The sequence below is a fragment of the Pseudomonas mosselii genome, assembly GCF_003205295.1.
GTDB lineage: Bacteria > Pseudomonadota > Gammaproteobacteria > Pseudomonadales > Pseudomonadaceae > Aquipseudomonas > Aquipseudomonas mosselii_B.
In genome coordinates, this window is record NZ_QJRP01000034.1 from 1 (window position 1) to 51,852 (window position 51,852).

Here is a 51,852-nt window from a genome sequence, read left to right on the forward strand (position 1 = left end):
GAAACGATGCATCGCCGATGGTAGTGTGGGGTTTCCCCATGTGAGAGTAGGTCATCGTCAAGATTCATTTCGCAAAACCCCTATCTGCGCGAGCAGGTAGGGGTTTTGTCTTTTCCGCGTTTCAAAATCAACGCCACACCGCCGCCCCTGTGGGAGCGGCCTCGTGTCGCGAAAGGGCCGCAACGCGGCCCCGGCAATCTCTGCATCAACACTGAAATCCTGGGTCTGCTTCGCAGCCCTTTCGCGGCACAAGGCCGCTCCTACAGGGATCGCGTCAACCGCCTCCGTGATAAGGTTCCTGTTCGGCACCAACCGCACTTCCGAGACCACCCAATGCCCCAGACCACCTCACTTCATTCAGGCTTCATGATCGTCCAGGGCAATCGCCTGGACGACCTGCGCAATCTGGTGGTGAGCGTGATGCGCCGTTACCCCTTGGCACCGCTGGAAAACGAAATCGCCCTGGTGCAGAGCAATGGTATCGCCCAGTGGTTGAAACTGGCCCTGGCCGAGGACCCGCAGGACGACGACCAGGGCGGTTGTGGGATCGCCGCCGCCGTCGATGTGCAACTGCCGGGCAGCTTCATGTGGCAGTTGTACCGCCGCGTGCTCGGGCGCGACGAAATCCCCGAGGTCTCGCTGCTCGACAAGGCGCCCCTGACCTGGCGCCTGATGCGCCTGCTCCCGGAAGTAATCGAGCGCCCGCACTTCGAGCCCCTGCGCCGTTTCCTCACTGATGACAGCGACCTGCGCAAGCGCTACCAGCTGGCCGAGCGCCTTGCCGACCTGTTCGACCAGTACCAGGTCTACCGCGCCGACTGGTTGAAGGACTGGGCAAGCGGTGCCCATGTGCTCAACACCGCACGTGGCGAACGAACGCCGCTGGCCGCCGGCAATCGCTGGCAGGCCGAGCTGTGGCGGATCCTGCTCGAAGACGTTGGGGAGGCGGGTATGGCCCAGAGCCGGGCCGGCGTGCATCAACGTTTCATCGAGCGGATCAACAGCCTGGAGCAGGCCCCCGCCGGACTGCCGGCGCGGCTGATCGTGTTCGGCATCTCGTCGCTGCCTGCCCAGATCCTCGAGGCCCTCGCAGGCCTGGCCCGCTTCAGCCAGGTGCTGCTGTGCGTGCACAACCCCTGCCGCCACCACTGGGGCGATATCGTCGCCGACAAGGACCTGCTGCGACACCAGTACAAGCGCCAGCAACGCAAGCAGGGCATGCCCCTGCAACTGGACGACGAGTTGCTGCACCAGCATGCGCACCCGCTGTTGGCGGCCTGGGGCAAGCAGGGGCGCGACTATATCAACCTGCTCGACAGCTACGACGATCCCGGCAGTTACCAGGGCGTCTTCAGCGACGGACGCATCGACCTGTTCAGTGAAGGTGAGCCAAAGACCCTGCTCAACCAGTTGCAGGACGACATCCTCGAGCTGCGCCCCCTGGCCGAGACTCGCGAGCAATGGCCGGCGGTTGATCCGGCCAAGGACCGTTCCGTGCGTTTCCACCTGGCCCACAGCCCACAACGCGAAGTGGAGATCCTGCACGATCAGTTGCTGGCCCGCTTCAGTGCCGACCCCACGCTGCGGCCTCGCGACGTCATCGTCATGCTGCCGGCCATCGACACCTACGCACCGCATATCCGCGCTGTGTTCGGCCAGCTCGACCGCAACGATCCGCGCTACATCCCGTTCACCCTGACCGACCAGGGCCAGCGTGGTCGCGACCCGCTGCTGATCGCCCTGGAGCACCTGCTCAAATTGCCCGACAGCCGCTTCGCCGTCAGCGAAGTGCTCGACCTGCTGGACGTGCCGGCAGTGCGCGCCCGCTTTGCCATCCAGGAAAGCGACCTGCCAACCCTGCACCGCTGGATCGAGGGCGCGGGCATCCGTTGGGGATTGAGTGCCGAGCAACGTGCCAGTCTTGGCTTGCCCGAGGGACTTGAGCAGAACAGTTGGCGCTTCGGCTTGCGACGCATGTTGCTGGGGTATGCGGTCGGCGTGGGGGAAGGCTGTGACGGTATCGAGCCATACGATGAGATCGGCGGCCTCGACGCCGCGTTGATCGGCCCGTTGGTGGCGTTGCTCGACGCCCTGGACATTGCCTGCCAGGCTCTCGCGCAGCCGGCCTCGGCGACGGAGTGGGGGGCGCGGCTGCATGCCCTGCTGCAGATCTTCTTCCTGGCCGAGAACGAGCACGACGAGCTGCTCCTGGTGCAGTTGCAGGACCTGCGCGACACCTGGCTGGAAACCTGTGATGCGGTCGGCCTGCACGACCGGCTGCCACTGACCGTCGTGCGCGAAGCCTGGCTGTCCGGGCTGGACCAGGGCAAGTTGTCCCAGCGCTTCCTGGCCGGTTCGGTGAACTTCTGCACCCTGATGCCCATGCGCGCCATCCCGTTCAGGGTGGTCTGCCTGCTGGGCATGAACGACGGCGACTACCCGCGTGCCCAGCCGCCCCTCGACTTCGACCTGATGGCCAGCGACTACCGGCCCGGGGACCGTTCCCGTCGGGAGGATGACCGTTACCTGTTGCTCGAGGCCTTGCTCTCGGCGCGTGACCAGCTTTATGTCAGCTGGGTCGGGCGCAGCATCCGCGACAACAGCGAGCGCCCGTCCTCGGTATTGATCGGGCAACTGCGCGATCACCTGGCCGCCGGCTGGCAGCTCGCCAACGCCAAGACCGGCCAACGCGACGACCCTGGGCAGCAGTTGCTGCATGCCCTGACCCAGGAACATCCGTTGCAGCCGTTCAGCCAGCGCTACTTCCAGAAAGGCAGCCCGTTGTTCAGCTTCGCCCATGAATGGTTGGCGTTGCACCAGGACGGGGATGAAGCGCAAGCGCCTGTCGCCCTGTCGCCCTACGCCAGCGATGAGCCGCTCAATCTGGTGCAGCTTCAGGACTTCCTGCGCCATCCGGTACGGCATTTCTTCAGCCAGCGCCTGAAAGTGTTCTTCGAAGCGCTGGAGGCACCGACCCCGGACGAGGAGCCGTTCGTGCTGGACGCTCTGCAACGCTATGGCCTGAGCGAAAGCCTGCTCGGCGCCGCGCTGGCCGATCCGGACAACGCCGAGCGGGCGCTGCAGGCCCAGGCCCGACGCCTCCAGGCCTGCGGGATGCTGCCACTGGCAGGCTTCGGCGAAGCCTTGCAGGCGGAACTGATTCAGCCGCTGCCGGACCTGCTGCAACGCCACCGGCAACTGCTGCAGCGCTGGCCGACCCTGGTCGAGGGTGCCCTGCCGATCCATTTCGAGCAGGGGCCGCTGCGCCTGGAGGGCTGGCTCGGCCGGGTGTACCAGTCCGAGGACCAGAGCCTGCTGAGTATTGCCACCGTACCCAATACCCTCAGTGCCGGGCGCAACAGCCTGAAGTGGCACCGCCTCGTGCCGGCATGGGTCATGCACCTTGCCGCCTGTGCCTCGGGCTACCCGCTGCACAGCGCGCTGGTGGCCAGCGACCTGACCCTGTTGTTGGCCCCGTTGCCCCAGGCTGAGGCGGCAGATCGTCTGGGTGAACTGCTGGTGGCACGCCAGGCGGGAATGAATGCCCCCTTGCCGGTGGCGGCCAAGACCGCCTTCGCCTGGCTGGCCCAGGAGGATCCGGACAAGGCCGTGGCCGCCGCGATCCGCGCCTATGAGGGTGACGGCCAGAACAGCTTCGGCGAGCGCAGCGAAAGCCTGGCCCTGGCCCGCCAGTACCGTGACTTCGCCGCGCTGGTCCTCGACGAAACCTTCGAAGGCTGGTGTGAAGCCTTGTATCGCCCCTTGTTCGCAGCGCCCTGGCAGACCCTGGGTAACCCGGAGAACGCCCAATGACCCAAGCCCGCCCCCTGGCGCTGAGTTTCCCCCTGCACGGCAGCCAGCTGATCGAAGCCAGCGCCGGCACCGGCAAGACGTTCACCATATCGGCCTTGTACCTGCGCCTGATCCTCGGCCATGGCGGCGAGCAGGGGTTCAGCCGCGAGCTGCTGCCACCGCAGATCCTCGTGGTGACCTTTACTGACGCGGCCACCAAGGAGCTGCGCGAGCGTATTCGCGCGCGCCTGGCCGAGGCGGCGCGCTTCTTCCGTGGCGAGCTGGACGGTGCCGACCCGTTGCTGCACCTGCTGCGCGACGATTATCCACAGGAGCAATGGCCACGCTGCGCCAGCCGCCTGGAGATCGCCGTGCAGTGGATGGACGAAGCCGCCGTTTCGACCATCCACGGCTGGTGCCAGCGGATGTTGCGCGAGCATGCCTTCGACAGCGGCAGCCTGTTCACCCAGAGCCTGGAGACCGATCACAGCGAACTGCTGGGCCAGGTCATGCGCGACTACTGGCGGCGCTTCTGCTACGGCATGCGCGGCGAGTCGCTGGCCTGGGTACGTGGCAACTGGGGCAGCCCCGATGCCTTGCTGTCAAGGATCAGGCCGCTGTTCGGCCGTGTGCGGGGCCAGGTGGACGATCAAGACCCACAAGCCTTGATCGAGGCGACCTTGCGCCAGCGCACCGAACAATTGGCTCAACTCAAGGCACCCTGGGGCGCCTGGGCCGACGAGCTGCAACAGATCTGCCGCGATGCCGTGACCGCCAAGCAGGCCGACGGGCGCAAGTTGCAGGCACGCTATTTCGAGCCTTGGTTCGACAAGTTGCGGGCCTGGGCCGGTGATGAGCAAGCCATGGAACTGGACCTGGGCACCGGCTTCACCCGCCTGACGCCCGCCGGCCTGGCCGAGGCCTGGAAGTCCGGCGAGCCGCCGCAACACCCGGCACTGCGGGCCATGGAATCCTTGCGCGAACAGTTGCAGGGGCTGGCCAGCCCCGATGCGCGGTTGCTGGAACATGCCGCCGCCTGGGTATCGGCGCGCTTCGAGGTGGAGAAACGTCGCCGCGCCGAAATGGGCTTCGACGACATGCTGCTGCGTCTGGAACATGCCCTGGGCAGCGACTCCGGCGAGCGCCTGGCCGCGTTGATCCGCGAGCAGTTCCCGGTCGCGTTGATTGATGAGTTCCAGGACACCGACCCCGTCCAGTACGGCATCTTCGAGCGCATCTACCGCATCACCGAGAACAACCCGGACACCGGCCTGTTCATGATCGGCGACCCCAAACAGGCGATCTACGCCTTCCGTGGCGCCGACATCTTCACCTACCTGGCCGCGCGCCGCGCCACCGCCGGGCGCCTGCACAGCCTGGACACCAACTACCGCTCCAGCCAGGCCATGGTCGCGGCAGTGAACCGCGTGTTCCTGCAGGCCGAGGAACGTATCGAGGGCCGTGGCGCCTTCCTGTTCCGGAGCCAGGGCGACAATCCATTGCCATTCGTCGAAGTGCGCGCCAAGGGTCGTGGCGAGCAACTGTTGATCGCCGGACAACCCAGCGCGGCCCTGCATTGCTGGCAGCTGGAGAGCGACGAGCCGGTATCCAGCACAGCGTATCGCCAGCAGCTGGCCGCCAGTTGCGCCAGCCATATCGTCGAGCTGCTCGAGGGTGGGCAGCAGGGCGTCAGCGGTTTCGCCGATGCCGCCGGCAAGCTGCGGGCCTGCCTGCCTTCCGATATCGCCATCCTGGTGCGCGACGGTCGCGAGGCCCAGCTGGTCCGCGCCGAACTGGCCGCCCGCGATGTGCGTAGCGTGTACCTGTCGGACAAGGACTCGGTGTTCGCCGCCCAGGAGGCCCATGATCTGCTGGCCTGGCTCAAGGCCTGCGCCGAACCGGATTCGGAGCGCATGCTCAAGGCCGCCCTGGCCAGCCTGACCCTCGACCTGCCGCTTATCGAACTGGAGCGCCTGAACCAGGACGAGCGGGTCTGGGAAAGCTGGGTGATGCGCTTTCGCCGTTACCGCGACACCTGGCAGCGCCAGGGCGTGCTGCCGATGCTGCGCCGCCTGCTGCACGATTTCCAACTGCCGCGGGCGCTGATGGGCCGCAGCGACGGCGAACGGGTGCTGACCAACCTGCTGCACCTGGCCGAACTGCTGCAGCAGGCCGCGGGCGAGCTAGATGGCGAGCAGGCGCTGATCCGCCATCTCACCGAGCACCTGGCCAATGCCGGGCAGGCCGGAGAAGAGCAGATCCTGCGCCTGGAAAGCGACGAGCAACTGGTCAAGGTGGTGACCATCCACAAATCCAAGGGCCTGGAATACCCGCTGGTGTACCTGCCGTTCATCTGCACCAGCAAACCGGTGGATGGCCAGCGCCTGCCCCTGGGCTGGCACGACGACCAGGGCGTGGCGCACCTGACCCTGACCCCGGACGCCGCACAGATCGAGCGCGCCGACGATGAGCGCCTGGCCGAGGACCTGCGCCTGCTCTACGTCGCCCTGACCCGCGCCCAGCACGCTTGCTGGCTGGGCGTGGCCGACCTCAAGCGCGGCACCCAGCGCAATTCGCAGCTGCATCGTTCGGCCTTGGGTTACCTGCTGGGCGGAGGCTTGCCGTTGGCGGCTTCCAGCCAGTTGGGCGAATGGCTCGCCACCCTGGCGGGCGGCAATCCGGCCATCACCCATGGTCCGCTGCCCGAGGTCCAGGCCCTGTGCTACCGCATGCCGGGCAGCCAGCGCGAACTGCTGCCGCCGCGCAAGCCACGGCGGGCCGCTGCGGAGCATTGGTGGATCGCCTCGTACAGCGCCTTGCGGGTCGGTGACCAGACCCTGGTCGCCGACAGCTCGCAGGCCCAGCAACTGCTGGACGACGAGGTGCTGGACAGCCAGTCGCTGCGTGAGGTGCCGGCCGAGGCGGGTGATATCCATCGCTTCCCCCGCGGGCCGAACCCGGGCACCTTCCTCCACGGCCTGCTCGAATGGGCGGGGCGCGAAGGGTTCGCCGAGGTCGCCGCCCAAGGGCAGGTGATCGAGCGCACCGTGGGCCAGCGCTGCAACCGACGCGACTGGACCGGCTGGATTCCCACGCTGACCCAGTGGCTGCAGCAACTGCTGGTCCAGCCCATGCCGTTACAAGGGGCCACCTTGACCCTCTCAGGCCTTGACCGCTACCAGGTCGAAATGGAGTTCTGGTTCGCCAGCCACCAGGTCGACGCGGTGCGCCTCGACCACCTGGTGGCGCGCCACACCCACGTTGGAATGACGCGGGCGGCCGCCCAGCCGACCGTGCTCAACGGCATGTTCAAGGGCTTCATCGACCTGGCCTTCGAGCTCGACGGGCGCTACTACGTGGCCGACTACAAGTCCAACTGGCTCGGCCCCGACGCCGAGGCCTATGGCGCCCTGGCCATGGAGCAGGCAATCCTCGAGCACCGCTACGACCTGCAGTACGTGCTCTACCTGCTGGCCCTGCATCGCCAGCTGCGCGCGCGCCTGCCCGACTACGACTACGACCGGCATGTCGGCGGCGCCGTGTTCATCTTCCTGCGTGGCGTCACCTCGGCCGGGCATGGGCTGTATCATGCGCGGCCCCCCCGGGCGCTGATCGAACAGCTCGACGCGATGTTCCGGGGTGAGCAAGAACCTGCCCAACAGGACCTGTTTGCCGGAGCCACGCCATGAGCCGCAACCTCGACGACCTGCTGCCCACGCCCTTGCAGGCCGAGCACCTGAGCGCCCTGGCGCCGCTGCGCCACAGCCAGGACTTGCTGGCATTGCTCGATCGCTGGGTCGAGCGCGGCTGGCTGCGCGCCCTGGACCGGGCCTTCGTGAGTTTCCTTGAGGAGCGGGCGCCGGGCAGCGATCCGCTGGTGCTGCTGGCTGCCGCCCTGGCCAGCCACCAGCTGGGTCATGGCCATGTCTGCCTCGACCTGCAACAGACCCTCGCCGAGCCGGACTTCGCCCTGTCCCTGCCACCGGAAGGCGATGCACTGGCCGGGCCGTTGCTGCTGCCTTCGCAGCTGCTGGCCAGCCTCGAGCTGGGCACTTGGTTGCAGCGGATCGCCGAGAGCCCCCTGGTTGCCGCAGGCGATACCGTGGAGCAGCGTGCCCGGCCACTGGTGGTCAGCGGCGAGCGCCTGTACCTGCGCCGCTACTGGACATACGAGCGGCGCATCGACAATGCCCTGCATGAGCGCCTGGCGCGCCTTCAGCCTCAGCCGGCCGACCTGGCACTACGTCTGTCGCAACTGTTCGAAGGTGGCTCGACCGCAGGCGAGGTGGACTGGCAGAAACTGGCCTGCGCCCTGGCCACTCGTGCCGGCTTCAGCGTGATCACCGGCGGCCCCGGGACCGGCAAGACCACCACCGTGGTACGCCTGCTGGCGTTGTTGCAGGGGCCTGCGGTCGAGCAAGGCCGACCACTGCGCATCCGCCTGGCGGCGCCGACCGGCAAGGCCGCGGCGCGCCTTACCGAGTCCATCGGCCAGCAGGTGGAGCGCTTGCAGGTGGATGGCGCGGTGCGGGCGCAGATCCCCACCGAGGTCAGCACCGTGCACCGCCTGCTGGGCAGCCGCCCGGGTTCGCGGCACTTCCGCCATCATGCCGGCAACCCGTTGCCCCTGGATGTGCTGGTGGTCGACGAAGCCTCGATGATCGACCTGGAGATGATGGCCAACCTGCTCGATGCCCTGCCGCCCAACGCGCGGCTGGTGCTGCTGGGCGACAAGGACCAGCTCGCTTCGGTGGAGGCAGGGGCCGTGCTGGGCGATCTGTGCCGCGATGCCGAGGACGGCTGCTACTGGCCGCAGACCCTGGCCTGGCTGGAGCAGGTGGGCGGACAGTCGCTGGCCGACATTGGCCTGAAGCCAGGTGACGGCCAGCACAATCCACTCGCCCAGCAGATCGTGATGCTGCGTCATTCGCGGCGTTTCGGCGAAGGCAGCGGCATCGGCCAGTTGGCGCGGCTGGTCAATCGCCAGCAAGCCCTCGAGGCGCGTGCGCTGCTGGCGACCCGGCCGGCGGATGTCCATTGCCTGACCCTGGGTGGCGAGCACGACAAACGCTTCGACCGCCTGCTGCTCGATGGTCTCAACCAAGGTGCCGAAGGGCCACAGGGTTATCGCGGCTACTTGCGCACCATCGGTCGCCTACGCCCGCCGCCAGGCACGCCAGGCGACGATCCGCGCTGGGAGCGCTGGGCGGCCGAGGTGCTGCAGAGCTTCGAGGCGTTTCAGTTGCTCTGCGCCGTGCGCAAGGGCGCCTGGGGCGTCGAAGGCCTCAACGAGCGGGTTGCCCGGGTGCTGCACAACGCCGGACTGATCGACAGCCAGCAACCCTGGTATGAGGGCCGTCCGGTGCTGGTGACCCGTAACGACTATGGCCTCGGCCTGATGAACGGCGATATCGGCATCGCCCTGCGCCTGCCGGACGAGCAGGGCGAGGCGCTGCTGCGCGTGGCCTTCCCGCGCAACGATGGCAGCGGCGGGGTACGTTTCGTCCTGCCCAGCCGTCTCAGCGAGGTCGAAACGGTCTTCGCCATGACCGTGCACAAGTCCCAGGGCTCGGAGTTCAGCCATACCGCGCTGGTGCTGCCCGACGCGCTGAACCCGGTGCTGACCAAGGAACTGGTGTACACCGGCATCACCCGCGCCAAGCATTGCTTCAGCCTGATCGAGCCGCGCGCCGGGGTGTTCGAGGAGGCAGTGGGGCGCAAGGTCCGTCGGGTCTCGGGGCTGATGCTGGAGCAAGTCTGACTCTGGAGTTTGCCGCCGATATGCTATCGTTGCGGCATTATCCGCAAACATTTTGTGAGATTTCCCCCCATGACAGTGGCTGTCTCGGCCCTGGGACGCGTGAAGGGCTGTGCGCTCTCGTTGCTGATGGCCATGCTGTTGTCGAACGGCGCGCCCGCCTGGGCGGACAATGCCGTATCGCAGGCGCAGGTGCAGCTAAGGGCCAAGGCCGTGACCCAGGTCGTGCTGGGCATCCTCAGCTACGCCCGCTGGCCTGCCGACCCCAATCCCCTGCGCCTGTGCCTGGTCGGCCCGACCGAATACGCCGACGACCTGATCAAGGGCAATCTGCAGCAGTCCGGGCAACCCCTGCAGGTGCGCCGCCTGCTCGCCGACGATCCGAGCGTGACCGGCGCCTGCGATGCCATCTACCTCGGCAAGCTCGACAAGCTGCAACGTGAGCGATTGTTCCAGCGGATCAATGGCCACCCGGTGCTGAGCATCAGCGAGGCCGACGATCCGTGCACGGTGGGGAGCCTGTTCTGCCTGCGGGTCGGCGACCAGCAGGTGGCGTTCGACGTCAACCTCGACTCGGTGGCACGCAGCGGCGTGCGCATCCATCCCAGCGTGTTGCAGCTGTCGCGACGGCGGGCGGGGCAGCCATGAAACGTTCAGCCAGGCGCTTCAGCCGGCCGACCCTTCGCGCCGTGCTCGGGCGGGGTCACCTGGGCGTGGCCTTGCTCGCTGCGGGGCTGGCCGGGGTGCTGGTGACCCTGCTCGGGGTGGCGGCGTTGCGCGTGTATGCCAACCACAACCTGCACCTGATCGCCCGCTCCATCAACTACACCGTAGAGGCTGCCGTGGTGTTCGACGACAGTGCCGCGGCCAACGAGGCCCTGGCGCTGATCGCCTCCACCGAGGAGGTGGCCGACGCCAAGGTATACGACAACGATGGCGACCTGCTTGCCCACTGGCAGCGCGACGAGCAGGGGGTAATGGCGCAGTTGCAGTCGCAAGTGGCGCGCAGCCTGCTGGAGGAGCCGATCAGCATGCCGGTGCAGCACATGGGCCAGCGGGTCGGCCATATCGAGCTGACCGGGCAGGGCGGCAGCCTGGTGCGCTTCCTGCTCAGCGGCCTGGTGGGCATCCTGGTGTGCACGGTGCTCAGCGCGGTGCTGGCGCTGTACCTGTCGCGACGCCTGTTCGGCGATATCATCCGCCCCCTGCGTAACCTGGCCAGCGTTGCCCATGCCGCGCGGCGCGAGCGCAGTTTCGACCGGCGGGTGCCGCAGACCCAGATCGCCGAGCTCAACGAACTGGGCAACGACTTCAATGCCCTGCTCGACGAGCTGGAGGTCTGGCAGAGCCACCTGCAGAGCGAGAACGAAAGCCTCGCCCACCAGGCCAGCCATGACAGCCTCACCGGCCTGCCCAACCGCGCCTTCTTCGAAGGTCGGCTGAGCCGTAGCCTGCGCAATGCCGCCCGTACCGAAGACCATCTGGCGCTGTTGTTCCTCGACAGCGACCACTTCAAGCAGATCAACGACAGCCTCGGCCATGCGGTGGGGGATGAAGTGCTGATCAGCGTGGCCAGCCGCGTACGTGCGCAATTGCGCGAGCATGACCTGGTGGCGCGCCTGGGCGGCGACGAGTTCGCCGTGCTGCTGACGCCACTGCACTCGCGCGAGGATGCCCAGCGCATCGCCGAGAAGATCATCGCCAGCATGAGGCTGCCGGTGCAGCTGGAGGACGGCACCAGCCTGACTACCTCGCTGAGCGTTGGTATCGCCTATTACCCGGACGACGGTCGCGACCCGGCCAGTCTGCTCAATGCCGCCGATGCGGCGATGTACCAGGCCAAGCGCAATCGCCGTGGCCATTGGCAAGTGGCGCAGACGGAACGCTGCGCCCCTGATGCAAAGAACAGGAGCTGAACCGTGATAAAGCGTTATTCCGTGCTGCGTTTCCCGTTATTCACCCTGCTGCTGGCGCTGCTGGCCCTCGCCGGCTGCCAGAGCGTGCCGCCCAAGGGGCTGACCCCTGAGCAGGTCGCCGTGCTCAAGCGCGAGGGCTTCGCCCCGACCGACGAGGGCTGGGCGTTCGACCTGTCCGGCAAGGTGCTGTTCGGCAGTGACCTGGACAGCCTCAACAGCGCCAGCGAGTCGATCGTCGAGCGCATCGGCAAGGCGCTGTTGTCGGTGGACATCCAGCGCGTGCGCATCGACGGCCATGCCGACGCCTCGGGCAAGGCTGCCTACAACCAGCAGCTCTCCGAACGCCGTGCCCAGAGCGTGGCCAAGGCCTTGATCGGCATCGGCATGCAGCCGCAGAACATCCAGACCCGCGGCATGGGCAGCAGCCAGCCGGTGGCGGATAACCGCACGGCGGCAGGGCGCATGGAGAATCGGCGGGTGTCGATCGTGGTGGCGTCGGATTGATGCACCCATCGCGGGGCAAGCTGGTCCAAGCGTGTGAGCGGGCTTGCCCCGCGATGATGCGTACCCTCAATCCCGAGCGAACTTCATCTCCCGTGTCTCCCCCATCAACAACGGCGCATTGGCCTCGGTCACCTCGCGGATGTAATCCCACAACAGGGTGATCCGCTTGAGCTTGCGCAGATCCTCCCGGCAGTACATCCAGAACTGCCGCGTCACCTCGATCTCCTCAGGCAGCACCGTCACCAGCCGTGGGTCCTGCGCCGCCAGGAAGCACGGCAGGATCGCCAGTCCGCGCCCCTGCAAGGCCGCCGTGTACTGGGCGATCACGCTGGTGCTGCGCAGGTGCGCGTTGGCGTTGGGGATCAGGTTGGCCAGGTACAGCAGCTCCGAGCTGAACGCCAGGTCGTCCACGTAGCTGATGAACGGATGGCGCCCCAGGTCGGCGATCTTGCGGATCGGCTCGTGGCTGTCCAGGTAGTCCTGGGTGGCATACAGGCGCAGGCGGTAGTCGCACAGCTTGCAGCACACGTAAGGCCCATGCTCGGGCCGCTCCAGGGCGATGACGATATCGGCCTCGCGCTTGGACAGGCTGATGAAGTGCGGCAGCGGCAGGATATCCACCGAGATCGCCGGCCAGGCATCGACGAAATGGCTCAGCTGCGGGGTGACGAAGAAGCTACCGAAGCCTTCGGTGCAGCCCATGCGCACATGCCCCGACAACGCCACGCCCGACCCCGAGACCTGCTCGCAGGCCATGTGCAGGGTGCTTTCGATCGATTCGGCATAACCCAGCAGGCGCTGGCCTTCGGCGGTGAGAACAAAGCCGTTGGTCCGTGATTTTTCGAACAGCAAAGTGCCCAGCGCCCCTTCCAGTGAACCGATGCGCCGCGACACCGTGGTGTAGTCCACGGCCAGGCGCTTGGCCGCACTGCTGGCCTTGCGGGTGCGCGCCACCTCAAGAAAGAACTTGAGGTCGTCCCAGTTCAGCGCGCTCAGGGAGGTGAGGTCTTTTTGCATGATGATCCGGTTTTTTTGTGCATTCTTGTTGGATGTTTGCACATCTATACTCGAACTCAGCCCCTGAGCGCCACCCCGTTCGCTGCGGCGTAGGCGTCTTCGTCCCGACAATAATTCCAAGGAGAGCGCAGATGAACGCACCCCAGACGCCCGACCAGACCAAGGTCGAGCAGGTCAAGCTGCTGATCGACGGCCAATGGGTCGAGTCCAAGACCACCGAATGGCGCGACATCGTCAATCCGGCGACCCAGCAAGTGCTGGCGCGGGTGCCGTTCGCCACTGTCGAGGAAGTCAACGCCGCCGTGGCCGCCGCCGAGCGCGCCTTCAAGACCTGGCGCGACATCCCGATCGGCGCGCGCATGCGCATCATGCTCAAGCTGCAGGCGCTGATCCGCGAGCACAGCAAGCGTATCGCCGTGACCCTCAGCGCCGAACAGGGCAAGACCATCGCCGACGCCGAGGGCGATATCTTCCGTGGTCTCGAGGTAGTCGAGCACGCCGCCTCCATCGGTACCTTGCAGATGGGCGAGTTCGCCGAGAACGTCGCCGGCGGTGTCGACACCTATACCCTGCGCCAGCCAATCGGCGTGTGCGCCGGCATCACCCCGTTCAACTTCCCGGCGATGATCCCACTGTGGATGTTCCCGATGGCCATCGTCTGCGGTAACACCTTCGTGCTCAAGCCGTCCGAGCAGGACCCGCTGTCGACCATGATGCTGGTCGAGCTGGCGCTGGAAGCCGGCATCCCGGCCGGCGTGCTCAATGTGGTGCATGGTGGCAAGCAGGTGGTCGACACGATCTGCACCCACCAGGACATCAAGGCGATCTCGTTCGTTGGCTCGACCGAAGTCGGCACCCATGTCTACAACCTGGGCAGCCAGCACGGCAAGCGCGTGCAGTCGATGATGGGCGCCAAGAACCACGCCGTGGTGCTGCCCGACGCCAACCGCACCCAGACCATCAACGCCCTGGTCGGCGCCGCCTTCGGCGCGGCCGGCCAGCGCTGCATGGCCACCTCGGTGGCGGTGCTGGTGGGCAAGGCCCGCGAATGGCTGCCGGATATCAAGGACGCGGCGAGCAAGCTCAAGGTCAACGCCGGCAACGAGCCGGGCACCGATGTCGGCCCGGTGGTCTCCAAGCGCGCCAAGGAGCGTGTGCTGGGCCTGATCGAAAGCGGCATCAAGGAAGGCGCCAAGCTCGAACTGGACGGCCGCGATGTGAAGGTGCCGGGATACGAGCAGGGCAACTTCGTCGGCCCGACCCTGTTCTCCGGGGTCAAGACCGACATGCAGGTCTACACCCAGGAAATCTTCGGCCCGGTGCTGGTGACCCTGGAGGTCGACACCCTCGACGAGGCCATCGCCCTGGTCAATGCCAACCCGTTCGGCAACGGCACCGGCCTGTTCACCCAGAGCGGCGCGGCGGCGCGCAAGTTCCAGAGCGAGATCGATATCGGCCAGGTCGGCATCAACATCCCGATCCCGGTGCCGGTGCCGTTCTTCAGCTTCACCGGTTCCCGTGGCTCCAAGCTCGGCGACCTCGGCCCGTACGGCAAGCAGGTGGTGCAGTTCTACACTCAGACCAAGACCGTCACCGCCCGCTGGTTCGACGATGACAGCGCGGGTGACGGTGTGAACACCACCATCAGCCTGCGCTAAGGAGAACGCCATGCGTATCGCTTTCATCGGCCTGGGCAACATGGGCGCACCCATGGCCCGCAACCTGATCAAGGCCGGGCACCAGCTCAACCTGTTCGACCTGAACAAGACCGTGCTGGCCGAACTCGCCGAGCTGGGCGGCCAGGTCAGCACCTCGCCCAAGGACGCCGCCGCCAACAGCGAGCTGGTGATCACCATGCTGCCGGCTGCCGCCCATGTGCGCGGCGTGTACCTGGATGAAGCAACCGGCGTGCTGGCCGGCATCCGCCCCGGCACCCCGACCGTGGATTGCAGCACCATCGACCCGCAGACCGCCCGTGAGGTCTCCAAGGCCGCGGCGGCCAAGGGCATCGACATGGGCGATGCGCCGGTCTCCGGTGGTACCGGCGGCGCGGCGGCCGGCACCCTGACCTTCATGGTCGGCGCCAGCGCCGAGCTGTTCACCACGCTCAAGCCGGTGCTGGAGCAGATGGGCCGCAATATCGTGCACTGTGGCGAGGTCGGCACCGGGCAGATCGCCAAGATCTGCAACAACCTGCTGCTGGGCATCTCGATGATCGGCGTATCCGAGGCCATGGCCTTGGGTAATGCGCTGGGCATCGACACCAAGGTGCTGGCCGGCATCATCAACAGCTCCACCGGGCGTTGCTGGAGTTCTGACACCTATAACCCGTGGCCGGGCATCATCGAGACCGCCCCGGCTTCGCGTGGCTACACCGGCGGCTTCGGTGCCGAGCTGATGCTCAAGGACCTGGGGCTTGCCACCGAGGCCGCGCGCCAGGCGCACCAGCCGGTGATCCTCGGTGCCGTGGCCCAGCAGCTGTACCAGGCCATGAGCCTGCGCGGTGAAGGCGGCAAGGATTTCTCGGCGATCGTCGAGGGGTACCGCAAGAAGGATTGACGAGCGAGTGGACTTGATCGCGGGCCGGGTGGCCCTTCCCCTTGTAACTGCGCACCTTGGGGAAGGGACATCGGGTTCGCGATTTTTTTTGCCAGCTGTGTGGGCGTGGGAGCGGGTCAGGCGAAGACGAAGTACTTGCGCACCGTCTCGACCACTTCCCAGGTTCCCTTCATCCCCGGTTCGATCACGAACACATCTCCTGCTTTCAGATGCTTCGGCTCCTCACCCTCAGGCGTGACGATGCAATAGCCATCGAGGAAGTGGCAGTACTCCCACTTCTCGTAGTTGACCTCGAACTTGCCTGGCGTGCAGATCCAGGTGCCCATGATCTTGCTGCCGTCGGCGGAAAGGTAGGCATTGAGGTTGACGGTGTGCGGGTCGCCGCCGATGCGCTTCCACTTGGTCGCGTCGACCACCGGGGTCGGGCAGGTTTCGCGCAGGACGGTGATGAAATCGGACATGGCGTGGCTCCAGGCAACAAGTGAGATGACGCGTCACCATAGAGTCATCACCGGACGGGGAGTTGCCTGGGCTCGACGTTCAGCTGTCTGCGCGCGCTGTCCAGGATGTATGTGGTAGTTTGCACTGGCTCAATGGATGGGCATACGGACAATTCTGGAGGTTTCGCCATGACTTCGATGAACACAGACGCAGTTTACGACTGGCTTTCAAATCTTGATAAGGAGGTCCTGGACGAAATCGTTTCAGATCTGAATTCGAATAAGAGTGTCTCGGACCACAGCGGCAGAGGGCTCAGCTCAACGATTATCGAGGGCTGGAAGGATCACCATACCGACTACTTGCGCGAGCGGGGATATAAAGGGGGCGACCTCGTTGTCATCACGCACACGACAGAAGACGGTACGGAGTACATTCTTCAGTCCCAACCGTAGGCCGCACCCGGTAGTCCGCCATAGCGATTGCCTCACGCCCACCAGTAACGCACGAAGTGGAAGAACACCGGCGCGGCGAAGCATACCGAGTCCATACGATCGAGCATGCCGCCGTGGCCTTCGATCATGTGGCCCCAGTCCTTCACGCCGCGGTCGCGCTTGATCGCCGACATCACCAGCCCGCCGAAGAAGCCCATGGCATTGACGGTCAAGGCCATCAGCGCCGCCTGCCAGAAGGTGAACGGGGTGATCCAGCACAGCAGTGCACCGACCAGGGTGGCCAGCGCCACACCGCCGGCCAGGCCTTCGACGGTCTTCGACGGCGACAGGTTCGGCGCCACCTTGCGCTTGCCGAACAGCTTGCCGCACACGTACTGCAGCACGTCGCTGATCTGTACCACCAGGATCAGCCAGGCGATCAGCAGCAGGTTGCGGCCCTCGTAGCCGGGGATGTCCAGGGTCATCAACGCCGGCACCGACGATACGCAGTACACCGCGATCATCAGCCCCCACTGCACCTTGGAGGCGCGCTCGAGGAAGCGCGTGGTATCGCCGCCGAAGCTGGCCAGGATCGGCAGCAACAGGAACAGGTACACCGGGATGAAGATGCTGAACAGCCCGTACCAGTCCATGGCGATCAGCAGGTACTGCACCGGCAGTGCCACATAGAACGCCGCCACCAGTGCCGGGTAGTCGCTGCGTCGGGTCGGGGTGAGGGTCATGAACTCGCGCAGGGCATAGAACGACACGCCGTAGAACAGCACGATCACGCCGTACTTGCCGAACAGGAAGGCGATGCCGATCACCAGCACCATCACCCACCAGGCGTTGATGCGCGCGTTGAGGTTGTCGATCACCGCGTGCGGCGCGGGGCCGGCGCGCCATTTGAGCAGGCGGCCGATCAGGCTGGCGAGCAGCAGCAGGGCGCCGATGCCGGCGAACAGCGACAGGGTGTTGTGATCCATCTCAGGCTTCCTTCGGGGCCAGGTTCAGCAGGGCCTCGCGGGCCCGCTCGAGAAAGGCGTGCTTGCCCTCGTCCGGCTGCAGGTGCAGCGGCTCGCCGAAGCTCAGGGTGCACAGCAGCGGCAGCGGCAGGGCGCGGCCCTTGGGCATGACCCGGTTGAGGTTGGCGATCCACACCGGCACCAGCTCGACCTGCGGGTTGGCCGAGGCCAGGTGGAACAGGCCGCTCTTGAACGCCAGCAACGGGTCGTCGGTCAGGTTGCGCGTGCCCTCCGGGAAGAAGATCAGCGAGTCGCCCTGGGCGAAGGCATCGAGCACCGGTTGCAGCGGGTTGCCCTCGCTTGCACCGTGCTGGCGGTCGATCAGCACGCCGTTGAACACCTGGCGGATCAGGAAGTCGCGGATGCCCGGCTTGCACCAGTAGTCGGCGCCCGCCACGGGGCGGGTGCGGCGGCGCAGCGGCTCGGGCAGCGCCGCCCACAGCAGCACGAAATCACCATGGCTGCTGTGGTTGGCGAAGTACAGGCGCTGCACCGGTTGCGGCGTGCAGCCCAGCCACAAGGCGCGGGCGCCGGTGATCAGGCGGGCGGCGGAGGTGATGACGAAGGCGGTCAGGCTGGCGAGCATGGCATTGGTCTTATCCGGTGAAGGGGAGGGTCAGCATTACTGCGACCTGCAGGGTCAGGCACAGGGCCTGGCGCCGCAGCAGGACCAGGGCGGCCCGGCTGCGGGTCGGCCAGTCGCGCGGGTCATTGGACGCAGGCTTGAGGCGCAGGTCGAACAGGGCGTGGTCCAGGGCCTGGGTGTCGGCGGGCAGGTCGCTGCTGGCGGCGAGGCGGGCGAACAGGTTGGCATCCAGGGCGACGCGCAGGGCCCAGTACTTGTGGGCCAGACCGAGCAGCAGCAACAGGGCGCAGAGCAGGTGAGGCAGCGGCGCCAATGGCAGGCCGAGCAATGGAGCCAGGGTGCAGGCCAGGGCCAGCAGGGTCAGGCCGTCCGACAGGCGCTCCAGTTGGCGGCCACGGGCGAGCAGGCTGGCGACGAGCAACAGCCTCATGGCTGAGCCTCCAGGTGATGCAGTGCCAGGCGGTGGGCCGGGTGCAGGACCACGCCGGGGCGCGCCTGGCGAATCAGCGCTTCGGCTTGTTCGGCACTGGCACAGCGGTCGCTGAGCAGCAGCCAGGCGGCGACAGCGCTGGCGCTGCGGGAGTAACCCAAGGCGCAGCAGACCAACACCGGGCCTTGTTGATGGCGGTGTTCGATGGCCTTGGCAGCTTGTTGCAGAGTTTCCTGGGATGGGGCAATCAGGTCCAGGGTCGGCAGGCTCTGGTAGTCCTGTGGTGTTTTCAGCGTCTTCATCGCGGAGCAGGGCAGTTCCGCGCTCAGATCGACGATCGCCGCGAACGCAGACGCTTCAGTACGCCCCGGCACTCTACCGAGATACACGCCATCGGCCACCTCATCCGCCTGCGGATGCCGCCAGGTCCATAGCCGCGAATTGACCCAGGCGCACAGCAGATACGGCGCCAGCAGCCAGGTGGCGGCCACGGACAGCTGCCCGTCGGCGCCTTTCTGGAAACCTGCGGCGCCGAACAGGGCGTAGTTCAGCGCCACCAGCAGCAACGACAGCGCCGGCCACAGCAACCACAACCCGCCACCGCCGATCTTCGAGGCCAGTAGCCCCAGAACGGCCGCGCCCAGTCCATAGCGCAGTGCCAGGCGCCAACGTTTCGGATCCTGGGCCAGGTGCGCCTGTCGCCAGGGCAACGGGCCGCTGTGTGGCCACAGCCATAGGCAGACGAACCCCGCCAGCGCCCCGGTCGGCACATCGATGAAATGATGCTGCCAGGTGGTCAGCACCGACAGGCCGATCAGTCCCATCCAGCCATGCAACACCCAGCGACAGGCAGGATGCCGCGTATGCCGGGCGAACATCGTCCAGATGATCACCAGCAACGCAATGTGCAACGACGGCGCCTGGTTGTAGGGCTTGTCGAAGCCCATCAATACATCGAACAGCCAGCCGAACAGCCCCGACAGTTCAGGGCGCTCGAAGGTGAAGCGCAGCGGCCAGAGCAGGAAGCTGGCCACGCAGATCAGTTGCGCCGTCAGCAGTGCCAGGGCATGGCGGTCCATCTCCGCACGCGAGCGCGGCAGCAGGAACGACAACCCGTACAGCAGGTCGATCGACCAGTACGGGATGATCGTCCAGGGCCACAGCGGCATCTGCGGCTCCCAGGCGAACACCAGACTGCCGATATCCTCGCGGCCGGCGGTATAGGTGTTGGCCAGGCCGTAGCTGAGGAAGAAGAACGGCCCGAGCAGCAACAGCCACAGGATGCCCCGTCGGACCAACCCGGCTTCACGAGCCATCAGCGCACCCGCTGGGCCAGGCTGACGCTGAAGATGCCCCACTCGTCGATGCGCTGGGTAATCTTGCGAAACCCTGCCGCTTCCACCAGCTGGTCCATCTCCGCCTGGCTGCGCCGGCGCATCACCCAGGCCTGGCCGCCACGGTGACTGGTCAGGGCGCGGGCGATCATCTCCAGCTGCGGGTGCCAGGGCTGGCCGGTGTAGACCAGGTAGCCGCCGTCCTCGACCGCATCGGCCAGTCCCGCCAACGAGTTGCCGACCAGCTCGTTGCTGGGGAACAGTTCGTATAGGCCCGACACCACCGCCAGTGTCGGATGAGGGCTGAGAGCGGCCAGGCTCTGGCGGTCGAAGGCATCGCCCTGGACAAAACGGGCGATCTCGCCCAGGCCCTTCTCGGTTATCAAGGCATTGCCCTGTTGCACGTTCAGCTCGCTGTAGTCGCGCAGCAGGATCGAGTCGGGCAACTGCTGCAAGCCTTGCAGCGCCTCGAGGATGTAGCGGCCATGGCCGGCGGCGATATCGACGATATGCACCGGACGCTGCTGTTCACGCAGGCGGGCGATGGCCAGGCGCAGCAGCTCCTCGACGTTCAGCTTGCGCTGGCGGATGCCACGCCAGCCGATGGCATTCAGGTAGTTGCGGTCGATCAGCTCGCCCAGCTTGCCCTTGCCGGTCGGGGTGTTGCGGTAGATGTAGTCGAGGGTGGAGCCTGAGTCGAAACCGGTATCGAAGCCCAGCTTCACCCCCTCGGAAAGGCCTTTGCCCAAGCGCAGGCTGGCGCGGGTGGCACGCCAGTAGAGGTCGCGTGGCGAATGGCGCGGCAATGGCGCGGCCAGGCTCTCGGCCTCGGCGCAGCTGGCGCCGCTCTTGTCGGCATCGAGCAGCGAGGGCTGCGCTTGCGGTGCATCGAAGCAGTGCGCGACGAAGCGCTCGATCCGCGCCAGGGCGTGGGCGCGGTCGCGCTCGCCGAGGGTGTCGTGGAAGAAGCCGGGGAGGATGTGCTTCTCTTTGCGTGCGCTGCCCAGGCGGTCGAAGAACTGCTCCTGCGGCTTGCGCTCGACCACCAGGTCGGCACCGGAGATCAGCAGCTGCGTCGGTACCTGGATCGCCTGGGCATCGGCGACCACGCGGTCGGCGGCGTCGTACAGGCCCAGCAGCATGGTGACGGAGATAGGCCGGCTGATCAGCGGGTCGGCGACATAGGACATCACCCGTTCCGGGTCGTGGGTCAGCAGGCGCGGCTTGACGTAGCTGTTGACGAAGAAGTTGCCGCGCAGGGCCTTCATCAGCTTCAGCCCGGGGCGGGCGAAGGGCACGTAGAGCTTGACCTTGAATGCCGGCGAGGCGAGCACCAGGCAACGCACCCGGGGCGCATAGTCGTGGGCCCAGGTGGCGACCAGTACCGCGCCGACGCTCTGCGCCAGCACCACCATGTCGGCCTCGGCGATGCCGTGCTGCGCCTGGATGTGCTCGATGAAGGTCTGCACGTCGCGCACGCTGGTGGCGAAGCCCGGACTGTCGCCGCGAGCCCCGGGCGACTGCCCATGGCCACGGGCGTCCCAGGCGAAGAAGTCGTAGCCGGGCATGTCCAGTTCATCGGCCAGGTGGGCCATGCGCCCGCCGTGTTCGTGGCCGCGGTGGAACATCACCACGGCCCGGCGCGGTTGGTGTTCGTTGCGTGTGGCGGGCCAATGACGATAGTGCAGCTCGACGCCGTCATGGGTGCAGAAGTGCAGCGATTGCGCTTGGCGCATGGCGAATATCCTTGTCCGGCAGCGAGGGGCTCAGCGAGTTTCGGCCAGGCCGTGGCGAACCCGGTTGTAGAGGGTATAGAGCGAGAGCAGCAGGATGACCAGCAGCAGGCCGTTGATCCAGGCCGCGCCCAGCAGACCGAACCCCACGCCGGTACCCAGCACGCCGAAGGCGAAGGCCCGGTCGCTCTTGCCCATTGGCCCGTCGTAGCGGCGCGACGCGCCGGCCAGCGGGCCCATCACACCGGCGTACTCGCTGATCACGGCGAACACCACCACCAGCACCACCAGTGTCGGCGAAACGCCTGGTAGCAGGGCGAAGGGCAGGTAGAGAGCAGTGTCGGCGATCACGTCGCACAGTTCATTGAGGTAGGCGCCGAGCTTCGACTGCTGGCCGAACTCCCGGGCGAGCATGCCGTCGACCGCGTTCAGCGCCATGCGCAGCAGCATCCACACGGGGATCAGCAGGAACAGCCAGGTGACCTGGGGCAACCAAGCCAGCAGCAGGCCCAGCAGGACGGAGACCGCGGCAGCGGCGACAGTGACCTGGTTGGCGGTGACGCCGCGGTCGAACAGGCGCTGGACGGCAGGGCGCAGCAACGCCTGGAAGCGGGGTTTGAGCTGGTAGATCGATGGCACGTTGAATTCCCTGTCGTGGTGCGGCATGGGCGCGATTGTGGGGAATACCCCTGGCTGCGGGCAAGCTGCAAATCGCCTACTTGTGAACAGGACAATGCTCGCGCGGCTGAAAGAATGCGCCGCTTGTCGGCTCTGGTGTGGATGGTGTGTATTTGGCTTTGTTTTTATCCAAGCCGATGTGTACGCTACACATCACCTGCGAAAGGAATGCCGAATGCGCAGCAGGGACGTGATCCAGCTCATCGAGGCCGATGGTTGGTACGAGGTTGAAGCGAAGGGTAGCCATCATCAGTTCAGGCATCCGCTCAAGCGAGCGGCGGGTCACTGTGCCTCACCCCAAGAGCGACCTGCCCAGGGGCACCGTCCACTGCATCCTCAAACAGGCAGGCCTGAAATGAAGCCTGTGATGCTACCAGGGGCGTCCGGTCGTCCCGATCTTCAGTGGAGACAAGCCATGAAATTTCCCGTTGTGCTGCACAAGGACGAAGACTCGGACTACGGCGTGATCGTGCCAGATGTGCCTGGCTGCTTCTCTGCCGGTGCCAGCGTCTCCCAGGCGCTGGACAATGTTCAGGAGGCTTTGGCGTTGCATTTCGAGGGGCTGGTGGCCGATGGCGAGGCGCTGCCGCAGGCGCAGGAAGTGGACGTGCATGTGGCGAACCCCGATTATGCCGACGGTGTCTGGGCGGTGGTGGAGTTCGACGTCACTCCGTACCTGGGCAAGGCGGTACGTTTCAATGCCACGCTGCCGGAGAACTTGTTGCAGCGGATCGACGAGAAGGTCAAGCGTGATCATCGCTACGCCTCCCGCTCGGGTTTCCTTGCTTCGGCGGCGCTGCGCGAGCTGGCTATGGCGCACTAAGTGTCGGGGCCGCGATGTGGCCCCTTGATCGTTGCCGGTTCAGCGTCTGGCCGATGAGGCGCTGAGCATGTCGATCATCTGGATATCAAAGTCGCGCTCCAGGTAATCCATGCGCTTCTCGAAGAACGCCGCCATATGCGGCAGCGCCGAGTGCACGTCCAGGGCCGCCTTGCTGGCCCAGACCTCGAAGAACACGAACAGGCTCGGATCTTCCTTGTCGCGCAGCATGTGGTATTCGATGCAGCCGGGCTCCTGGCGGCTGGGCTCGACGTAGGGACGGAACAGTTGTTCGAAGGCTTCGGCCTGTTCCGGGCGGGTCTTGGCTTTGAGGATGAAGGCGTATTGTTCGCTCATGGCAGATCTCGGTGAGTGAAGAGAGTGAACAGAGTCTAAATCAACAATATGTTTACCATTCGTGATTTGCAGGCAAATGTATTTTGCCCTGGGACAGCTGTTTCCCCGCCCCGTGAGTGCCTAACCTGCCGGCAACTTCACTTACAGGGCTGACCCTCCCATGAAAAAGATCCTCCTGCTCAACGGCGGCAAACGCTTCGCCCATTCCGACGGCCGCCTCAACCAGACCCTGCACGACGCCGCACTGGCCCATCTGGACCGTGCCGGCTTCGATGTGCGGGAAACCTTCATTGACGGCGGCTACGATGTCCAGGCCGAGGTGGAGAAGTTCCTCTGGGCCGATGTGGTGATCTACCAGATGCCGGGTTGGTGGATGGGGGCGCCCTGGACTGTGAAGAAATACATCGACGATGTGTTCACCGCTGGCCACGGCAGCCTGTACGCCAACGACGGCCGCACCCGCTCCGACGCCTCGCAGAAGTACGGCAGCGGTGGCCTGGTCCAGGGCAAGCAGTACATGCTGTCGCTGACCTGGAACGCGCCGCAGCAGGCGTTCGACGACCCCAGCGACTTCTTCGAGGGCAAGGGCGTGGATGCGGTGTACTTCCCGTTCCACAAGGCCAACCAGTTCCTCGGCATGAGCGGGTTGCCGACCTTCCTCGCCGTCGATGTGATGAAGCGGCCGGATGTGCCGGCGGCGCTGGCGGCGTACGAGCAGCACCTGGACCGGGTGTTCGGCAAGGCCCATTGAGTCGCGGCCCATTGCGGGGCAAGCCCGCTCCCACGAAGCCATGGGCCGCGCGATGGACTAACTGCTTGCGCATGACTGGCTCAGCAGTTATCAATCACGGCATTCTCCAATCAGGTCCTTTCGCGTGAAAACTCGCTCCGAAGAACTCCAGGTCTTCGTCGCCGTCATCGACAGCGGCTCGATCTCCGCCGCCGCCGAGCAGATCGGCCAGACGCCGTCGGCCGTCAGCCGCACCCTGTCGCGGTTGGAGGGCAAGCTCGGCACCACGTTGGTCAACCGCACGACCCGGCGCATGGACCTGACCGAGGAGGGGCGCTTCTTTCTCGAGCGTGCGCGGTTGATCCTCGAGCAGATGGACGACATGGAAGAACGCCTGTCGATGAACAGCCAGACTCCGTCCGGGCGTCTGCGCATCAATGCTGCCGCGCCGTTCATGCTGCACGCGATCCTGCCGTGGATCGGCGAGTTCCGCCGGCAATACCCCGGTATCGAGCTGGAGCTGAACACCGACGACCTGATCATCGACCTGTTGGAACAGAGCACCGACGTGGCCATCCGCATCGGCGAGTTGTCCGACTCCAGCCTGCATGCCCGCTCGCTGGGCTGTAGCCCCGTGCAGGTCCTCGCCAGCCCCGATTACCTGGCGCGGCACGGGGTGCCGCAGAAGGTCGAGGATCTCGACCAGCATTGCCTGCTCGGTTTCAGCTCCCTGGAATCGCTCAACCGCTGGCCATTGCGCCATGCCCAGGGCGACCAATGGACGATCCGCCCGCAGTTGCTTGCGTCCAGTGGCGAGACCTTGCGCCAGTTGGCCATCGCTGGCGAAGGTATCGTCAGCCTGTCGCACTTCATGACCCACGACGACATCCGCGCCGGCCGCCTGCAGGTGCTGCTCGGCGAGCATAACAACGGCTATCGCCAGCCGATCCACGCGGTCTACTACCGCAACACCCAGCTGGCCCTGCGAATCCAGTGCTTCCTCGATTTCATCCAGAAGAAGCTGGCCGCCTACGCCTGCTGAGTTGCCTGAATGCGACAGCGTCTGCCCATCGGCGGCGCGATCCTGCCGTGGTGTTTGCTTAGTCGGATGGCTTCGGCCTTAATGACTGATCAACAAAAACAACACCAAGGAAGTGCGCATGCGTATCGTCATGTTCCAGCCGCTGGCCCTCGGGGTCGCGATCCTGAGCTGTTCCTCCGCCTTTGCCGTGACGCTGGAAGGCGGCGCGGTGGCCGCGCCTGATCAATATGGCGCACAGGTGGCCGCCGATATCCTCAAGAAGGGCGGCAATGCGGTGGACGCCGCTGTCGCCACCGCCTTCACCCTGGCCGTGACCTACCCCGAGGCCGGCAACATCGGCGGCGGTGGTTTCATGACCCTGTTCGTCGACGGCAAGCCCTACTTCCTTGACTACCGCGAAGTAGCGCCCAAGGCCGCGACCAAGACCATGTACCTGGACGACAAGGGCGAGGTGATCGAGAACCTCAGCCTGGTCGGCGTGCGCGCCGCCGGTGTACCAGGCACGGTGATGGGGCTGTGGGAGGCGCACCAGAAGTTCGGCAAGCTCAAGTGGAGCGAGCTGCTGACGCCGGCCATCGGCTACGCGCAGAACGGCTTCAAGATCGCCCAGAAGCAGTACCAGTACCGCGACGACGCCCAGGGCCTGTTCAAGACCGCCACCAACTTCAATGACTACTTCGGCCACATGAAGGTCGGTGAGTTGTTCAAACAGCCGGAACTGGCGCAGACCCTTGAGCGCATCGCCGACAAGGGCGTCAGCGAGTTCTACCAGGGCAAGACCGCCGACCTGCTGGTGGCGCAGATGCAGGCCGACAAGGGCCTGATCACCAAGGATGATCTCAAGGACTACAAGGCCGTGTGGCGTGACCCAATCGCCATAAACTGGCGCGGCAATGTGGTCTATACCGCGCCACCACCAAGCTCCGGCGGCGTCGCCCTGGCCCAGCTGCTGGGTATCAAGGAAGACCGCGCGGCCGACTTCAAGGGCGTCGAGCACAACTCGGCCAAGTACATCCACCTGCTGTCCGAGATCGAGAAACGCGTGTTCGCCGACCGTGCCGATTACCTCGGTGACCCGGCCTTCACCAAGGTCCCGGTCGACCAGCTGGTGGCCAAGGACTACCTGGCCAAGCGGGCCGCCCAGGTCAACCCGAACGCGATCTCCGAGACCGACAAGGTCAAGCCGGGGCTGGAACCGCACCAGACCACGCATTTCTCCATCGTCGACAAGCAGGGTAACGCCGTGAGCAACACCTATACCCTCAACCTCGACTACGGCAGTGGCGTGGTGGTCAAGGGTGCGGGCTTCCTGCTCAACGACGAGATGGACGACTTCAGCGCCAAGCCGGGGGCGGCCAATGCCTTTGGCGTGGTCGGCGGTGATGCCAACGCCATCGCGCCGGGCAAGCGCATGCTTTCGTCGATGAGCCCGAGCCTGGTGACCCGCGATGGCAAGGTGGCCCTGGTGCTGGGCACGCCGGGCGGCTCGCGGATCTTCACCTCGATCTTCCAGGTGATGAACAACCTGTACGACTACGGCATGCCGCTGGAGAAGGCGGTGGCGGCGCAGCGCGTGCACCACCAGTTGCTGCCCAAGGACACGATCTACTTCGACAGCTATGCGCCGCTCACCGGCAAGGTGGCGGACGATCTGAAGAAGATGGGCTACGTGCTGGAAGACCAGGGTTGGGAGATGGGCGATATCCAGGCGATCCGGGTCACCGGGGAGAAGCTGGAGACTGCGTCGGATCCGCGGGGCCGCGGGATGGGCATGATCGTCAAATAAGGCAGGGCTGAAATGATCGCGGGGCAAGCCCGCTCCCACGACCGGTGGGAGCGGGCTTGCCCCGCGATGCTTTACAGGATCAGACGCGGAACTGGCTGACCAGTGTCTGCAGGTGACCCCCAAGGCGCGCCAGTTCGACGCTGGAGGCGGCGGTCTCGTCGCTGGCCGCGGCGGTCTGCTCCGACACGTCGCGCACATTGAGGATACTGCGGCTGATCTCTTCGGCCACAGCGCTCTGCTGCTCGGCGGCGGCGGCGATCTGCTGGTTCATCGACTGGATGTTCGACACCGTGCGGGTGATGCTCTCCAGCGAGCCACCGGCCTTGCGCGCCAGCTCGACGCTGCTGTCGGTCAGGTTGCGGCTGCCGTTCATCACCTCGGCGACCTGCTGGGTGCCTTGCTGCAGGCTGGCGATCAGGCCTTCGATCTCCTCGGTGGATTGCTGGGTGCGCTGGGCCAGGCCACGGACCTCGTCGGCCACCACGGCGAAGCCTCGACCGGCCTCACCGGCGCGGGCCGCCTCGATGGCGGCGTTGAGCGCCAGCAGGTTGGTCTGCTCGGCCACCGACTTGATCACATCCATGACGCTGCCGATCTTCTGGCTTTCCTGCTGCAGCAGGGTCATCGCCTCGGTGGAGCGGTGCACTTCGTGAGCCAGGCGTTCGATCTGGCTGATGGCTTCACCCACCACCTTGTCACCGACCCGGGCTTCGTCGTCGGCGTTGGTCGCTGCGTGGGAGGCTTGCTCGGCGTTGCGCGCGACCTCTTGGACAGTGGCGGCCATCTCGTGCATGGCGGTGGCCACCTGGTCGGTCTCGACCTTCTGGCTGTTGGCGCCGGCGCTGGTCTGCTCGGTCACCGCCGACAGCTCCTCGGCGGCGCTGGCGATCTGGGTGACGCCGTCGCGGATGCCGGTGATCAGGTCGCGCAGGGTAGTGCCCATGCGGGCGATGCCTTCCTGCAGGGCACCGAGTTCATCGCGACGGGTGACGCGAAGGTTCTGGGTGAGGTCGCCGCTGGCGATACGGTTGACCACGTCCATGGTCTCGCGCAGCGGGCGGGTGATCTGGCGGGTGATGATGAAGGCGGCGAGCACGCCGACCAACAGCGCCAGCAGGGTGGCGGTGGTTTGCAGGCTGCGGGCCTGGACGCTTTCGTCGTCACGGCGTTCGATCTGGATCTTGTACAGCTCGTCGCTGCGCTTGACGATGTCGGCGCCCTGCACGGTCATTTCGGCACGGGCCACGCCGATGGCGGCGGTGGCGTCGCGGAACTGGCGCACGGCGTCGCGGTAGGCCAGCACGGCGCTTTCGAACTGCTGGATGCGGGAGGCTTCACCCGGCAGCTGGCGCTTGAGGCTGTCGATTTCATTCAGGGCGTTTTCCAGCTGGCGCAGGGCGGCCTGCTCGGCTTCGCTGGTCAGGTCGGCGATGTAGCTGCGCACGTCCAGGCGTACCTGCACCAGCTGTTGCTTGGCCTTGCTGATCACCAGGTACTGGGCCAGGCGGCTGGCATCGCTTTCGGAACTGGACAGCACCGCACTGCTGATCGCCTCGATGGCATCATTGGCGCGGGCCGCGGCCTGGTTCATCGATTCACGGGCGGCGAGGGTAGTCTTGTAGCCCTGGCGCATTTTCTCCAGCGAGACCCGGTATTCGCTGATGCTCTGGCCCTGCTCACGCAGCAGCTTGAGGTTCTCGGGGCTCTTGAAGGTGTTGACCAGGTGCTGCTGCTGGCTGCCGAAGGCGTCGAGCTTGGCCTGGACGTTGGCCGCCGAGGCGTCGTCGCCGTTGGTCAGCATCCACTGCAGGCGGGCCACGCGCAGGTTGGTCAGGTCACTGTTGAGCTGGGTGATGTCGCTCATCCAGTTGCTGCGGTCGATGAGGCTGCCCAGGCTGTTCCAGCCGGTCAGGGCCAGCAGGCCGGTCAGGACCAGGACCAGGCCGAAGCCCAGGCCGAGTTTGAGGTTGACGCTGATATTGGCGAACCAACTGTTCATGCACGCTCTCCCAGAGAATGATTTCGCTCACTTGATCTCAAAAGCTGGGCGTTGTTGTTGTCAGATAGCCCGCAGATTTGTGTAGGACTTATCGGCAAAGCGGGGAGAAGCTGAAACGCTTTTTCAGCAAATTTGTAACTTGTTGAATATGTTTGTGTTTTTGATGTGGTCAATCGCGGGTGCGCACCCAGTGCGCACCTGCGGGCGCGCACTGGGTTGCTCGTGATATCAAAGGCTACGCGTGCTGAAGGTGTCGCATTGGTTCACGTCGCCACTGGAAAACCCGGCCTTGAACCAGCGCACGCGCTGTTGCGAGGTGCCATGGGTGAACGAGTCGGGCACCACCCGGCCTTGCCCCTGCTGCTGCAGGCGATCGTCACCAATGGCATTGGCGGCGTTCAGCGCTTCTTCCACATCCCCCGGCTCCAGCCAGTTCAGGCGCTTCTGCGCCTGGTAGGCCCACACACCGGCCAGGCAGTCGGCCTGCAGTTCCTGGCGCACCAGCAGGCCGTTGTCGCCTTCCATGCGCTGGCCATTGCGGCGCGCCGCGTCGACCTTGGCCGAGACACCGAGCAGGGTCTGCACGTGGTGGCCGATCTCGTGGGCGATCACGTAGGCCTGGGCGAAGTCGCCGGCGGCCTTGAAGCGGGTTTCCATTTCGCGGAAGAAGGTCATGTCCAGGTACACGCGCTGATCACCCGGGCAGTAGAACGGCCCGACCGCCGACGAGGCGAAGCCGCAGGCGGAATTGACCTGGCCACTGAACAGCACCAGCTGGGGATCGCGGTACTGCTTGCCCGCCTGGGCAAAGAGTGCCTTCCAGGTGTCCTCGGTGTCGCCGAGGATCGAGGCGACGAACTCGGCCTGCTCGTCGTTGGCCGGCGGCGCCTTGCTGCCGACGTTGGCCGGAGCGGTCTGTTGCTGCTCCATCTGCCCGGCCAACTGGCCGAGGATCTGCAGCGGGTCCTGCCCGGTGAGCCAGCCGATGCCAACGATCAACAGGATGGCGCCGAGCCCGAGGCCCTTGCCGCCGCCGAAGCGCATGCCGCCGCCACCCCCTTCGCCGCGGGCATCGACCACGTTGTCGCTGCGTCGACCTTTTCGCCATTCCATGTGGAGCTCTCCGGTTTGTGAAACATGAAGTCTAAAGATTAGTTCAGCGCTGCCTAGGGCGTCGCCCTGGTCGCTGATGCATAACCAAATGGTTATGCCTAAGACCACTGAATTCAATATTCATCCCGACTGGCCTGCCGGAAACTGCAAGTCCGCCTGCCACGCCCAGGCGTTCGACAATTCCAAGAGAGGAAACCGGCATGCCCGCCCAGGACACCAGCCGCTTCGTGATCCGTGATCGCAACTGGCACCCCAAGGCCTTCACCCCCGACTACAAGACCTCGGTGGCGCGCTCGCCGCGCCAGGCGCTGGTCAGCATCCCGCAGTCGATCAGCGAAAGTACCGGCCCGGACTTTTCCCATCTGCGCTTCGGCGAGCACGACCACGACCTGCTGCTCAACTTCAACCACGGCGGCCTGCCGATCGGCGAGCGCATCATCGTCGCCGGTCGCGTTGTCGACCAGTACGGCAAGCCGGTGCCCAACACCCTGGTGGAGATGTGGCAGGCCAACGCCGGCGGCCGCTACCGGCACAAGAACGACCGCTACCTGGCCCCGCTGGACCCGAACTTCGGCGGCGTCGGCCGTTGCCTGACCGACCGCGACGGCTATTACAGTTTCCGCACCATCAAACCCGGTCCGTACCCGTGGCGCAACGGCCCCAACGACTGGCGGCCGGCGCATATCCACTTCTCCATCAGCGGCCCCTCGATCGCCACCAAGCTGATCACCCAGTTGTACTTCGAAGGCGACCCGCTGATACCGATGTGCCCGATCGTCAAATCGATCGCCAACCCCGAGGCCGTCGAGCGGCTGATCGCCAAGCTCGACATGAGCCATGCCAACCCCATGGATTGCCTGGCCTACCGCTTCGACATCGTGCTGCGTGGCCAGCGCCAGACCCATTTCGAAAATCGCTGAGGACCCCGTCATGCCTATCGAACTGCTGCCGGAAACTCCCTCGCAGACCGCCGGCCCCTATGTGCACATCGGCTTGGCGCTGGAAGCGGCGGGCAACCCGACCCGCGACCAGGAAATCTGGAACCGCCTGGCCAAACCGGACGCCCCCGGCGAGCACATCCTGCTGATCGGCCAGGTGTACGACGGCAATGGCCACCTGGTGCGCGACTCGTTCCTGGAGATCTGGCAGGCCGATGCCAAGGGCCAGTACCAGGACGACTACAACCTGGAGAACGCCTTCAACAGCTTCGGCCGCACCGCCACCACCTTCGATGCCGGCGAGTGGACCCTGCACACGGTCAAGCCAGGCGTGGCGAACAATGCCGCGGGCGTGCCGATGGCGCCGCACATCAACATCAGCTTGTTCGCCCGGGGGATCAATATCCACCTGCACACGCGGCTGTACTTCGATGATGAAGCCGAGGCCAACGGCAAATGCCCGGTGCTCAACCTGATCGAGCAGCCACAGCGGCGCGAGACCTTGATCGCCAGGCGTTGCGAGGTAGACGGGAAGACGGCCTATCGTTTCGACATCCGTATTCAGGGGGAAAGGGAGACGGTGTTCTTCGATTTCTGACCGAGTCAGAGGGGGCTGCACAGCAGCCCCAGGATTTCAGCCTTTCACAGGTTTCAGGTCAAAAGCATCGTCCTGATACTGGAACAACAGGCAATCAGCTGCCGCGGTGCAGCCGCTTTCATGCACCAGGTCAGCCGGCAACTTGTAGTAGGAACCCGCCGGGTACTCCGTGCGCTTGCCATCGATCACCGCATAGAAAGTCCCGCTCAGCACAACCGTCGGCAATGTCTGGCTGTGCTGATGCAACCCGTTGTCGGTACCTTTCCTGAATTTCACATAGGCCGAATAAGGCCCCTTGCCGAAGATATCCCCCTCGACATTGGCATAGCTGACGGCGCCTTTGGTATTGGGCACGTCCTGCCATTTCAACGCCGCACTGTCAGTGACCGAAATGGTTTTTTCCGCCGCATGGACGCCGACGGCCAAAGTGCCGAGCATCAAGCCCGCAATGACTGCTTTCATGGTGGATCTCCTTCATTGAGTGACTGTGCAATGAAGGCTAATCAAACAAGCAGCGCACAAATACGTGCCAAGTGAGCCATGACTTGTGCTCAAGTCGCACAAATCACCATCTGGTTTGCGAGTAATAGACCTGCACGTAATCCACCAGCGCCCGCACCTTGGGCGCCAGATAGCGGCTTTGTGGATAAACCGCGTACAGGCTGCGGGCTGGCAGCTTCCAGTCTTCCAGCACCGACACCAGCCGCCCGTCCTGCAGCGCGTCATGCACGATGAAACGGTCGAAACTGGCGATGCCCAGGCCACCGATGGCGGCGGCGCGCAGGGCCATGGGCGAGTTGGCGCTCAGGCGCCGGGGCATGAGCAGGCCGCGCTGTTCCCCACAGGTGCTGGTGAGTTGCAGGCGTTGCGGGTGCAACAGTTGGCTGTAGCCGAGCAGGGGATGGCTGGCGAGTTCATCGGGATTGGACGGGGCGCCGTGGCGCTCGAGATACCCCGGGGCGGCTACCAGCATCACCTCGCTGCTCGCCAGCCGGCGTGCCACCAGGCTGGAGTCCGGCAGGTGGTCGGTGACCCGCAGGCACACATCGATTTCCTCCTCCAGCAGGTCGACGAAGCGATCACTGCAGTGCAGTTCGATCTGCAGCAGCGGGTGGCGCTCGACGAAGTCCGGCAGCCAGTGGCCCAGCTCCAGCTCGCCGAACGCCGTGGCCACGCCCAGGCGCAGCGTGCCGCTGGGCTGTTGCTGATGTTCGGAGAGCTCAAGGGCCATGGCCTGCATCTGCTCGAGGATCTGCACGCAGTGGCGATAGAAGAGTGCGCCGGCCTCGGTCAGGTGCAGGCGGCGAGTGGTGCGGGTGAGCAACTGCGTGCCGAGGTGACGTTCGAGTTGCTTCACCTGGCGGGACAGTACGGTGTGCGAGACGCCCGCCTGGCTGGCGGCGGCGCTGAAGCTGCCGAGGTCGACGACCCGGCGGAAGGTTTGCATGGCACTAAGCTGGTCCATCAACACTCCTGGCGGCGTGCGGTGGGGCCGGGAAGGCCCCACTGCATCGCGGATCAGCGCCGAACCAGCAGTACCCCGCTTTCCATGTGATGGGTGTACGGGAACTGGTCGAACAGCGCACAGCGTTCGATACGGTGGGTATCTTGCAGCTGGGCGATGTTCTGCGCCAGGGTCTCTGGGTTGCACGAGATGTACAGGATGCGCTCGAAGCGTCGGGTCAGCTCGCAGGTGTCCGGGTCCATGCCGGCGCGCGGCGGGTCGACGAACACGGTGCCGAAGTCGTAGCTTTTCAGGTCGATGCCTTCCAGGCGGCGGAACGGGCGAACCTCGTTCAGCGCCTGGGTCAGCTCCTCGGCCGACAGGCGCACCAGGCGCACGTTGTCCACGCGGTTCTCGTCGAGGTTGTGCAGCGCGGCGTTGACCGAGGTCTTGCTGATCTCGGTAGCCAGCACCTGGCGTGCGCGGGTGGCCAGCGGCAGGGTGAAATTGCCGTTGCCGCAGTACAGCTCCAGCAGGTCGTCCTGGCGTTCGCCCATGGCCTCGAAGGCCCAGCCGAGCATCTTCTGGTTCACCGCGCCGTTGGGCTGGGTGAAGGCGCCTTCGGGCTGGCGATAGCTGAAGGTGCGCCCGGCGATGTCGAGTTTTTCCACGGCGTAGTCGCGGCCGATCACCACGCGCTTGCCTTTCGAGCGGCCGATCACGCTGACGCCGAGGTCTTCGGCCAACTGCTGCGCGGCGGTTTCCCAGGCTTCGTCCAGTGGACGGTGATAGCACAGGGTGACCATCGCATCGCCGGCCAGGGTGGTGAGGAACTCGACCTGGAACAGGCGGTTGTCCAATGCCTCGTTGCCCTGCCAGGCAGCCTTCAGGCGGGGCATCAGTTCATTGATGCGCTCGCTGGCGATGGGGAAATCGTCGATCAGGATCGCCTTGTGCTTCTCGCCCGGGGCGAACATCGCGTAGTGACGTTGGCCGCCCTCGCGCCACAGGCGGAACTCGGCGCGCAGGCGATAGTGCTCGTGCGGCGAGTCGAACACCACCGGCTCCGGCGCGCCGAACGGTGCCAGCAGCTCGCGCAGGCGTGCGGCCTTGGCCGCCAGTTGCGCGTCGTATTGTGAAGGATCCAGGACAGCACTCATGCGGGGAACCAGCCCAGCTTGATGACGAACAGGATCGACAGGATCACCAGCGCCGGGTTCAGGTCGCGATGACGGCCGGAGATCAGCTTGATGGCGGTCCAGGCGATGAAGCCGAAAGCGATGCCGTTGGCGATCGAGTAGGTCAGCGGCATGGCCAGGGCGGTCACCACCACCGGCGCGGCTTCGGTAACGTCGTCCCAGTTGATCTCGGCCAGGCCGGAGGCCATCAGCACAGCGACGAACAGCAGGGCCGGCGCGGTGGCGAAGGCGGGCACGCTGCCGGCCAGCGGGGCGAAGAACAGCGCCAGCAGGAACAGGACGGCGACCACGATGGCGGTCAGGCCGGTGCGCCCGCCGGCGCTCACGCCCGCCGCCGATTCGATGTAGCTGGTGGTGGTGGAGGTGCCCAGCAGGGAACCGGCCATGGCGGCGGTACTGTCGGCGATCAGGGCGCGGCCCATCTTCGGCATGTGGCCGTCCTTGCCCATCAGGCCGGCGCGCTTGGCCACGCCGATCAGGGTGCCGGAGTTGTCGAACAGGTCGACGAACAGGAAGGCGAAGATCACGCTGATCAGGCCGACGTCGAGGGCACCGGCGATGTCCAGCTGCAGGAAGGTCGGGGCCAGCGACGGCGGCATCGAGACCACGCCGCCGAACGGGGTGACGCCCATCGCGATCGAGGCCACGGTCACCGCCAGGATGCCGATCAGCACCGCGCCGCGGACCTTCAGCGACTCGAGGGCGACAATCAGGAAGAAGCCCAGGGTGGCGAGGATTGGTGCCGGTTTGCTGAGGTCGCCCAGGCCCACCAGGGTAGCCGGGTTATCGACGACGATACCCGCGTTATGCAGGGCGATCAGCGCCAGGAACAGGCCGATGCCGGCAGCGATGGCCGAGCGCAGCGGCAGCGGGATGCTGTTCACGATCCACTCGCGGATGCGGAAGATCGACAGCAGGAAGAACAGCACCGCCGAGAGGAACACCGCGCCCAGCGCCACCTGCCAGGTGTGGCCCATGTGCAGGACCACCGTGTAGGTGAAGAAGGCGTTCAGGCCCATGCCCGGCGCCAGGGCGATCGGGTAGTTGGCGATGATGCCCATGGTCACCGAGCCGATGGCCGCGGCGAGGCAGGTGGCGACGAACAGCGCGCCCTTGTCCATGCCGGTCTCGCCGAGGATGCTCGGGTTGACGAACAGGATGTAGGCCATGGCCAGGAAGGTGGTGACGCCCGCGAGAATCTCGGTGCGCACATTGGTGTCGTGTGCTTTTAGTTGAAACAGCCTTTCCAGCATGCCTGCTCCCCGGGCGCCCTCGCGCCGTGAATGTATCGACCCCAACAGCAAAGCACAGACCGTACCGGATACCGTGGTTTTGTGTGGGTCGGAAAAAAGCCGCGCATCATACCAGCAAGGGGGGCAGGGGCCTATCGTGGCAGCGGGCTTGCCCCGCGATTTCGTCGGATCGGCCAGGCGCAAGCGTCCGGGCCTGTGAAATCGCGGGGCGAGCCCGCATGGCTGGAATGCAAGGGCTTGTCAGCCGCTATGCATCCGGTCCCGATGGGTCAGCGTCGGGAACAGTTTCATCCAGACCCCGGTCACCACCAGCGTGCCCACGCCACCGAGCACCACCGCCGGCACTGTGCCGAACCAGTGCGCGGTAACACCCGATTCGAACTCGCCGAGCTGGTTCGAGGCACCGATGAACAGCCCGTTCACCGCGCTCACCCGACCGCGCATCTCGTCCGGCGTCTCCAGCTGCACGAAGGCGCTGCGGATGACCATGCTGATCATGTCCGCCGCGCCCAGCACCACCAGCACCGCCAACGAGAACCAGAAGGAGGTCGAGAGGCCGAAGGCGATGGTCGCCACGCCAAATATACCCACTGCGGTGAACATGGTCAGACCCACCTTGCGCTCCACCGGGAAGCGCGCCAGCCACAGCGACATCAGCAATGCCCCGACGGCGGGCGCCGAGCGCAACAGGCCCAGGCCCCAGGCACCGGTGAGCAGGATGTCCTTGGCGAACACCGGCAGCAGGGCGGTGGCCCCGCCCAGCAGCACGGCGAACAGGTCCAGCGAGATCGCGCCGAGGATGTCCGGACGGCTGCGGATGAAGCGGATCCCGGCCAGCAGTGAGTCGAGGTTGGCCCTGCCTGGCTGCGGCTGTTGCCGACGAGCATCGAGGCTCAGGGTCAAAAGGCAGGCGATGAGATAGAGGACTACGGTCGGACCGTAAACCCAGGTACTGCCGAGGGCATAGAGCAGGCCGCCCACTGCCGGGGCGACAATGGTCGCCGCCTGGGACGCCGAGGCCGAGGCCGCCACCGCGCGTGGGAACAGACCGGGTGGAACCACGTTGGGCAGCAAGGCCTGGGTCGCCGGCATCTCGAACGAGCGGGCGGCACCCAGCAGGAAAGCCAGGACGAAGATCAGCTCACGGCTGACGTTGTCGGTAAAACTCCCCACGGCCAGCGCCAGGGCGATCAGCGCCTGCAGGGTCTGACACAGGGCGGCGACCTTGCGCCGGTCGTAGCGGTCGGCAACATGCCCGGTGTGCAGCATGAACAGTACCCGCGGGGCGAACTCGACCAGACCGACCAGGCCAAGATCAAGCACGTTGCCGGTGAGTTGGTAGAGGTGCCAGCCGATGGCCACGGTGAGCATCTGGAAGCCGCTGGCGGTGAACACGCGGGCCAGCCAAAATGCGAGGAAGGGGCGGTGATGGCGCAGCAATTGCGGGGCGGAATCGGACATCGGAGGGCCTGCAACCTCGGAAATAGAGGGGGCTGAAGAGTAACATCTGTTTGTAACAAATAGTTGCTGAAAGACACGTGGATCAACTTTTCACGGCCGAAAAAAGAGGGTGAGGCAACCGGTCACGCGGCAATCAACCACACATCCGGATGGGTCATTCAGGACTATGCTTCCATTCAGTCGTTGATCTGGATCAATCGTTCCAGATGCAACGATCTTGGCCCTTGGGCCGGAATCCCCGCGATCGAACAGAACAATTCCAACGCGCCGCACTCGATACCCGTGGGGGCAGTGGGCGACAGGCCATGAGCCCGGTCGCCGGATTACCTGAAGAGGAAGCACCATGTTCGGATTGGAAGCCCTAGAGCTCGCCCGAATCCAGTTTGCCTTTACCGTGTCCTTTCACATCCTGTTCCCGGCCATCACCATTGGCCTGGCGAGCTACCTGGCGGTCCTCGAAGGCCTTTGGCTGAAGACCGGCGACAATACCTACCGTGACCTCTACCACTTCTGGTCGAAGATCTTCGCCGTCAACTTCGGCATGGGCGTGGTCTCTGGCCTGGTCATGGCCTACCAGTTCGGTACCAACTGGAGCCAGTTCTCCGACTTTGCCGGCTCTATTACCGGCCCCTTGCTCACCTACGAGGTCTTGACCGCCTTCTTCCTCGAGGCCGGTTTCCTCGGCGTCATGCTGTTCGGCTGGAACCGTGTCGGGCGTGGCCTGCACTTCTTCGCCACGTGCATGGTGGCGCTTGGCACGCTGGTGTCGACGTTCTGGATCCTCGCCTCCAACAGCTGGATGCAGACGCCGCAGGGCTACGAGATCGTCAATGGACAGGTGATCCCGGTGGACTGGTTCGCGGTGATCTTCAACCCATCCTTCCCCTACCGGCTGATGCACATGGCCACCGCGGCTTTCGTCGCCACCGCGTTCTTCGTCGGCGCCTCGGCGGCCTGGCATCTGTTGCGCGGACGCGACAACCCGGCGGTACGCAAGATGCTGTCGATGGCCATGTGGATGGCGCTGATCGTCGCGCCGGTACAGGCGGTGATCGGTGACTTCCACGGTTTGAACACCCTCAAGCACCAGCCGGTGAAGATCGCCGCCATCGAAGGTCACTGGGAGAACAAGCCCGGCGAACCGACCCCGCTGATCCTGTTCGGTATCCCCGACATGCAGGCCGAGACCACCCGCTTCAAGATCGAGATTCCGGCGCTCGGCAGCCTGATCCTCACCCACAGCCTGGACAAGCAGGTCCCGGCGATGAAGGATTTCCCGCCCGAGGACCGGCCCAACTCGACCATCGTGTTCTGGTCGTTCCGGATCATGGTCGGCCTGGGCATGCTGATGATCTTCGTCGGCCTGTGGAGCCTGTGGCTGCGCAAGCGCGGCACGCTGTACAGCTCGCGTCCGTTCCTCTACCTGACCCTGTGGATGGGCCCGTCCGGGCTGATCGCAATCCTCGCCGGCTGGTTCACCACCGAGGTCGGTCGCCAGCCTTGGGTGGTCTATGGGCTGATGCGCACCGCCGACGGGGTGTCCAACCATAGCTACGCGCAGCTTGGCTTCACCCTGGTGATGTTCGTGGTGGTCTACTTCGCCCTGTTCGGCACCGGCATCGGCTACATGATGCGCCTGGTGCGCAAAGGGCCGAAAACCGGCGAAGGCGAGGAGCACACCCCGGGTGGCCCTGGCCAGAAACGCACGCCGGCGCGGCCGCTGTCCGCCGCCGATGAAGGCCATGAGGCCGACTCCGCCAGCCTGAGCAAGGGGAACTGAGATGGGTATCGATCTTCCGCTGATCTGGGCCGTGATCATCATCTTCGGCGTCATGATGTACGTGGTGATGGATGGTTTCGACCTGGGAATCGGCATGCTCTTCCCCTTCGTCAAGGACGAGCGTGACCGCGATGTGATGATGAACACCGTCGCCCCGGTATGGGACGGCAACGAAACCTGGCTGGTGCTGGGCGGCGCGGCGCTGTTCGGCGCCTTCCCGCTGGCCTACTCGGTGGTGCTCGAGGCGCTGTACCTGCCGTTGATCCTGATGCTGGTGGGCCTGATCTTCCGTGGCGTGGCCTTCGAGTTTCGCTTCAAGGCCCGGGCCAACAAACGCCACATCTGGGACAAGGCGTTCATCTGGGGCTCGCTGGTGGCGACCTTCTTCCAGGGCGTGGCCCTGGGCGCGTTCATCGAGGGCTTCAAGGTGGTCGACCGCAAGTTCGTCGGCGGCACCCTGGACTGGCTGACGCCGTTCACACTGTTCTCCGGCCTGGGCCTGATCGTCGCCTACACCCTGCTGGGCTGCACCTGGCTGATCATGAAGACCGAAGGGCCGCTGCAGAAGCAGATGCATGACATCGCCCGGCCACTGGCGCTGGTGCTGCTGGCGGTTATCGGCGTGGTCAGCCTGTGGACGCCAATCGCCTACCCGCAGATCGCCGAGCGCTGGTTCAGCATGCCCAATCTGGTCTGGTTCATGCCGGTGCCGATCCTGGTGCTGGTGACCTTCTACGGCCTGCTGCGGGCGGTGGCGCGCAATGCCCACTACACGCCTTTCCTGCTGACCCTGGTGCTGATCTTCCTGGGCTACAGCGGGCTGGGCATCAGCCTGTGGCCGAACATCATCCCGCCGTCGATCAGCATCTGGGACGCCGCGGCGCCGCCGCAGAGCCAGGGCTTCATGCTGGTGGGCACGCTGTTCATCCTGCCGTTCATCCTTGGCTACACCTACTGGAGCTACTACGTGTTCCGCGGCAAGGTGACCCATGAAGATGGCTATCACTAGGAGCGCAACGTGATGAATGTCGAAGAGAAAAAGCCGCTGTGGCAACGTCTGGGTTGGCTGGTGCTGATCTGGGGGCTGAGCGTGGCGGCGCTTGGGGTGGTGGCCTATGGCATGCGCATGTTCATGAGTGCAGCTGGCCTGAGTACCCACTGAGCCTTTTATCCATCGCGGGGCAAGCCCGCTCCACGCTGCTTTCTGAACGCTGCGTGGGAGCGGGCTTGCCCCGCGATGCTTTATTTCCGGGCTTTGAGCACCACGAACTTCGGCGTTGCCGCCACCTGCTCGACTCCTCGGAACAACCGCGCCAGCTTGCTGTGATAGCCCAGGTGGCGGTTGCCGACGATGTACAGCGCCCCACCGACTTCCAGCGCCTCCCGGGCCTGCTGGAACATGCGCCAGGCGAGGAAGTCGCCCACCACCTGCTGCTGGTGGAAGGGCGGGTTGCACAGCACCACGTCCAGCGATTGTTTCTCCTGACCGGCCAGGCCATCTGCGGCCCTGATCGTCACCTCGCGATTACCCAGCGCCGCCTGCCAGTTCTCCCGTGCTGACTGCACCGCCATGTACGACTCGTCAACCAGAGTGAACTGCGCATCCGGGTTGGCCAGGGCGCAGGCGATCGCCAGCACGCCATTGCCACAGCCCAGGTCGGCGACCCGGGCGCTGCCCAGGTCGCGTGGCAGGTGCGGCAGGAAGGCGCGGGTGCCGATGTCCAGGCCTTCGCGGCAGAACACGTTGGCGTGGTTGACCAGCTCCAGGTCCGGGCTGTCCAGGCGGTAGCGGCTGGGGTAGGGGGAGTGTGCGGTCGGGCGTTCGGCGACGGTGGCAGTCAGCAGGCGCGCTTTCTTTTGCGCCAGCGAAGCCTGGACCGGGCCGATGTACTTCTCCATCAGGTCGCCGGCGGCGCGGGGCAGGTGCTTGATCATGGCCCCGGCGATCACTTGGGCGCCGGGGGCCAGCTGGGCCCGCAGGCGGATCAGCTGCTCCTCGAGCAGGGCCAGGGTCTTCGGCACGCGCACCAACACGCGGTCGAACGGCCCCTGAAAGGCCTCGCTGGCCGGGATGAAGGGCACGCTGTCAAACGGCTTGCCGTTACCCGCGAGGTTCTTCTCCAGGGCCAGGTGCGCCAGGTGCGAGTCGCCGCTGCTGGTTACCTGTACATGTCCCGCGAGGCTCGCGGCCAGGGCACCGAAGCTGTCGTTGAGCACCAGCACCCTGCAGCTCGCCTGCGGCGCCTGGGCGGCCAGGTGCTCCAGCAGATACTGGTCGGCGGCATCGAAGGCCAGCAGCGGGTCGTTGGCCTGCACCGGCTGGCGGATCAGGTCGAGGTCGGCGAAGGGGCTGTTGAACAGGGGCATGACGTGGGGCTCTGCTGCGAATCCTGCCCGGCGCGCTGCGCGGCGGGCTTGCGGCGGGTGATTCTACAGGGCTTTGCGTCCGGGCGGGGGACGGGCTGTCAGAGCAGGCCGCGCAGGGCGGCAATGGCGATGGCACCGGCTTTGTTGGAGGCGTTGGTCTTGGTGATCACGCTGCGGATATGGAAATTCACGGTACTGGTCGATAGCGAGAGGATCATCGCCACGTCGGCGGCGGTCTTGCCCGCTGCGGACCACTTGAGCACTTCGAGTTCGCGCTCGCTCAGTTGCGGCACCGGGCTGAACTTCTGCAGATGATGTGTGCTGAGTACGGCGTGCAAGGTGTTGCACAGCCACATTACCTGGGCACTCTTCGCGAAGAGTTCCTCGCGGGTGACGACTCCCTGGGGCCTGGAGACACTCAACTGACTCTCGTTGTGCTGCTGGTCATGCACCGACTGGCTCCAGCCATGGGTCATGCCATGCGCCGTCGCGGCTTCACGTAGTTGCGGGACTTCGCGATAGAGGTCGTCGCTCCATAACAATGGCAGCGTTGTTCGATGGCATTTCGATACTGCAGGGTCTATCTTGATGAAACCCTCGGCTTGATAACGCTCATTCCAGGCGCTTGGGTAGTTGTTGTATAGGATTACCTGTGGGTCACGGGCCGTGATGTGCAGGTGCAGTGCCAAGCCAACGAACTCCATGTTGAGCGCCTGGGCCAGTTTCACCGCTTGGCCAAACAGTGCCTTCGGCTCTTGCTCGTCCAGCATTTGCTGGAGTTGCTCGCTTTTCCAGTGTGGCATCGATAAAGCTCCCTTTGGCGTTGCAGTGGATCCAAAATCGGCAGTGCACGGGACGTAGTGTAGGAAAACTCCTAACGCTGTGTTGGGTTTTTTTTGCTATAGCCGCCACACTTTTTTAGCTGATTGCGATCACTCCTTGGCGATACCTTACAAACCGACGGTGTTTATCTCCGGCGCTTTGCGCGAAACTGTGCGCACCTGATCCATGGAGTCCGTCATGACCGCCAGCGCCGACAAATTTACCCGCCAGACCCTGCTCGACGTCCAGCCCCTGACGCCCAACCTGTTTTCCCTGCGTGTCAACCGTGATGCCGGTTTTCGTTTCCGCGCCGGGCAGTTCGCCCGCCTCGGGGTGAGCAAGGCCGATGGCAGCATCGCCTGGCGTGCCTATTCCATGGTCAGCGCGCCTCATGACGAGTTCCTCGACTTCTTCTCCATCGTGGTGCCGGGAGGCGAGTTCACCAGCGAACTGAGCCGCCTGGGTAAAGGCGACACCTTGTTGATAGACCGTCAGGCCTTCGGCTACCTGACCCTCGACCGTTTCGTCGGGGGGCGCGACCTGTGGCTGCTGGCCACTGGCACCGGCATCGCCCCTTTCATGTCGATCCTGCAGGACTTCGAGGCCTGGGAGCGCTTTGACAACATCAAGTTGGTGTACTCGGTGCGCGAGGCGAAGGAATTGGCGTATGTGGACGAGATCGCCACGCTGGAGCAGCGCGACTACCTGGCGGAGTTCGCGGGCAAGCTGCAGTTCATCCCGGTGGTGACCCGAGAGCAGCATCCGGGCGCGTTGAATGCGCGGATCACCACGCTGATCGAGAACGGTGAGCTGGAAAAGGCGGCGGGACTGGCACTGTCGCCGGAACATTCGCGGATCATGCTGTGCGGCAACCCGCAGATGATCGATGAGACGCGCAAGGTGCTCAAGGCGCGCGACCTGCAATTGAGCCTGAGCAAGCGGCCGGGGCAAGTGGCGGTGGAGAACTACTGGTAAGGCACAACAGCGCCTTTTGGATCGTCGCCACTGGGGCCGCCGCAAAGCGGCCCCAGTGGTTTTGTGCTTCAGGGTTGGCGGTTCTGCGCCTTTAGCAGGTCGCGAATCTCGGTCAGCAGGGTTTCCTCGGCGCTCGGCACCGGCGGTGCGGTCGGTGCCACGGCCTCTTCGCGCTTGAGGCGGTTGATCACCTTCACGCCCATGAAGATGGCGAAGGCGACGATGATGAAGTCGAGGATGGTCTGGATGAACTTGCCATAGGCCATAACCACGGCCGGCACATCGCCTTCGGCGGCCTTGAGCGTGATCGCCAGGTCGCTGAAGTCCACCCCGCCGATCAGCATGCCGATGGGGGGCATGATCACGTCGCCGACAAAGGAGGAGACGATCTTGCCGAACGCCGCGCCGATGATGATACCCACCGCCATGTCGACGACATTTCCCTTGACCGCGAAGGCCTTGAATTCACTGAGCATGCCCATGCTGTATTCCTTTGTTACGAATGGAGAGGTAAACGCAGTGTAAGCCACTAAAACGCTTCATGCGTGACGTTCGCAGCTACAGACTGTGTTTAGAGCGAATAGTTTTGTCGCCCGCCGCGGCCTCCGGGACACGTCCGTGTTCGGCTATCATGGCGGTTTTTCCCAGGAGACCCGCCCATGGCCAAGGCCAAGCGCTTGTATGGCTGCACAGAGTGTGGCGCGACCTTCCCCAAATGGGCCGGCCAGTGCGGTGATTGCGGGGCCTGGAACACCTTGGTCGAGACCATGATCGAGAGCGGCGGCGCCGCGGCGCCGAGCGGGCGTGCCGGCTGGACCGGGCAGCAGGCGCAGATCAAGACCCTGGCCGAAGTCAGCGTCGAGGAGATCCCGCGCTTCACCACCAGCAGTACCGAGCTCGACCGCGTGCTTGGCGGTGGCCTGGTGGACGGCTCGGTGGTGCTGATCGGCGGTGATCCGGGGATCGGCAAGTCCACCATCCTGCTGCAGACCCTTTGCAACATCGCCACGCAGATGCCCGCGCTGTATGTCACCGGCGAGGAGTCGCAGCAGCAGGTGGCCATGCGCTCCCGGCGCCTGGGCCTGCCCCAGGACCAGCTCAAGGTCATGACCGAAACCTGCATCGAGACCATCATCGCCACCGCGCGCCAGGAAAAGCCGCGGGTGATGGTCATCGACTCGATCCAGACCATCTTCACCGAGCAGTTGCAGTCGGCCCCGGGCGGTGTCGCACAAGTGCGCGAAAGTACGGCATTGCTGGTGCGCTACGCCAAGCAGAGCGGCACGGCGATCTTCCTGGTCGGCCACGTCACCAAGGAAGGCTCGCTGGCCGGCCCGCGGGTGCTCGAGCACATGGTCGATACCGTGCTGTATTTCGAGGGTGAGTCCGATGGTCGCCTGCGTCTGCTGCGGGCGGTGAAGAACCGCTTCGGCGCGGTCAACGAACTGGGCGTGTTCGGCATGACCGATCGTGGCCTGAAGGAAGTCTCCAACCCGTCGGCGATCTTCCTCAACCGTACCCAGGAGGAAGTGCCGGGCAGCGTGGTCATGGCCACCTGGGAAGGTACCCGGCCGATGCTGGTGGAGGTCCAGGCGCTGGTCGACGACAGCCACCTGGCCAACCCGCGACGGGTGACCCTGGGCCTGGACCAGAACCGTCTGGCCATGCTGCTGGCGGTGCTGCACCGGCACGGCGGCATCCCCACCCATGACCAGGACGTGTTCCTCAATGTCGTCGGCGGCGTGAAGGTGCTCGAAACCGCTTCGGACCTGGCGTTGCTGGCCGCGGTGATGTCGAGCCTGCGCAACCGCCCGCTCGCCCATGGCCTGCTGGTGTTCGGCGAGATCGGCCTGTCGGGCGAAGTTCGCCCGGTGCCCAGTGGCCAGGAGCGTCTGAAGGAGGCGGCCAAGCATGGCTTCAAGCGTGCCATCGTGCCCAAGGGCAACGCGCCGAAGGAAGCGCCCGCCGGGTTGCAGGTGATTGCCGTGACACGTCTGGAACAGGCGCTGGATGCACTTTTCGAGTAACGCTGTTTTCTTGCAAGTGATTCTCAATAACCAGTAGCATACCGCCACCTTGCGACCACCCCATGGAGAGCGTGTGGCGGAGTTCGACCTCAAGCGGCTGTTCACAAAGCACGCGAAAAATCTTCAGGGCCTGCTCTCGCGCAAGGTGCGCGACCCGCAGCTGGCGGCCGACCTGGTGCAGGACAGTTTCTTGCGCCTGGCCGAGCAGCAACGCCATGAGCCGATCGAAAATGCCCAGGCCTATCTGTACCGCACGGCGCACAACCTGATGATCGATCACGTGCGTCAGCAGCAGCGACGCAAGACCGACACGGTGCCCCACGAAGCCTTCGAGGCGATCGTCGAGGATGGCCCCGGGCTCGAGGAGCAGGCTGTGCGCGAGCAGCACCTGCGTCGCCTGCAGGCGATCCTCGACGAGCTGCCCGAACGCACCCGGGAAATCTTTCGCCTGAACCGCCTGGAAGGCATGACCCACGCCGAGGTCGCCCGGCACCTGGGGGTCTCCGACAGCTCGGTGCAAAAGCATCTGGCCAAGGCCCTGGCCTATGTGATGCAGTGCCTGCAGGAAACCGAATGACCAACGGTTTACTGACAAATGCCGCTTCAGACGTCAGCCCAGACATAACCAGATCACGAGAGAACCGTGTGAGCAGCCAGAACGAGCAAGCCATCCGCGAGCAGGCCGCCGAGTGGGTGGTGCTGCAGCAGGCCGGTCCCCTGAACCCGGCGCAGCAGCACGCCTTGGATCAGTGGTGCGCCAGCGATCCCCGGCACGCCCAGGCCTATGGTTTCGCCCAGGCCACCTGGGCTGACCTTGGTCAATTGGCAAGCTTGCCCGCCGTCTCGGCCGTTCGCCCCACGACTCCCCTTCAGGGCAGCCCGGTACGGCGACGGCGACCTCGCTTGCGCCGGGTCGTCGCCAGTGCGGCGGCGCTGCTGCTGGCGGTGCTGACCGTGCAGCAAGGTCCCCAGGCCTGGCTGGGCTGGCACGCGGACTACCTTACGGGTATCGGCGAGGTGCGCCGGGTGACCCTGCCCGATGGCAGCCAGGTGGAGCTGGACAGCCGCAGTGCCCTCCAGCTCGCCTTCGACGATCGGGAGCGCCGCGTGCGCCTGTTGTCCGGTGAAGCCATCTTCACTGCCGCACCGATCACGGCCCGGGACGCCCGCCCGTTCGTGGTCGAATACGCCGGGGCTACCAGCCGCGCCCTCGGTACACGCTTCGTGGTTGGCGCGGCGGGCGAGGGGGGCTGGGTCGGCATGCTGGAGCACAGCGTTGCGGTCGACTTGCAAGTGCCGCCGTTGCGGGGGCAGGCCAGTCAGTTATTGGAGCAGGGCGAGAGCCTGCGCTATGACCAGCACAAGGGGGTACGACCCTGGCCGGGTCACGATCTGCGGCGAGCCACGGACTGGCAGCGCGGCGTGCTGGTGTTCGAACGCCAGCCGCTCGCCGAGGTGGTCGCCCGGCTCAATCGCTACCGTGCTGGCCAGTTGGTGGTTGCCAGTGACGCACTGGCCCGGCGTGAGGTCAGCGGAGTATTCCGCCTCGACCAGCTAGGCACCGCCCCGGTGGTGCTCGGTGACGAGCTCAAGGCCCGGCTGATCGAGCTTCCAGGCTTGGCCGTGCTGTACTGAATGCGGCTTTGGCAAAATACTTTCAATTTTATTTACTGACTTTTCCTGCGCAGCTCGTCTGATTGTTGAGATTGATTTTCATTACTAGAAAACGCCAACAACGGACGAGCAACCGCAGTGAGCACGCCACGACAACAACCCTTGCGCCCTCTGGGCCGCCTCGCCCTGGCCGGCAGCCTGGTCTTGGGCAGCTGTGCATTGCCGATGGGGATCGGCTTGGCACACGCCGCCGATTCGTCAAGCACCGCCAGCCGCAACCTGGTGCGTTTCGATATTCCGGCCCAGCCGCTCGACAGCGCGGTACTGGCCTACGCCGAGCAGTCCGGTGTGCAGGTGTTCTTCGACAGCCGCAAGCTGGCCGGCCTGCGCAGCGAAGGGCTGCAGGGCAGCTACCCGGCCGAAGAGGGCCTGCGCCAACTGCTGCGCGGCACGCCGGTACGCTACCACTTCAGTGCCGCCGGACAGGTTGGTCTGGAGCGTGTCGTCCAGGACGGCGAGGTCCTGGAGCTGGGCGCGACCCATGTCGACTCGCAGCGCGATGGCGATTGGGTGTACCAGACCCCGCGATCGGTGAGTGTCATTACCCGTGAGCAGATCGAGCAACGCGCTCCTCGTCATGCCGCCGACCTGCTTGAACAGACCCCGGGCGTGTACACCGCGGTCAACCAGCGTGACCCCGGATTGTCGGTGAACATCCGCGGCGTGCAGGACTATGGCCGGGTCAACATGAACATCGACGGCATGCGCCAGAACTTCAACGTCAACGGCCACCAGCAGCGCAACGGCGTGATGTTCATCGACCCCGAGTTCATCCAGGGTGTCGAGATCGACAAGGGCACCTCGGCCGGCATGGGCGGTGCCGGGGTGATCGGCGGCATCGCCAGCTTCAACACCGTCGATGCTCGCGACCTGCTCGGTCCGGGCAAGGAAATGGGTGGTCGCCTGCGCGCCGGTCACGGTATCGGCGAATTGGGCAACGGCACCTACTTCAATGGCAGTGCGCTGTTCGCCGTCGGCAATCAAGCCGGCGATATCCTGCTTGGCCACAGCGAACGGCATTTCGGCAATTACCGCAGCGGTACGCAGAACGCCGACAACCTGGGCACGCAGATCCGCGGCAAGCTGGAGAATCGCGAGGCCTGGAAGAGCTGGCTGCATGGCGAAGTGGGGGCGATGGACAGCGTGACCCGCTCCCAGCTGTTCAAGTTCGGCCTCAACCTTGCCGACGACCAGCGTCTGCAGTTCAGCTACATCGAGACCGACACCGACAGCAAGGACGCCTGGACCTACAACGATAGCAACGCCAACCGCTATTACTACCGGGTCACCGGCACCAACGACATCAATGCGAAGAATGCCGCGCTGGACTACAGCTTCACCCCGGACAACGACCTGATCGACTTCAAGGCCAAGCTTTACTACGTGACCACCCGCCAGGACCGCTGGAACGCCGACAACCTGTCCAGCGCCGCCACCGGCAACCGCGTCGAGGCCTACACCGACCGCTTCCAGACCGACACCTGGGGCCTGCAGTTGCAGAACACCTCGCGCTGGCACCTGGGACAGGCCGACACCCTGAGCTTCAACTATGGTACCGAGTTGTTCCAGGACAGCTTCCGCCCCAGCACCGAGCGCATCGCCGCGGCCAACGAGGTGGAGTCGCTACCCTACGTGCAGGGCGCCAATCCCAAGGGCAAGCGGGTGATGGCCAGCCTGTTCGGCAAGCTTACCTACGAGCATGACGACTGGCTCACCCTGGATGCCGGGCTGCGCTACGACCGTTATCGCCTGAGCGGCAAGACCGGTGTCACCACCTGGATGTACCCCGAAGGTGTCACCGAGGTCGGCCTTACCCGCCAGCAGACCCACATGATCTTTGACGAGGACACCGAGGAGGGCCGCTTTTCGCCGACCTTCGGTATCGCGCTCAAGCCCGGGCCGGACTGGTTGCAGGTCTACACCCGCTGGGGCCGTGGCTGGCGCCCGCCAGCGGTGACCGAAGTGTTCATGAGCGGCCGCCCGCATGCCGGCGGCAGTGCCGAGATGGTCTACCCCAACCCGTTCCTCAAGGCCGAGGAGTCGCACAACTGGGAGTTGGGGCTGAACATCTTCAAGGAGTCGCTGCTGCGCGACGGCGACCGTTTCGGTGCCAAGGTCGCCTACTTTGATACGCGCATCGACAACTTCTCGTTCCTCGATACCAATGTCTCGCTGCCCGGCAGCAGCGTGGCAGGCATCGCCCTGGGCCGTTCGGCCTACCAGAACAACCTGGAGACCACGCGCTTTCGCGGCGTGGAATACAGCCTGGATTACGATGCCGGTGCCTACTACGGCCAGCTCAGCTACACCCACATGATCGGCAGCAACGAGTTCTGTTCCAACCAGTTCTACATGGGTGGCGCACAGCGTCTGGTCAGCGCCGGCACCGTCATGCGCCCGGTGCGGGTGGGCAGCCGCATCATCATGCTGCCGGTGCGCGTATCACGCGCCGAGGGCGCCGCAGACACCAACAGTATCGTCAGTTGCGGCGACATCATGGGCAACGCCTCGTACATGCCCGCCGACCGTGGCGCCCTGACCCTGGGCATGCGCCTGCTCGAGCGCACCCTGGATGTGGGCATGCGCGTGCGCTACAGCGAAGGCAATGGCGAGAACCTCAAGAGCCATACCTACAACCAGATCGACCAGGCCCAGTGGCCGCAGTACACGGTCTACGACCTCTACGCCAGCTACTGGATGACCCCCAGCCTGAACCTGGCCCTGTCGTTGGAGAACGCCACCGACGAGGCCTACTTCGTGGCCATGGGCGACGGCAACAACCTGTCGCTGGCCCGCGGCCGCACCTTGAGCGGCATGCTCGAGTACCGCTTCTGAACCAACCGGGTTTGCCCATTCCGGGCGACGCGAAGGCACGGAACGCGCCTTCGTCATTACTGTGCAACAACGAGGAACCGTCATGACCCTTTCCGTTAACTACGACGCCGCCTTCGCCAGCTCGACCGTCGACGACTACCTGGCCTTCTGGAGTGCCGGCTTCGTCACTGCCGGCCATGGCTACAGCAACACCGGAGGCTTCAGCAACGGCACCTTCGATGGCGACCAGTACGCTACCCACGGTCGCAACAACTCCGACTACGCCTTCATTGCCGACAGCGACAGCGCCAACGGTCTGCATTATGTGTTCGACCCGTCCAAGGCCCCGGGCGACAACCTCAACCACTACCTGTGGGGCTCGCTGGACAACGTCTCCCTGGGTGAAGTGCTCGGTGGTGGCAGCGGCAGCGACTTCAGCCTGGGCAACTACGTGGTCAGCTTCAACGGCCTGGATCTGGATGCCGCGCAGGGCGCCGGTCGTGCCGGCAACGAAGTGCAGAGCGTGATCTACGGCCTGATGCAGGGCAACACCTCGGCCCTGGAAGGCGTGCTGGACAACCTGCTGGCCGGTTATGGCGTCTCCACCAACAGTACTTTCGCCGAGATCGGTGCGGCCCTGGCCGCCGCCCCGGCTCACGCCGCTGCCGCCGAAGCGGTCGGCGTGCAGGCGCTGCCCGAGGACCTGGCCCTGGCGGCCTGAGCGCAGGCATGAAAAAGCGAATGGAAGGTCACCCCGCCATTCGCTGATCTGATGCACTTACCCCGCAGCCCGTGTCTTTGCCGGGCCCAGGCTGCGGCGGTGCGAATTCTGTGGCGACGACAGGGCGAATGCAATCGCCGGTCGGCGCCTTCTACGAGGTTTCCAACAAATGCGAACCGCTCCCGCCGCGGCCAACGAAGTGCTGCGGGCGCTCAGGGCCTGCCGTGCCGGGCTTGGCAACGTTGCGCTGTTCACCGCGGTGATCAACGTGCTGATGCTGGCCCCGGCACTGTACATGCTGCAGGTCTATGACCGGGTCCTGTCGTCGCGCAACGAGATGACCCTGTTGATGCTCAGCCTCATGGTGCTCGGGTTGTTCGCCTTCATGGGCCTGCTGGAGTGGCTGCGCAGCCAGGTGGTGATCCGCCTGGGCACGCGCATGGACATGGACCTCAACCCGCGGGTGTTCGAGGCCGCCTATGAGGCCAGCCTGGCCGGGCACAAGGGCGCTGCGGGGCAGATGCTCGCCGACCTGACCGCGTTGCGCCAGTTTGCCACCGGCCAGGCCCTGTTCGCGTTCTTCGACGCGCCGTGGTTCCCGGTATACCTGCTGGTGATGTTCATGTTCAGCCCATGGCTCGGCCTGATGGCGCTGCTGGGAGCGGTGCTGCTGACGCTGCTGGCCTGGGTCAACGAGCGCCTGACCCAGGCGCCGTTCGCCGAGGCCGGGCAGCTGTCGCAGCAGGCCGGTCTGGAAGCCAGCGCCAACCTGCGCAACGCCGAGGTGATCGAGGCCATGGGCATGCTGGCGCCGGTGCGCCAGCGCTGGGCGCGCCTGCACCATGGCTTCCTGGCCCGGCAGAACCTGGGCAGCGAGCGCACCGCGGCGGTCACCGCGCTGACCAAGACCGTGCGCCTGGCCCTGCAGTCGCTGGTGCTCGGCCTGGGGGCCTGGCTGGCCATCGAGCAACTGATCACGCCGGGGATGATGATCGCCGGGTCCATACTCATGGCCCGGGTGCTGGCACCGATCGACCAGTTGATCGGCGCCTGGCGTCAATGGAGTGGTGCGCGCCTGGCCTATCACCGCCTCAGCGAGCTGCTGCAGGCCCAGCCGCCGCGCCCGGCGGGCATGCCGCTGCCGGCACCGCACGGCAAGCTCACCCTCGAGCAGGTGGCGGCGACGCAGCCGGGCAGCAGCCGTCTGTGCCTGAACAACCTGGGCTTCGAACTGCCGGCGGGCGAGTCACTGGGGATCATCGGCCCGTCAGGCTCGGGCAAGTCGACCCTGGCGCGGCTGCTCGTCGGCGCCGTTGCCCCGGCGAGCGGCAAGGTCCGCCTGGATGGCGCGGACCTGAGGGTCTGGGACCGTGGCGCCTTGGGTCAGCATATCGGCTATCTGCCCCAGGACGTGCAACTGTTCGCCGGCAGCATCGCCGACAACATCGCCCGGCTCGGCCCGGTGGATGCCCAGCAGGTGGTGGCCGCGGCGCAACTGGCGGGAGTGCATGACATGATCCTCAAGCTGCCGGGTGGCTATGACACGCTGCTGGGGGAGGGCGGGCTGGGACTGTCCGGCGGCCAGCGCCAGCGCATCGGCCTGGCGCGGGCGTTGTACGGTCTGCCGGCACTGATCGTGCTCGACGAGCCCAATTCCAATCTCGATGAAGCCGGGGAGCAGGCGTTGGTCGAGGCCATTGCCAGGCTGCGCGAGCACAAGCGCACGTT

General features: G+C 65.3%; 44 protein-coding genes and 2 pseudogenes. 26 read left to right on the top strand and 20 right to left on the bottom strand.

Features of this window, described 5'->3' with window-relative positions:
- The first annotated feature begins 333 nt into the window (after positions 1–333).
- From recC to DMX06_RS22095, 6 genes are all read left to right on the top strand, one after another.
- Positions 334–3,813 (top strand): exodeoxyribonuclease V subunit gamma, encoded by a 3,480-nt coding sequence (gene recC / locus DMX06_RS22070; protein ID WP_110739343.1) that lies wholly within the window; start codon positions 334–336, stop codon positions 3,811–3,813.
- Complete coding sequence (gene recB / locus DMX06_RS22075; RefSeq protein WP_110739344.1) at positions 3,810–7,481, top strand: exodeoxyribonuclease V subunit beta; 3,672 nt, start codon at positions 3,810–3,812, stop codon at positions 7,479–7,481. Before recC ends, recB begins: the two co-directional genes overlap by 4 nt.
- Positions 7,478–9,553, top strand: coding sequence for an exodeoxyribonuclease V subunit alpha (gene recD, locus DMX06_RS22080; protein WP_110739345.1), 2,076 nt, complete (start codon positions 7,478–7,480; stop codon positions 9,551–9,553). Before recB ends, recD begins: the two co-directional genes overlap by 4 nt.
- Positions 9,554–9,622: 69 nt before the next feature.
- A complete protein-coding gene (locus DMX06_RS22085) occupies positions 9,623–10,198 on the top strand; it encodes a YfiR family protein (RefSeq protein WP_110739346.1) in 576 nt (191 codons plus the stop codon).
- Positions 10,195–11,466 carry a diguanylate cyclase domain-containing protein gene (locus DMX06_RS22090; protein WP_110739347.1) on the top strand — a complete coding sequence of 424 codons (1,272 nt, stop codon included), beginning with the start codon at positions 10,195–10,197 and terminating at the stop codon, positions 11,464–11,466. The genes DMX06_RS22085 and DMX06_RS22090 overlap by 4 nt, the downstream gene beginning before the upstream one ends.
- 6 nt (positions 11,467–11,472) lie before the next feature.
- Entirely contained in the window at positions 11,473–11,970 is a 498-nt protein-coding gene (locus DMX06_RS22095) for an OmpA family protein (RefSeq protein WP_375538112.1), read from the top strand.
- A gap of 66 nt (positions 11,971–12,036) precedes the next feature.
- Here DMX06_RS22095 and DMX06_RS22100 read toward each other — a convergent pair whose 3' ends face one another.
- Positions 12,037–12,987: a LysR family transcriptional regulator gene (locus DMX06_RS22100; RefSeq protein ID WP_110739349.1), complete on the bottom strand. Its 951-nt coding sequence runs from the start codon at positions 12,985–12,987 to the stop codon at positions 12,037–12,039.
- Positions 12,988–13,118: 131 nt separating this feature from the next.
- On the opposite strand from DMX06_RS22100, the gene DMX06_RS22105 reads away from it, so the two are divergent.
- Both DMX06_RS22105 and mmsB read left to right on the top strand, forming a co-directional pair.
- Positions 13,119–14,645 carry a CoA-acylating methylmalonate-semialdehyde dehydrogenase gene (locus tag DMX06_RS22105; protein WP_110739350.1) on the top strand — a complete coding sequence of 509 codons (1,527 nt, stop codon included), beginning with the start codon at positions 13,119–13,121 and terminating at the stop codon, positions 14,643–14,645.
- A 10-nt stretch (positions 14,646–14,655) separates the two neighbouring features.
- Positions 14,656–15,546 carry a 3-hydroxyisobutyrate dehydrogenase gene (gene mmsB / locus DMX06_RS22110; protein ID WP_110739351.1) on the top strand — a complete coding sequence of 297 codons (891 nt, stop codon included), beginning with the start codon at positions 14,656–14,658 and terminating at the stop codon, positions 15,544–15,546.
- Between the two features lie 116 nt (positions 15,547–15,662).
- Here the strand turns inward: mmsB and DMX06_RS22115 are convergent, their stop codons facing one another.
- Entirely contained in the window at positions 15,663–16,007 is a 345-nt protein-coding gene (locus DMX06_RS22115) for a cupin domain-containing protein (RefSeq protein ID WP_023631693.1), read from the bottom strand.
- A gap of 168 nt (positions 16,008–16,175) precedes the next feature.
- Here DMX06_RS22115 and DMX06_RS22120 point away from each other — a divergent pair, with 168 nt between their 5' ends.
- Positions 16,176–16,439, top strand: a complete 264-nt coding sequence (locus tag DMX06_RS22120; RefSeq protein WP_110739352.1) for a hypothetical protein — start codon at positions 16,176–16,178, stop codon at positions 16,437–16,439.
- Between the two features lie 32 nt (positions 16,440–16,471).
- Here the strand turns inward: DMX06_RS22120 and DMX06_RS22125 are convergent, their stop codons facing one another.
- The 6 genes from DMX06_RS22125 to DMX06_RS22150 are packed head-to-tail and all read right to left on the bottom strand — an operon-like array spanning position 16,472 to position 22,165.
- On the bottom strand, positions 16,472–17,404 hold the full coding sequence (locus DMX06_RS22125; RefSeq protein WP_069017061.1) for a phosphatidate cytidylyltransferase: 933 nt from the start codon (positions 17,402–17,404) through the stop codon (positions 16,472–16,474).
- Position 17,405: 1 nt separating this feature from the next.
- Positions 17,406–18,029: a lysophospholipid acyltransferase family protein gene (locus tag DMX06_RS22130; protein ID WP_110739353.1), complete on the bottom strand. Its 624-nt coding sequence runs from the start codon at positions 18,027–18,029 to the stop codon at positions 17,406–17,408.
- A 10-nt stretch (positions 18,030–18,039) separates the two neighbouring features.
- The gene (locus DMX06_RS22135; RefSeq protein ID WP_110739354.1) at positions 18,040–18,459 is read right to left on the bottom strand and encodes a hypothetical protein; all 420 of its coding nucleotides are present in this window, start codon (positions 18,457–18,459) and stop codon (positions 18,040–18,042) included.
- On the bottom strand, positions 18,456–19,775 hold the full coding sequence (locus DMX06_RS22140) for a phosphatase PAP2/dual specificity phosphatase family protein (RefSeq protein ID WP_110739355.1): 1,320 nt from the start codon (positions 19,773–19,775) through the stop codon (positions 18,456–18,458). The genes DMX06_RS22135 and DMX06_RS22140 overlap by 4 nt, the downstream gene beginning before the upstream one ends.
- Positions 19,775–21,529 carry a bifunctional alpha/beta hydrolase/class I SAM-dependent methyltransferase gene (locus DMX06_RS22145; RefSeq protein ID WP_110739356.1) on the bottom strand — a complete coding sequence of 585 codons (1,755 nt, stop codon included), beginning with the start codon at positions 21,527–21,529 and terminating at the stop codon, positions 19,775–19,777. The genes DMX06_RS22140 and DMX06_RS22145 overlap by 1 nt, the downstream gene beginning before the upstream one ends.
- Positions 21,530–21,559: 30 nt before the next feature.
- Entirely contained in the window at positions 21,560–22,165 is a 606-nt protein-coding gene (locus tag DMX06_RS22150) for a CDP-alcohol phosphatidyltransferase family protein (protein ID WP_110739382.1), read from the bottom strand.
- A gap of 214 nt (positions 22,166–22,379) precedes the next feature.
- On the opposite strand from DMX06_RS22150, the pseudogene DMX06_RS26910 reads away from it, so the two are divergent.
- Both DMX06_RS26910 and DMX06_RS26630 read left to right on the top strand, forming a co-directional pair.
- Positions 22,380–22,563: pseudogene (locus tag DMX06_RS26910) on the top strand (type II toxin-antitoxin system HicA family toxin).
- Between the two features lie 56 nt (positions 22,564–22,619).
- The gene (locus DMX06_RS26630) at positions 22,620–23,027 is read left to right on the top strand and encodes a type II toxin-antitoxin system HicB family antitoxin (RefSeq protein ID WP_181427878.1); all 408 of its coding nucleotides are present in this window, start codon (positions 22,620–22,622) and stop codon (positions 23,025–23,027) included.
- A gap of 39 nt (positions 23,028–23,066) precedes the next feature.
- Here DMX06_RS26630 and DMX06_RS22160 read toward each other — a convergent pair whose 3' ends face one another.
- On the bottom strand, positions 23,067–23,381 hold the full coding sequence (locus DMX06_RS22160) for a putative quinol monooxygenase (RefSeq protein WP_110739358.1): 315 nt from the start codon (positions 23,379–23,381) through the stop codon (positions 23,067–23,069).
- A 160-nt stretch (positions 23,382–23,541) separates the two neighbouring features.
- On the opposite strand from DMX06_RS22160, the gene DMX06_RS22165 reads away from it, so the two are divergent.
- The 3 genes from DMX06_RS22165 (at position 23,542) to ggt (ending at position 26,939) form a co-directional block, all read left to right on the top strand.
- Complete coding sequence (locus DMX06_RS22165) at positions 23,542–24,132, top strand: NAD(P)H-dependent oxidoreductase (protein WP_110739359.1); 591 nt, start codon at positions 23,542–23,544, stop codon at positions 24,130–24,132.
- Positions 24,133–24,256: 124 nt separating this feature from the next.
- Positions 24,257–25,153, top strand: a complete 897-nt coding sequence (locus tag DMX06_RS22170) for a LysR substrate-binding domain-containing protein (RefSeq protein WP_110739360.1) — start codon at positions 24,257–24,259, stop codon at positions 25,151–25,153.
- A gap of 118 nt (positions 25,154–25,271) precedes the next feature.
- On the top strand, positions 25,272–26,939 hold the full coding sequence (gene ggt / locus DMX06_RS22175) for a gamma-glutamyltransferase (RefSeq protein ID WP_110739361.1): 1,668 nt from the start codon (positions 25,272–25,274) through the stop codon (positions 26,937–26,939).
- Positions 26,940–27,018: 79 nt separating this feature from the next.
- On the opposite strand, the gene DMX06_RS26915 is transcribed toward ggt, so the two are convergent.
- The 3 genes and pseudogenes from DMX06_RS26915 to ypfJ all read right to left on the bottom strand — a co-directional run bounded on the left by DMX06_RS26915 (position 27,019) and on the right by ypfJ (position 30,051).
- Positions 27,019–27,882, bottom strand: a complete 864-nt coding sequence (locus DMX06_RS26915; protein WP_375538113.1) for a methyl-accepting chemotaxis protein — start codon at positions 27,880–27,882, stop codon at positions 27,019–27,021.
- Between the two features lie 39 nt (positions 27,883–27,921).
- Positions 27,922–28,803 (bottom strand): annotated as a pseudogene (locus tag DMX06_RS26920) (methyl-accepting chemotaxis protein); the annotation flags it as partial.
- 363 nt (positions 28,804–29,166) lie between these two features.
- Entirely contained in the window at positions 29,167–30,051 is an 885-nt protein-coding gene (ypfJ, locus tag DMX06_RS22185) for a KPN_02809 family neutral zinc metallopeptidase (RefSeq protein WP_110739363.1), read from the bottom strand.
- A 200-nt stretch (positions 30,052–30,251) separates the two neighbouring features.
- Between ypfJ and pcaH the strand changes: the two genes are divergently transcribed.
- Both pcaH and pcaG read left to right on the top strand, forming a co-directional pair.
- Positions 30,252–30,971, top strand: a complete 720-nt coding sequence (gene pcaH, locus DMX06_RS22190; RefSeq protein ID WP_110739364.1) for a protocatechuate 3,4-dioxygenase subunit beta — start codon at positions 30,252–30,254, stop codon at positions 30,969–30,971.
- Positions 30,972–30,981: 10 nt separating this feature from the next.
- On the top strand, positions 30,982–31,587 hold the full coding sequence (gene pcaG / locus DMX06_RS22195; protein ID WP_110739365.1) for a protocatechuate 3,4-dioxygenase subunit alpha: 606 nt from the start codon (positions 30,982–30,984) through the stop codon (positions 31,585–31,587).
- A 36-nt stretch (positions 31,588–31,623) separates the two neighbouring features.
- On the opposite strand, the gene DMX06_RS22200 is transcribed toward pcaG, so the two are convergent.
- The 5 genes from DMX06_RS22200 to DMX06_RS22220 form a co-directional block, all read right to left on the bottom strand.
- Positions 31,624–32,049 (bottom strand): cupin domain-containing protein, encoded by a 426-nt coding sequence (locus tag DMX06_RS22200; RefSeq protein WP_110739366.1) that lies wholly within the window; start codon positions 32,047–32,049, stop codon positions 31,624–31,626.
- A gap of 103 nt (positions 32,050–32,152) precedes the next feature.
- Complete coding sequence (locus tag DMX06_RS22205; RefSeq protein ID WP_110739367.1) at positions 32,153–33,052, bottom strand: LysR family transcriptional regulator; 900 nt, start codon at positions 33,050–33,052, stop codon at positions 32,153–32,155.
- A 53-nt stretch (positions 33,053–33,105) separates the two neighbouring features.
- Entirely contained in the window at positions 33,106–34,191 is a 1,086-nt protein-coding gene (gene trmA, locus DMX06_RS22210; RefSeq protein ID WP_110739368.1) for a tRNA (uridine(54)-C5)-methyltransferase TrmA, read from the bottom strand.
- Positions 34,188–35,483 carry an NCS2 family permease gene (locus tag DMX06_RS22215; protein ID WP_110739369.1) on the bottom strand — a complete coding sequence of 432 codons (1,296 nt, stop codon included), beginning with the start codon at positions 35,481–35,483 and terminating at the stop codon, positions 34,188–34,190. Before DMX06_RS22215 ends, trmA begins: the two co-directional genes overlap by 4 nt.
- Positions 35,484–35,723: 240 nt before the next feature.
- Positions 35,724–36,944 (bottom strand): MFS transporter, encoded by a 1,221-nt coding sequence (locus tag DMX06_RS22220; RefSeq protein WP_110739370.1) that lies wholly within the window; start codon positions 36,942–36,944, stop codon positions 35,724–35,726.
- Between the two features lie 343 nt (positions 36,945–37,287).
- Here DMX06_RS22220 and DMX06_RS22225 point away from each other — a divergent pair, with 343 nt between their 5' ends.
- The 3 genes from DMX06_RS22225 to DMX06_RS22235 are packed head-to-tail and all read left to right on the top strand — an operon-like array spanning position 37,288 to position 39,886.
- The gene (locus DMX06_RS22225; RefSeq protein ID WP_110739371.1) at positions 37,288–38,724 is read left to right on the top strand and encodes a cytochrome ubiquinol oxidase subunit I; all 1,437 of its coding nucleotides are present in this window, start codon (positions 37,288–37,290) and stop codon (positions 38,722–38,724) included.
- Between the two features lies 1 nt (position 38,725).
- Positions 38,726–39,733 (top strand): cytochrome d ubiquinol oxidase subunit II, encoded by a 1,008-nt coding sequence (gene cydB, locus DMX06_RS22230; RefSeq protein WP_110739372.1) that lies wholly within the window; start codon positions 38,726–38,728, stop codon positions 39,731–39,733.
- Between the two features lie 12 nt (positions 39,734–39,745).
- Complete coding sequence (locus DMX06_RS22235) at positions 39,746–39,886, top strand: DUF2474 domain-containing protein (protein WP_036986195.1); 141 nt, start codon at positions 39,746–39,748, stop codon at positions 39,884–39,886.
- A gap of 80 nt (positions 39,887–39,966) precedes the next feature.
- Here the strand turns inward: DMX06_RS22235 and DMX06_RS22240 are convergent, their stop codons facing one another.
- Positions 39,967–41,091: a methyltransferase gene (locus DMX06_RS22240; protein ID WP_110739373.1), complete on the bottom strand. Its 1,125-nt coding sequence runs from the start codon at positions 41,089–41,091 to the stop codon at positions 39,967–39,969.
- 98 nt (positions 41,092–41,189) lie between these two features.
- Positions 41,190–41,894, bottom strand: a complete 705-nt coding sequence (locus DMX06_RS22245; protein ID WP_110739374.1) for an autoinducer binding domain-containing protein — start codon at positions 41,892–41,894, stop codon at positions 41,190–41,192.
- Between the two features lie 217 nt (positions 41,895–42,111).
- Between DMX06_RS22245 and DMX06_RS22250 the strand changes: the two genes are divergently transcribed.
- Positions 42,112–42,888, top strand: coding sequence for a ferredoxin--NADP reductase (locus DMX06_RS22250; RefSeq protein WP_110739375.1), 777 nt, complete (start codon positions 42,112–42,114; stop codon positions 42,886–42,888).
- A 68-nt stretch (positions 42,889–42,956) separates the two neighbouring features.
- Here the strand turns inward: DMX06_RS22250 and mscL are convergent, their stop codons facing one another.
- Positions 42,957–43,370 (bottom strand): large-conductance mechanosensitive channel protein MscL, encoded by a 414-nt coding sequence (mscL, locus tag DMX06_RS22255; RefSeq protein WP_110739376.1) that lies wholly within the window; start codon positions 43,368–43,370, stop codon positions 42,957–42,959.
- Between the two features lie 177 nt (positions 43,371–43,547).
- Here mscL and radA point away from each other — a divergent pair, with 177 nt between their 5' ends.
- The 6 genes from radA to DMX06_RS22285 form a co-directional block, all read left to right on the top strand.
- Entirely contained in the window at positions 43,548–44,915 is a 1,368-nt protein-coding gene (gene radA, locus DMX06_RS22260) for a DNA repair protein RadA (protein WP_028691337.1), read from the top strand.
- 73 nt (positions 44,916–44,988) lie between these two features.
- Positions 44,989–45,492, top strand: coding sequence for an RNA polymerase sigma factor (locus DMX06_RS22265; RefSeq protein WP_110739377.1), 504 nt, complete (start codon positions 44,989–44,991; stop codon positions 45,490–45,492).
- Positions 45,493–45,560: 68 nt separating this feature from the next.
- Positions 45,561–46,550, top strand: coding sequence for a FecR family protein (locus tag DMX06_RS22270; protein WP_110739378.1), 990 nt, complete (start codon positions 45,561–45,563; stop codon positions 46,548–46,550).
- 204 nt (positions 46,551–46,754) lie between these two features.
- Positions 46,755–49,424, top strand: coding sequence for a TonB-dependent receptor (locus DMX06_RS22275; protein ID WP_258378900.1), 2,670 nt, complete (start codon positions 46,755–46,757; stop codon positions 49,422–49,424).
- An 82-nt stretch (positions 49,425–49,506) separates the two neighbouring features.
- Entirely contained in the window at positions 49,507–50,124 is a 618-nt protein-coding gene (locus tag DMX06_RS22280) for a heme acquisition protein HasA (RefSeq protein ID WP_110739380.1), read from the top strand.
- 169 nt (positions 50,125–50,293) lie between these two features.
- On the top strand, positions 50,294–51,852 hold a 1,559-nt coding region (locus tag DMX06_RS22285), incomplete at its 3' end, for a type I secretion system permease/ATPase (RefSeq protein WP_110739381.1).

Bases quoted from the DNA above. Each gene is read 5' to 3' on its own strand.
- DMX06_RS22090 (WP_110739347.1), top strand. From the start codon at position 10,195: ATGAAACGTTCAGCCAGGCGCTTCAGCCGGCCGACCCTTCGCGCCGTG.
- DMX06_RS22250 (WP_110739375.1), top strand. From the start codon at position 42,112: ATGACCGCCAGCGCCGACAAATTTACCCGCCAGACCCTGCTCGACGTC.
- DMX06_RS22215 (WP_110739369.1), bottom strand. From the start codon at position 35,483: ATGCTGGAAAGGCTGTTTCAACTAAAAGCACACGACACCAATGTGCGC.
- pcaH (WP_110739364.1), top strand. From the start codon at position 30,252: ATGCCCGCCCAGGACACCAGCCGCTTCGTGATCCGTGATCGCAACTGG.
- DMX06_RS22225 (WP_110739371.1), top strand. From the start codon at position 37,288: ATGTTCGGATTGGAAGCCCTAGAGCTCGCCCGAATCCAGTTTGCCTTT.
- recB (WP_110739344.1), top strand. From the start codon at position 3,810: ATGACCCAAGCCCGCCCCCTGGCGCTGAGTTTCCCCCTGCACGGCAGC.
- DMX06_RS22200 (WP_110739366.1), bottom strand. From the start codon at position 32,049: ATGAAAGCAGTCATTGCGGGCTTGATGCTCGGCACTTTGGCCGTCGGC.
- DMX06_RS22205 (WP_110739367.1), bottom strand. From the start codon at position 33,052: ATGGACCAGCTTAGTGCCATGCAAACCTTCCGCCGGGTCGTCGACCTC.
- DMX06_RS22115 (WP_023631693.1), bottom strand. From the start codon at position 16,007: ATGTCCGATTTCATCACCGTCCTGCGCGAAACCTGCCCGACCCCGGTG.
- radA (WP_028691337.1), top strand. From the start codon at position 43,548: ATGGCCAAGGCCAAGCGCTTGTATGGCTGCACAGAGTGTGGCGCGACC.
- DMX06_RS22240 (WP_110739373.1), bottom strand. From the start codon at position 41,091: ATGCCCCTGTTCAACAGCCCCTTCGCCGACCTCGACCTGATCCGCCAG.
- ggt (WP_110739361.1), top strand. From the start codon at position 25,272: ATGCGTATCGTCATGTTCCAGCCGCTGGCCCTCGGGGTCGCGATCCTG.
- mmsB (WP_110739351.1), top strand. From the start codon at position 14,656: ATGCGTATCGCTTTCATCGGCCTGGGCAACATGGGCGCACCCATGGCC.
- DMX06_RS22235 (WP_036986195.1), top strand. From the start codon at position 39,746: ATGAATGTCGAAGAGAAAAAGCCGCTGTGGCAACGTCTGGGTTGGCTG.
- DMX06_RS22135 (WP_110739354.1), bottom strand. From the start codon at position 18,459: ATGAGGCTGTTGCTCGTCGCCAGCCTGCTCGCCCGTGGCCGCCAACTG.
- DMX06_RS22120 (WP_110739352.1), top strand. From the start codon at position 16,176: ATGACTTCGATGAACACAGACGCAGTTTACGACTGGCTTTCAAATCTT.
- DMX06_RS22145 (WP_110739356.1), bottom strand. From the start codon at position 21,529: ATGCGCCAAGCGCAATCGCTGCACTTCTGCACCCATGACGGCGTCGAG.
- ypfJ (WP_110739363.1), bottom strand. From the start codon at position 30,051: ATGGAATGGCGAAAAGGTCGACGCAGCGACAACGTGGTCGATGCCCGC.
- DMX06_RS22160 (WP_110739358.1), bottom strand. From the start codon at position 23,381: ATGAGCGAACAATACGCCTTCATCCTCAAAGCCAAGACCCGCCCGGAA.
- DMX06_RS22280 (WP_110739380.1), top strand. From the start codon at position 49,507: ATGACCCTTTCCGTTAACTACGACGCCGCCTTCGCCAGCTCGACCGTC.
- pcaG (WP_110739365.1), top strand. From the start codon at position 30,982: ATGCCTATCGAACTGCTGCCGGAAACTCCCTCGCAGACCGCCGGCCCC.
- DMX06_RS22165 (WP_110739359.1), top strand. From the start codon at position 23,542: ATGAAAAAGATCCTCCTGCTCAACGGCGGCAAACGCTTCGCCCATTCC.
- DMX06_RS22140 (WP_110739355.1), bottom strand. From the start codon at position 19,775: ATGGCTCGTGAAGCCGGGTTGGTCCGACGGGGCATCCTGTGGCTGTTG.
- DMX06_RS22125 (WP_069017061.1), bottom strand. From the start codon at position 17,404: ATGGATCACAACACCCTGTCGCTGTTCGCCGGCATCGGCGCCCTGCTG.
- DMX06_RS22130 (WP_110739353.1), bottom strand. From the start codon at position 18,029: ATGCTCGCCAGCCTGACCGCCTTCGTCATCACCTCCGCCGCCCGCCTG.
- DMX06_RS22220 (WP_110739370.1), bottom strand. From the start codon at position 36,944: ATGTCCGATTCCGCCCCGCAATTGCTGCGCCATCACCGCCCCTTCCTC.
- recD (WP_110739345.1), top strand. From the start codon at position 7,478: ATGAGCCGCAACCTCGACGACCTGCTGCCCACGCCCTTGCAGGCCGAG.
- cydB (WP_110739372.1), top strand. From the start codon at position 38,726: ATGGGTATCGATCTTCCGCTGATCTGGGCCGTGATCATCATCTTCGGC.
- trmA (WP_110739368.1), bottom strand. From the start codon at position 34,191: ATGAGTGCTGTCCTGGATCCTTCACAATACGACGCGCAACTGGCGGCC.
- DMX06_RS22105 (WP_110739350.1), top strand. From the start codon at position 13,119: ATGAACGCACCCCAGACGCCCGACCAGACCAAGGTCGAGCAGGTCAAG.
- DMX06_RS22245 (WP_110739374.1), bottom strand. From the start codon at position 41,894: ATGCCACACTGGAAAAGCGAGCAACTCCAGCAAATGCTGGACGAGCAA.
- DMX06_RS22100 (WP_110739349.1), bottom strand. From the start codon at position 12,987: ATGCAAAAAGACCTCACCTCCCTGAGCGCGCTGAACTGGGACGACCTC.
- DMX06_RS22085 (WP_110739346.1), top strand. From the start codon at position 9,623: ATGACAGTGGCTGTCTCGGCCCTGGGACGCGTGAAGGGCTGTGCGCTC.
- DMX06_RS26630 (WP_181427878.1), top strand. From the start codon at position 22,620: ATGAAATTTCCCGTTGTGCTGCACAAGGACGAAGACTCGGACTACGGC.
- DMX06_RS22275 (WP_258378900.1), top strand. From the start codon at position 46,755: ATGGGGATCGGCTTGGCACACGCCGCCGATTCGTCAAGCACCGCCAGC.
- DMX06_RS26915 (WP_375538113.1), bottom strand. From the start codon at position 27,882: ATGGGCACTACCCTGCGCGACCTGATCACCGGCATCCGCGACGGCGTC.
- mscL (WP_110739376.1), bottom strand. From the start codon at position 43,370: ATGGGCATGCTCAGTGAATTCAAGGCCTTCGCGGTCAAGGGAAATGTC.
- recC (WP_110739343.1), top strand. From the start codon at position 334: ATGCCCCAGACCACCTCACTTCATTCAGGCTTCATGATCGTCCAGGGC.